29 protein-coding genes, 1 rRNA gene and 1 riboswitch are annotated in these 40,378 nt (G+C 55.4%); of the genes, 13 read left to right on the top strand and 17 right to left on the bottom strand.

The window, feature by feature from the left end:
- Positions 1–111 precede the first annotated feature (111 nt).
- Positions 112–465 (bottom strand): DUF2500 domain-containing protein, encoded by a 354-nt coding sequence (locus L579_RS21655; RefSeq protein WP_021186278.1) that lies wholly within the window; start codon positions 463–465, stop codon positions 112–114.
- Positions 466–629: 164 nt separating this feature from the next.
- Here L579_RS21655 and L579_RS21650 point away from each other — a divergent pair, with 164 nt between their 5' ends.
- Both L579_RS21650 and L579_RS21645 read left to right on the top strand, forming a co-directional pair.
- The gene (locus L579_RS21650; RefSeq protein WP_021186277.1) at positions 630–1,259 is read left to right on the top strand and encodes a lysoplasmalogenase; all 630 of its coding nucleotides are present in this window, start codon (positions 630–632) and stop codon (positions 1,257–1,259) included.
- A gap of 94 nt (positions 1,260–1,353) precedes the next feature.
- The gene (locus L579_RS21645; RefSeq protein WP_021186276.1) at positions 1,354–3,618 is read left to right on the top strand and encodes a zinc/cadmium/mercury/lead-transporting ATPase; all 2,265 of its coding nucleotides are present in this window, start codon (positions 1,354–1,356) and stop codon (positions 3,616–3,618) included.
- A gap of 17 nt (positions 3,619–3,635) precedes the next feature.
- Here L579_RS21645 and tusA read toward each other — a convergent pair whose 3' ends face one another.
- The gene (tusA, locus tag L579_RS21640; RefSeq protein ID WP_021186275.1) at positions 3,636–3,887 is read right to left on the bottom strand and encodes a sulfurtransferase TusA; all 252 of its coding nucleotides are present in this window, start codon (positions 3,885–3,887) and stop codon (positions 3,636–3,638) included.
- A gap of 193 nt (positions 3,888–4,080) precedes the next feature.
- On the opposite strand from tusA, the gene L579_RS21635 reads away from it, so the two are divergent.
- Complete coding sequence (locus L579_RS21635; RefSeq protein ID WP_021186274.1) at positions 4,081–4,746, top strand: 7-cyano-7-deazaguanine/7-aminomethyl-7-deazaguanine transporter; 666 nt, start codon at positions 4,081–4,083, stop codon at positions 4,744–4,746.
- A gap of 117 nt (positions 4,747–4,863) precedes the next feature.
- Complete coding sequence (locus L579_RS21630; protein ID WP_021186273.1) at positions 4,864–5,421, top strand: DcrB family lipoprotein; 558 nt, start codon at positions 4,864–4,866, stop codon at positions 5,419–5,421.
- Positions 5,422–5,550: 129 nt separating this feature from the next.
- Here L579_RS21630 and glgP read toward each other — a convergent pair whose 3' ends face one another.
- The 5 genes from glgP to glgB all read right to left on the bottom strand — a co-directional run bounded on the left by glgP (position 5,551) and on the right by glgB (position 14,983).
- A complete protein-coding gene (gene glgP, locus L579_RS21625) occupies positions 5,551–7,998 on the bottom strand; it encodes a glycogen phosphorylase (protein ID WP_021186272.1) in 2,448 nt (815 codons plus the stop codon).
- Between the two features lie 21 nt (positions 7,999–8,019).
- The gene (gene glgA, locus L579_RS21620) at positions 8,020–9,453 is read right to left on the bottom strand and encodes a glycogen synthase GlgA (protein WP_021186271.1); all 1,434 of its coding nucleotides are present in this window, start codon (positions 9,451–9,453) and stop codon (positions 8,020–8,022) included.
- Positions 9,454–9,514: 61 nt separating this feature from the next.
- Positions 9,515–10,810, bottom strand: coding sequence for a glucose-1-phosphate adenylyltransferase (glgC, locus tag L579_RS21615; protein ID WP_021186270.1), 1,296 nt, complete (start codon positions 10,808–10,810; stop codon positions 9,515–9,517).
- Between the two features lie 10 nt (positions 10,811–10,820).
- Positions 10,821–12,800: a glycogen debranching protein GlgX gene (gene glgX, locus L579_RS21610; protein ID WP_021186269.1), complete on the bottom strand. Its 1,980-nt coding sequence runs from the start codon at positions 12,798–12,800 to the stop codon at positions 10,821–10,823.
- Complete coding sequence (gene glgB, locus L579_RS21605; RefSeq protein WP_021186268.1) at positions 12,800–14,983, bottom strand: 1,4-alpha-glucan branching enzyme; 2,184 nt, start codon at positions 14,981–14,983, stop codon at positions 12,800–12,802. Before glgB ends, glgX begins: the two co-directional genes overlap by 1 nt.
- Before the next feature lie 109 nt (positions 14,984–15,092).
- Between glgB and L579_RS23890 the strand changes: the two genes are divergently transcribed.
- Positions 15,093–15,392 (top strand): hypothetical protein, encoded by a 300-nt coding sequence (locus tag L579_RS23890; RefSeq protein WP_152521920.1) that lies wholly within the window; start codon positions 15,093–15,095, stop codon positions 15,390–15,392.
- Here the strand turns inward: L579_RS23890 and asd are convergent.
- Entirely contained in the window at positions 15,336–16,445 is a 1,110-nt protein-coding gene (gene asd / locus L579_RS21600) for an aspartate-semialdehyde dehydrogenase (protein ID WP_021186267.1), read from the bottom strand. The two genes, L579_RS23890 and asd, sit on opposite strands and share 57 nt — an antisense overlap.
- Positions 16,446–16,666: 221 nt before the next feature.
- Here asd and L579_RS21595 point away from each other — a divergent pair, with 221 nt between their 5' ends.
- Complete coding sequence (locus L579_RS21595; protein ID WP_021186266.1) at positions 16,667–17,260, top strand: YhgN family NAAT transporter; 594 nt, start codon at positions 16,667–16,669, stop codon at positions 17,258–17,260.
- An 85-nt stretch (positions 17,261–17,345) separates the two neighbouring features.
- Here L579_RS21595 and panS read toward each other — a convergent pair whose 3' ends face one another.
- From panS to lysC, 3 genes are all read right to left on the bottom strand, one after another.
- Positions 17,346–18,263: a ketopantoate/pantoate/pantothenate transporter PanS gene (gene panS, locus L579_RS21590; protein WP_021186265.1), complete on the bottom strand. Its 918-nt coding sequence runs from the start codon at positions 18,261–18,263 to the stop codon at positions 17,346–17,348.
- A gap of 178 nt (positions 18,264–18,441) precedes the next feature.
- Positions 18,442–19,134, bottom strand: a complete 693-nt coding sequence (gene aqpZ, locus L579_RS21585; protein ID WP_021186264.1) for an aquaporin Z — start codon at positions 19,132–19,134, stop codon at positions 18,442–18,444.
- A 262-nt stretch (positions 19,135–19,396) separates the two neighbouring features.
- A complete protein-coding gene (lysC, locus tag L579_RS21580; protein ID WP_021186263.1) occupies positions 19,397–20,752 on the bottom strand; it encodes a lysine-sensitive aspartokinase 3 in 1,356 nt (451 codons plus the stop codon).
- A 113-nt stretch (positions 20,753–20,865) separates the two neighbouring features.
- Positions 20,866–21,060: riboswitch (Lysine riboswitch) on the bottom strand.
- 418 nt (positions 21,061–21,478) lie between these two features.
- Between lysC and pgi the strand changes: the two genes are divergently transcribed.
- The 5 genes from pgi to L579_RS21555 all read left to right on the top strand — a co-directional run bounded on the left by pgi (position 21,479) and on the right by L579_RS21555 (position 27,434).
- On the top strand, positions 21,479–23,125 hold the full coding sequence (pgi, locus tag L579_RS21575) for a glucose-6-phosphate isomerase (RefSeq protein WP_036627968.1): 1,647 nt from the start codon (positions 21,479–21,481) through the stop codon (positions 23,123–23,125).
- Positions 23,126–23,638: 513 nt separating this feature from the next.
- Positions 23,639–23,887, top strand: a complete 249-nt coding sequence (yjbE, locus tag L579_RS21570) for an exopolysaccharide production protein YjbE (RefSeq protein ID WP_021186261.1) — start codon at positions 23,639–23,641, stop codon at positions 23,885–23,887.
- A 75-nt stretch (positions 23,888–23,962) separates the two neighbouring features.
- Positions 23,963–24,610 carry a YjbF family lipoprotein gene (locus tag L579_RS21565; RefSeq protein ID WP_021186260.1) on the top strand — a complete coding sequence of 216 codons (648 nt, stop codon included), beginning with the start codon at positions 23,963–23,965 and terminating at the stop codon, positions 24,608–24,610.
- Positions 24,607–25,344: a capsule biosynthesis GfcC D2 domain-containing protein gene (locus L579_RS21560; protein WP_021186259.1), complete on the top strand. Its 738-nt coding sequence runs from the start codon at positions 24,607–24,609 to the stop codon at positions 25,342–25,344. The genes L579_RS21565 and L579_RS21560 overlap by 4 nt, the downstream gene beginning before the upstream one ends.
- A complete protein-coding gene (locus L579_RS21555; RefSeq protein WP_021186258.1) occupies positions 25,344–27,434 on the top strand; it encodes a YjbH domain-containing protein in 2,091 nt (696 codons plus the stop codon). The genes L579_RS21560 and L579_RS21555 overlap by 1 nt, the downstream gene beginning before the upstream one ends.
- Before the next feature lie 200 nt (positions 27,435–27,634).
- On the opposite strand, the gene metH is transcribed toward L579_RS21555, so the two are convergent.
- On the bottom strand, positions 27,635–31,366 hold the full coding sequence (gene metH, locus L579_RS21550; protein WP_021186257.1) for a methionine synthase: 3,732 nt from the start codon (positions 31,364–31,366) through the stop codon (positions 27,635–27,637).
- Between the two features lie 149 nt (positions 31,367–31,515).
- Here metH and iclR point away from each other — a divergent pair, with 149 nt between their 5' ends.
- Entirely contained in the window at positions 31,516–32,346 is an 831-nt protein-coding gene (gene iclR / locus L579_RS21545; protein ID WP_021186256.1) for a glyoxylate bypass operon transcriptional repressor IclR, read from the top strand.
- On the opposite strand, the gene aceK is transcribed toward iclR, so the two are convergent.
- From aceK to metA, 4 genes are all read right to left on the bottom strand, one after another.
- Entirely contained in the window at positions 32,343–34,076 is a 1,734-nt protein-coding gene (aceK, locus tag L579_RS21540; protein WP_036627957.1) for a bifunctional isocitrate dehydrogenase kinase/phosphatase, read from the bottom strand. The two genes, iclR and aceK, sit on opposite strands and share 4 nt — an antisense overlap.
- Positions 34,077–34,125: 49 nt before the next feature.
- A complete protein-coding gene (gene aceA / locus L579_RS21535) occupies positions 34,126–35,430 on the bottom strand; it encodes an isocitrate lyase (RefSeq protein ID WP_021186254.1) in 1,305 nt (434 codons plus the stop codon).
- 16 nt (positions 35,431–35,446) lie between these two features.
- Positions 35,447–37,045, bottom strand: a complete 1,599-nt coding sequence (gene aceB / locus L579_RS21530) for a malate synthase A (RefSeq protein WP_021186253.1) — start codon at positions 37,043–37,045, stop codon at positions 35,447–35,449.
- Between the two features lie 265 nt (positions 37,046–37,310).
- A complete protein-coding gene (metA, locus tag L579_RS21525; RefSeq protein ID WP_021186252.1) occupies positions 37,311–38,240 on the bottom strand; it encodes a homoserine O-acetyltransferase MetA in 930 nt (309 codons plus the stop codon).
- 510 nt (positions 38,241–38,750) lie between these two features.
- Between metA and L579_RS21520 the strand changes: the two genes are divergently transcribed.
- Positions 38,751–40,073 (top strand): carbohydrate porin, encoded by a 1,323-nt coding sequence (locus L579_RS21520; protein ID WP_021186251.1) that lies wholly within the window; start codon positions 38,751–38,753, stop codon positions 40,071–40,073.
- A 172-nt stretch (positions 40,074–40,245) separates the two neighbouring features.
- Here L579_RS21520 and rrf read toward each other — a convergent pair.
- Positions 40,246–40,361: ribosomal RNA gene (gene rrf / locus L579_RS21515) — 5S ribosomal RNA — on the bottom strand.
- Positions 40,362–40,378: the final 17 nt, after the last annotated feature.

The following is a 40,378-nucleotide window of genomic DNA, read 5'->3' as shown; positions in this document are numbered from 1 at the left end:
CTACGGCACAAGATCGAGTCTTAAGCGGCGCGACAAGCTGCCTCCGTTTCGTGTAACGGGTAGCTAACCAGTTACAACTTCAAGATACAAGCGGCGCGATAAATCGCGCCGTTACAGGGGAGTGAAACTCACAAAGCGGGTGCCCTGCATTTTCAGCTCGCCCTTCACCCCTTTATCCATCTGATGATAATCCCCGGCATTGACGACCAGCTTGAAATCGCCCGCGCCATTCAGCGGGTGAAACCAGGCTTCATAACGCATATCTTCCCCGGCAATCACTTCACGCTGGCGCGAACGGCGATTGGGTGACGGATACTCACGTTTGGTTTTGATTTCTACACTCAGGGTTTGGATCGGGGAAGCATCGTTCACCGCCGTTTCACGGCGTTGCTTGATAAACTGACGGGTCGCCAAAACAGCAATAATCGCCAGAACGATAAAAAAGAGTAGCGGTGGTTTGCTCATGTTTTCTCTCGTGCTTTGCGTTAATGTCGGAAAGGTAAAGAGGCCCAAGCATACAACCAGAGTTGCCCGATTGTCACATTCACCGCCGGTAACTTACACTGGGATCGCGTTTTTGGGAAAATTCATCAGACTGGCGGACATCACGTCCAGAAAAGGGAGAAAACATGCTTTGGTCTTTCCTTGCCGTACTTTTTTCCGGTTGGCTCTATGTCGATGCAACTTACCGCGGCCCGCAGTGGCAACGTTGGTTATTTAAACCCGTCACCCTGTTGCTGCTGGTGGCCTGGGCCTGGCAAGCGCCTACCTTTAACCCCACCGATTACCTGATTCTTGCCGGCCTGGTCGCTACGCTGGTTGGCGATGCGCTGACGCTGTTGCCTCGCCAGCAGATGCTGTATGCGCTGGGGGCTTTCTTCCTCTCGCATCTGCTCTACACCATCAGCTTTGCCGCGCATATGACGATCAGCTTCTTCTGGCCGGTACCACTAACGCTGCTGATTATCGGCGTGCTCTTGATTGCCATCATCTGGAGCAAGCTGGAAGAGTTGCGCTGGCCGGTGTGCACCTTTATCGGCATGACGTTGGTCATGACCTGGATGTCCGCTGAAAATTACTTCTTCCGCCCGACGGATTACAGCTTCTCACTCATGGTCGGTGCCGCATTGCTGCTGCTGGCGAATATCGTCTGGTTTATCACCCACTATCGTCGTCGTTACAGCCCGGATAGTGCCATCGTTGCCGCCTGCTACTTTGCCGGTCATTTTATGATCGTGCGTTCTTTGTGGCTCAATTGAAGAAAAAGTAAGCTCCAACGCTTGACTCTGGAGTGCACTCCAGAGTGTAGCATCAGGGTACGGACCTTTGTCCGTCCCTGAATCCGGAGGTTACATGCATCAACATTCCCACGCCTGTCGTTGTGGTAAAAGCCATAGCAAACCGCAGCCACTTTGTGGCATTAGCCGCACGCGCCCGGTGACGTTACAGATTTCCGCCGCACAGCCAGTCACGCCGGACAGCAACTGTAGCTGCTGCGATAACGGCAGTCCCGGCGGTGGCGACGCCGACGAAGAGAGCGACAGGTCCGGCCCTGACACCCAACAATTCCGCTGGCAAATTGCCGGGATGGATTGCCCGAGCTGCGCACGCAAAATCGAAACTGCCGTACAAAAACTGCCGCAGGTGCGCAACGCCCGTGTCATCTTCGCCAGCGAGAAACTGGTGGTTGACGCTGAAAATGATATCCGTCCGGCGATCGAACAGGCGGTAAAAAATGCCGGTTTCCGCCTGACCTCCACCGAGCCACAACCCCAACCAGGCCGTTTACGGGAAAATGCCGGATTGCTGCTGCTGGCGCTATTGATGCTCGCCAGTTGGCTCCTCAGCATGGCTGCTCCGGTCTGGGGCGATCGCCTGTTTGTTGTGACCACCTTAGTCGGCCTGCTGCCGGTGGCCCGCAGCGCATGGCGTCTGCTACGTAGCGGTTCCCCTTTCAGTATCGAAACCCTGATGACCCTCGCCGCTGGCGGTGCGCTGGTGATTGGCGCCCATGCCGAAGCCGCGATGGTCTTGCTGCTGTTCCTGCTGGGCGAACGGCTGGAAGCCTATGCCGCCACTCGCGCCCGTCGTGGTGTGACCGCGCTGATGGCGCTGCGCCCGGATACCGCTACCCGCGTGCGTGGTGCACAGCGTGAACAAGTCGCGCTGGCGGATTTACGCCCCGGCGATGTCATTGAAGTGGCTGCGGGTGGCCGTTTGCCTGCCGATGGCGAGTTACTTGCCAGCGCTGCCAGCTTTGACGAAAGCGCATTGACCGGCGAATCGTTGCCGGTAGCACGCCAACCTGGTGAGACAGTGATGGCCGGAGCCACCAGCGTCGACCGTCTGGTAACGCTACAAGTGATCTCGGAACCCGGCCACAGCGCTATTGATCGTATCCTGCAACTGATTGAGGAAGCAGAAAGCCACCGCGCACCGGTCGAACGCTTTATCGATCGCTTTAGCCGCCTTTACACACCGGCGATTATGCTGCTGGCGCTGCTGGTGATGACGCTACCGCCGCTGCTCGCTGGCGGCGACTGGCTGCCGTGGATTTACAAAGGTTTGACGCTGCTGCTGATTGGTTGCCCTTGTGCACTGGTGATCTCTACCCCGGCAGCTATTACCTCTGGGCTGGCTGCTGCGGCACGTCAGGGAGCGCTGATTAAAGGGGGAGCCGCGCTGGAAAGACTCAGCCGCGTCACCATCATGGCGTTTGATAAAACCGGCACCCTGACCGAGGGTAAGCCGCAGGTGACCGACGTGGTACCCTTTGGTGATGCCCAACCTGAAACCTTGCTGACGTCAGGCGCAGCGGTGGAACTTGGCTCCAGTCACCCGTTGGCAATGGCTATCGTCGCGGAAGCCAGCCGTCGCCAGCTTTCCCTGCCTGAGGCCCGCGATCAACGTACGTTGCCCGGTAGCGGCATTGCAGCGCAGATTGCGGGCATCAGCTATCAATTGCTGGCCCCGCGCGAAGTGAAAAACCTGCTTGAGGATCAGCAGCAAACCATCGCGCAGCTTGAAGCCGAAGGCAAAACCGTGGTGGTGCTGTTGCAGGATGCCCGCCCGCTGGGTGTGCTGGCGTTGCAGGATAAGTTACGAAGCGAGGCCGCGAGCGCCGTAGCGGCGCTACAACAACTCGGTGTCAGCAGCCTGATGCTGACCGGTGATAATCCGCGTGCTGCCGCCGCCATCGCCGCAGACCTGGAGATTGATTATCGCGCGGGCCTGCTGCCTGCTGATAAGGTTGCCGCGGTACGCGATCTGGATGCACAACAATCGCTGGCAATGATTGGCGATGGCATCAATGATGCCCCGGCGATGAAAGCCGCTACCATAGGGATTGCGATGGGCAGCGGCACCGATGTTGCACTGGAAGCAGCCGATGCGGCCCTGACGCAAAACCGGCTGGCGATTCTGCCGCGTACCGTGGCGCTGGCACGCCGTACCCGCCGCATTATCCGTCAGAATATCGCGCTGGCGCTGGGGCTGAAGGCCTTGTTCCTCGTCACCACGCTACTCGGCTTTACCGGCTTGTGGCTGGCAGTGCTGGCGGATTCCGGTGCCACCGCGCTGGTGACTGCCAATGCGCTGCGGTTGCTGCGTTCACGTTAAGCTGCGCGCGGATGCCCTCAGGCGTCCGCGCCTTTCTGGATCAGGTACTGATACGGCAGGCTTTCCGTCTGCTGTGCCAGCAACGTATGCTCCATAAAACGGCAAAAGCCGGGAATATCACGCGTGGTCGCCGGATCGTCGGCGATAATCAGCAGGGTTTCACCCGCCTGCATCTGGCGCACGGTTTTGCGCACCATCATCACCGGCTCCGGGCAGCGCAGGCCAAGTGCATCCAGGGTGTGGTCCGGCGCGGAAAAGGGATCGCTCATGATTCTCTGTCTGTTTTCAAGGGAGGGCGCTCATTCTAGCGCGCTAAATCATCAGCGCAAGGCGATAACGATTGCGTTAATATTAACCATTGCATAAATCGCACAACGCGATAAGATGCCGCCGATTTTTTATTAACCACCGCAGCAAACTGCGGTACTGGGTTCCCTCACCCCAACACTAAAAAGGCTCAACATGATCGCTTTTTCTCCGCGTCAGCGCATGCATGCGCTGTTCTGGCTGTCGCTGTTTCATCTGCTGGTGATCACTTCCAGTAACTATCTGGTGCAGTTGCCGGTGGCCATTTTTGGCTTCCACACCACCTGGGGTGCGTTCAGCTTTCCGTTTATTTTCCTCGCGACCGATCTCACCGTGCGTATTTTTGGCGCGCCACTGGCGCGACGCATTATTCTGGCGGTGATGGTGCCGGCGTTGTTTATCTCTTACATCGTCTCCTGCGTGTTTTATCAGGGCGAATGGCAGGGTTGGGCGTCACTGGAGCAAGTGAACCTGTTCGTGGCCCGTATCGCCAGTGCCAGCTTTATGGCCTATGCATTGGGACAGATTCTGGATGTACATGTATTTAACCGTCTGCGTCGTCTGCCGCAGTGGTGGATTGCACCCGGCGCAGCCATGTTCCTCGGTAATATCAGCGATACGCTGGCGTTCTTCTTTATCGCCTTCTACAAAAGTCCGGACCCGTTTATGGCTCAGCACTGGGTGGAAATCGCGCTGGTGGATTACAGCTTCAAAGTAATGATCTGCATGCTTTTCTTCCTGCCAGCCTATGGCGTACTGCTGAACGCAACCCTGAAGCGTCTGGCTGAGCGTTCGGCCCAGCGTCAGCTCAATTTCGGTTAATTCTACGTAGTACCCTCGCCGTACCCACGCTAAGATTTCCTGACAAACCGGCGGTTGCTTTTGACCGCCGATTCCGATTTGATAATCGCGGACTGGAATCTTGTTATAGGGAAAAGAATGCGTAACTTAGTGAAATATGCGGGCATTGGCCTGCTGGTGCTTGGCCTCGCGGCCTGTGACCAGAAAAAAGATGACGCGGCAGCGGCGGACAACGGCGCCACTGCCAGCCAGTCAACCCAGACGGTGAGTCTGCTGGATGGCAAACTGAGCTTTACCCTGCCTGCGGGGATGTCGGATAAGAGCGGCAAATTGGGTACAGAATCCGCCAACATGCATGTCTACGCCGATCAAACCGGCGCGCGCGCGATTATCGTGATTGCCGGTGACCCAACCAATGAAGCGCTGGATTCTCTCTCCCAGCGTCTGGAACAGCAGCAACGCAACCGCGATCCGCAGTTGCAGGTGGTATCGAACAAAGCGGTAACGCTGAGCGATCAACCGGCCCAGCAGCTGGATACGGTGATTTCTGCCAACCACCAGACCTCCTGGTCTTCGGTGATTCTGGCGAAGGTCGACGGCAAACTGCTGACCCTGCAAATTACCCTGCCAGCGGATAATCAGCAGCAGGCGCAGAGCGATGCCGACAGCATCGTGAAAAGCATCACGCTGAAATAACACGCGTAGCGGCGCAATTTATCGCGCGTCTTTTTGGCCGTAGTAACTTGAGCCTGAAAGCACGCGCAATAAATTGCGCCGCTACAATCATTTGCGCGATGAATCGCGCCGCTACAAATTAACGTGTCGTTATAACCTCACTGGCGAAATATGCCAGATCTCATCGGCATACTCCTGAATGGTACGATCCGCCGAAAAATAGCCCATATTAGCGATATTCAGCGCCGCACGTCGTTGCCACTCATCCGGCTGACGATAGAGTTTGTCCACCTTATCCTGGGTATCCACGTAGCTGCGATAATCCGCCAGCAATTGATAGTGGTCGCCAAAGTTCACCAGCGCATCGAACAGGTTACGATAGCGACCTGGATCCTGCGGGCTAAACAGACCACTGGCAATCTGCGTCAGCGCCTGATGCAGCTCCTCATCCTCTTCGTAGTATTTACGGGGGTTGTAGCCATCTTTGCGCAACTGCTCGACCTGCGGCGTGGTGTTACCGAAGATAAAGATATTCTCCGCACCGACATGTTCGCGCATCTCGACGTTGGCCCCATCCAGCGTACCAATCGTTAACGCGCCGTTGAGCGCAAACTTCATATTACTGGTGCCGGAAGCCTCCGTACCCGCCGTGGAGATCTGCTCGGAGAGATCCGCCGCCGGAATAATGATCTGCGCCAGGCTAACCCCGTAGTTAGGGATAAACACCACCTTCAGCTTGTTTTTCACCTGCGGATCGTTGTTGATCACCTTCGCGACATCGTTGATCAGATGAATGATGTGCTTCGCCATGTAATAGGCGGAGGCCGCTTTACCGGCAAAAATATTCACCCGAGGTACCCAATCTGCATCGGGATCGGCCTTGATGCGGTTGTAGCGGGTGATAACGTGCAACACGTTCAGCAGCTGGCGTTTGTACTCATGGATGCGTTTGATTTGCACATCAAACAGCGCATGAGGGTCCAGCACAATATCGAGGTTTTTTGCTACCCAATCCGCCAGGCGTTTTTTGTTGGCAAATTTGGCATCGGCGATCTGCTCAATAAACGCCGGGAAATCGATTTGCGGCGTCAGGTCGCTGAGTTGGCTAAGGTCGGTGCGCCAGTTGCGGCCAATCGCCTCATCCAGGACTTCTGAAAGTGCCGGGTTAGCCAGAGCCAGCCAGCGGCGTGGTGTGACGCCATTGGTTTTATTACAGAAACGTCCCGGGAACAGACGAGAAAAATCGGCAAACAGCGACTGCACCATCAGGTTGGAGTGGAGTTCGGAAACACCGTTAACCTTATGACTGACCACCACCGCCAGCCATGCCATACGGACCTTGCGGCCATTGTTCTCATCAATGATTGAGATACGTGACATCAGATCCCAGTCATCCGGATAGTATTCCTGAATGGTTTTCAGGAAATAATCATTAATTTCAAAGATGATGCTGAGATGACGCGGCAGGATCTTGCCGATCATATCCACCGGCCAGGTTTCCAGCGCCTCAGTCATCAGCGTGTGGTTGGTGTAGGAGAACACCTGGCAGGTGACTTCAAACGCATCGTCCCAGGAAAATTTCTGCTCATCAATCAACAACCGCATCAGTTCGGGGATCGCCAGCACCGGGTGGGTATCGTTGAGATGGATGGCGATTTTATCCGCCAGGTTGTCCCAGGTTTGGTGCATCTGCCAGTGACGGTTCAGGATGTCCTGCACCGTTGAGGAGACGAGAAAATATTCCTGGCGCAGACGCAGCTCGCGACCGGAATAGGTGGAGTCGTCGGGATAAAGCACACGCGACACGTTTTCCGAGTGGTTTTTATCTTCCACGGCGGCAAAGTAATCGCCCTGATTGAACTTACCCAGGTTGATTTCGTTACTGGCCTGCGCGCCCCACAACCGCAGCGTGTTGGTGGCATCGGTATCAAAACCGGGCACGATCTGATCATACGCAATGGCCAGGATCTCTTCGGTTTCGATCCAGCGCACCCGGCTGCCTTCGTGTTGCAAACGGCCACCAAAACGCACTTTGTAGCGGGTGTTAAAACGCTGGAATTCCCACGGGTTACCATATTCCAGCCAGTAATCCGGCGATTCGCGCTGCTGGCCGTCGACAATATTCTGCTTGAACATACCGTAATCGTAACGGATGCCGTAGCCACGCCCCGGCAGGCCGAGGGTCGCCAGTGAATCGAGGAAACAGGCGGCGAGACGTCCCAGACCACCGTTGCCAAGGCCGGGATCGTTCTCTTCTTCCATCAGTTCGCTGAGATCCAGCCCCATCTCATCCAGCGCCTGATTGAGATCGTCGTAAATACCCATCGCCAGCAGCGCGTTGCCCAGGGTGCGGCCCATCAGGAATTCCATCGACAGGTAATACACCTGACGTACATCCTGCGACAATTGCGCCCGGCTGGAACGTAGCCAACGTTCCACCATGCGGTCGCGCACTGCCAGCAGCGCGGCGTTGAGCCACTCGTGCTTATTGGCGATGGAAGGGTCTTTACCGATGGTAAACATCAGTTTATAGGCTATCGAGTGCTTCAGCGCATCAACCGTCAGGGTGGGTGAGGCATAGGTGAAAGGTGCGTTCATATCAAGTATCCCAATCTCTCATTACAGCAAACGTTGATAAAGATCGCGGTAGGCTTGTGCTGCCACCTGCCAACTAAAATCCATCCCCATCGCCTGACGCTGAACATAACGCCAGAGGGAAGGACGGGACCACAGTACAAAAGCGCGCCGAATCGCTCTGAGCAGCGACCAGGCATTACTGTCTTCAAAGCTGAAACCACTGGCGATCCCATCTGCCAGGTTTTCCAGCGAACTGTCATTCACCGTATCCGCCAGACCACCGGTACGGCGTACCAGCGGCAGCGTGCCGTATTTCAGACCATAAAGTTGTGTCAGGCCACACGGTTCAAAGCGGCTGGGCACCAGAATCACATCCGCGCCGCCGACAATGCGGTGCGAGAAAGCCTCGTGATAGCCAATCTGCACGCCAACGCTGCCGGGGTGCTCAGCCGCCGCCGCCAGAAATCCCTGCTGTAATTCGGCATCTCCCTGCCCCAACAATACCAACTGGCCGCCCTGCGCCAGTAAACCAGGCAGCGCTTCCAGCACCAAATCCAGACCCTTCTGCCGGGTTAAGCGGCTGATTACACAAAATACCGGTACTTTGTCATCGACCTTCAAGCCCATAGCAATTTGCAGCTGACGTTTGTTCTCCGCCTTGCTCTCCAGCGTGTCCCGGTCGTAACGCGCGGTCAGCAGCAGGTCATGCGTCGGGTCCCAGATCGCCGGATCAACACCGTTCAACACGCCACTTAACCGTCCTTCACGCAGACGCTGCGCCAGCAGCGCTTCCATACCATAGCCAAACTCCGGGCGGGTGATCTCCAGCGCGTAAGTCGGGCTGACCGCCGTAATATGATCTGCATAAAACAGGCCAGCTTTGAGATAAGAAATTTGCCCATAAAACTCCAGGCCATGCATGTTGAAGAATGATCGCGGTAACTGGATCTCCTCCATATGGCGCGCTGAAAACAGCCCCTGATACGCCAGGTTATGCACGGTAAACACCGATTTCGCCGGGCGGCCTCGCGCCTCCAGATAGGCGCAGGTTAACCCGGCATGCCAGTCATGCGCATGCACGATATCTGGCCGCCAGAAGGTGTCCAGTCCACAGGCGATTTCACAGCCCATCCAGCCGAGCAGCGCAAAGCGCAGATAGTTATCGACGTAGGCAAACTGTGATTCATCGTGGTACGGGCTTCCCGGACGTTCATACAATCCCGGTGCATCAATTAAATAAATGCCAACACCGTTGAAATGTCCAAAAAGTAAGCGAACAAACCCAGCAAAGGTTGGCAGCTCCGCCACCACTTCCGTATCCGGAATCCCTCTACGCAGGTCAGGATACGCGGGAAGTAAGACCCGCGTATCCGTACCACCGGCAATTTGTGCCTGCGGTAAAGCGCCGACAACATCAGCCAACCCGCCGGTTTTCAACAACGGGAAAAGTTCTGAACAGACATGTAAAACCTGCATCCTGGACCCCTTTTGTGATATCGCTCGCGTTCCACGCGTCGATTGTCTGTGTGCTTTTTCGTCACCGGCCAACGGCACCCGCCAGTTTGGCTAACATGGCGCGCGTCACCAGCACGATGCCCTCTTCTGAACGGTAAAAACGGCGGCTGTCTTCATCGGGATTTTCGCCAATCACAATGCCTTCCGGCAGCACGCAGGCGCGGTCAATCACGCAGCGGCGCAGACGGCAGGAGCGGCCAATCACCACATCGGGCAGCAGTACCGAAGAATCGATGTTGCAAAAAGAGTTCACACGTACGCGCGGGAACAGTACCGAGTTCACCACCACGGAGCCCGAGATAATGCACCCGCCAGAAACCAGCGAGTTCATCGTCATACCGTGGCTACCGGAACGATCCTGCACAAACTTCGCCGGTGGTAGCGGCTCCATATGGGTACGGATCGGCCAGCCGTGGTCATACATGTCCAGTTCCGGTGTGACGGAGGCCAAATCCAGATTGGCGCGCCAGTAGGCTTCGAGCGTTCCGACATCGCGCCAGTAGGGTTCGGCAGCTTCGTCGCTTTGCACGCAGGACAGGGTGAAGGAGTGCGCGTAGGCGTCGCCGCTGGCCACAATTTTCGGCAGCAAATCTTTACCGAAATCGTGATTGGACTCAGGTATCTGGGCGTCTTCTTCCAGCAGCTGGTAGAGATAATCCGCGTTAAAGACATAAATCCCCATACTGGCCAGCGCCTTGCTGTCATCGCCGGGCATTGAGGGGGGAACAGGCGGTTTTTCCACAAAATCGACCACGTTGTTCTCGGTATCCACCGCCATCACGCCAAAGGCAGTGGCTTCCTCCAACGGCACTGGCAAGCAGGCGATGGTGCATTTGGCACCACGATCGACGTGATCCAGCAGCATGCGCGAATAATCCATTTTGTAGATATGATCCCCGGCGAGGATCACGATGTACTGGGCGTTATACCGACGAATGATGTCGAGGTTTTGCGTTACCGCATCCGCCGTCCCACGATACCAGTGCTCAGTGGAGAAGCGCTGTTGTGCGGGCAACAGATCAACAAACTCGTTCATCTCTTCGTTGAAAATCGACCAGCCGCGCTGGATATGCTGCACCAGCGTGTGTGACTGATATTGCGTGATCACGCCAATGCGCCGGATGCCCGAGTTGAGGCAATTGGAGAGTGCAAAGTCGATGATGCGGAACTTCCCGCCAAAGTGCACCGCCGGTTTGGCGCGTTTGGCGGTCAGGTCTTTCAGGCGTGTGCCGCGTCCTCCGGCGAGGATCAGCGCCACCGTCTGCGTAGGAAGCTGGCGTGCCAGCATCAGATGATCTGTTCTATCTAAATTCACCATGTCTGACTCCTTATGATTGTTTCAGGAACACACACACACCGTGTGCGGGCCCGTGCCAGACAGTTGTCAAAATGGGGTTATCTTCCCCGGCGAAAGGAGGAATGGCACGCCACTCTCCGTCTGGTAAGGCGAGGTCACTCACCGCATCCGTGGCGTTAATTGTTATTAACCAGCGGCCGGAGAGCAGGATCTGCATTCTGTGCGTCCCCTGTTCCCACTCCTCATTCCCCAGTGGTTTGCCGCTGGCATTGAACCACCGTACGTTGCCATCGCCCTCCTGCCACCAGCGATCTGCCGTGAGCGCGGGAATGCGCTTACGCAGATGAATTAACGCGGCAGTGAAGTCGACCAGTCCAGAATCATCCTGTTGCCAGTCCAGCCAGGTCAGCGGGTTGTCCTGACAATACGCATTGTTGTTGCCATGCTGGCTGTGACCACGTTCATCACCCGCCAGCAGCATCGGCGTACCCTGCGCCAGCAGCAACGTCGCGAGCAGCGCATGCACGCTGAGCCGCCGTCGCTCGACAACATCGAAACTGACATGCAGCCCTTCATGACCGTGGTTATCGCTGAAGTTGTTGTTGCTGCCGTCGCGATTGTCTTCGCCGTTAGCCTGATTGTGTTTATGGTTGAAGCTCACCACATCGCGCAGCGTAAAACCGTCGTGTGCGGTGATCAGATTGATACTGGCGTGCGGCAGACGTGGCGCACGCTGAAAAACATCGCTGGAGGCGGCAAAACGTCGGGCAAAATCACCGTTGCTCAGCCCGCCGTGTAACCAGAAGCACCGCGTTGCATCGCGAAAGTGGTCGTTCCACTCGGCAAAGGTTGGCGGATAGTTACCGACCTGATAGCCGCCGGGACCGACATCCCAGGGTTCGGCGATCAGTTTCACTTTTGACAAAATCGGACAGGCTTTGATGGCAGCGAAGAGCGGCGCATCCTGGCGGAAATCCGGCGTACGCCCCAACACCGAGGCAAGGTCGAAACGAAAGCCATCAATATGGCAATCGCGCACCCAGTGGCGCAGCCCTTCCAACACCCATTCCATCACCTGAGCATCGCTGAGATTCAGCGTATTGCCGCAGCCGGTCCAGTTATGGTATTCGCCCTGCGCGTTAAGCCAGTAATAACTGGCGTTATCAATGCCGCGCATCGCGATCACCGGGCCAAGCTCATCCAGTTCGGCGGTGTGGTTGAACACCACATCAAGAATCACCTCAATACCCGCCGCATGCAGCCTTTTTACCGCCTGCTGAAACTCCTGCAACGGCGTCAAACCGTCTTCGCCGGAGGCGTAACGGGGATCGACCGCCCAGAGTGCCACCGGGTTGTAGCCCCAGTAATTGCTGAGTCCCAACCGCAGTAAACGCGGCTCGCTGGCAAAATGGGCAATCGGCAGCAGCTCCAGCGCCGTGATACCAAGATGGCGCAGATACTTCACCATAACAGGATGACCCAGTGCCGCATAAGTCCCGCGTAGTCTTTCCGGAATTTCCGGATGTAACTGAGTCAGCCCACGGACATGCGCTTCATAAATCACCGTTTTCCCCCAGGGGGTGCGCAACGGCGTGTCTTCATCCCAGTCAAAATCTTCGGCGATGACCAGTGATTTGGGCGCAATGCCAGCATTATCCTGCTTGTCCGGCAGGGTCGTGCCGTTGAAAAAGCGCGGATCGTCCGGCACATCGCCAACCACCGCTCTGGCGCAGGGATCAACCAGCAATTTCTTCGGATTAAAACGATGCCCCTCAGCAGGCGACCACGGGCCATGCACGCGGTAGCCATAGCGTTGCCCCGGTTTCAGCCCAGGAAAGTAGCCGTGCCAGATATCGCCACTGCGTTGTGGCAGCGGGAAGCGACGCTCAACGCCGTGCTGATCAAACAGGCACAGCTCCACTTTTTCCGCATGGCGGGAAAACAGCGTGAAGTTGACACCATGACCATCGTAATTTGCGCCCAGCGGTGCGGGCTGCCCGCTCTCCAGCATTATTCTCCCTCCCGCACCAACCAGACTGTCGCCAGTGGCGGCAGGGATAGACTGAGGGATTGTCCCCGACCGTGGCTCGGGATGTCGTCAGTGTGTACCTGATGATTACGCACATCGCTACCGTGGTAGTCATGCTGGTCGGTATTGAGTACTTCTTGCCAGCGACCAGCCTGATTGACGCCAAAGCGGTAATGGGGACGTGGTACCGGCGTAAAATTGCTGACCACAATCACCTCATTGCCGTCACGATCGCGCCGCACGAAGGCAAACACCGAGTTTTCATGGTCGTCGACCACCAGCCACTCGAACCCCTGCGGGTCGAAATCCAGCTGATACAGCGGCGAATAGTGGCGATAGGTATGGTTAAGATCGCGTACCAGCCGCTGCACGCCGTGGTGCCAGTTATCCGCCCCTTCCAGCAGATGCCAGTCGAGGCTGGTGTCGTGGTTCCACTCTTTGCCCTGGGCAAATTCACCGCCCATAAACAGCAGCTTCTTGCCCGGGAAGGCCCACATCCAGCCGTAATAGGCGCGCAGGTTAGCGAATTTCTGCCACGGATCACCCGGCATGCGATCGAGAATCGAACGTTTACCGTGTACTACTTCATCATGCGACAGCGGCAGCACGAAGTTTTCCGTGTAGTTGTAGAGCATGCCGAAGGTCATCAACTGGTGATGGTAGCGGCGATGCACCGGGTCGTGTTTCATGTAATCCAGCGTGTCGTGCATCCAACCGAGGTTCCACTTAAACCAGAAACCAAGACCACCCGCTTCCGGTGGACGCGAAACGCCGGGATAGTCAGTGGACTCTTCGGCTATCGTGACAGCGCCCGGCGCTGCTCGCCCCAGGGTGCGGTTGGTATAACGCAGGAAGGAGATGGCCTCCAGATTATCGCGGCCTCCATATTGGTTGGGTATCCACTCACCTTCAGCCCGGCTGTAATCGCGGTAAATCATCGACGCCACCGCATCCACACGCAGCCCATCAATACCAAAGCGCTCCAGCCAGTACAGCGCATTGCCGGAGAGGTAATTACTCACTTCGCGGCGACCAAAGTTGTAGATCAGCGTGTTCCAGTCCTGATGGTAGCCTTCGCGCGGGTCGCTGTGTTCATACAGCTCGGTGCCATCAAACTTCGCCAGCCCAAAATCATCGCTGGGGAAATGGCCCGGTACCCAATCCAGCAGCACGTTGATGCCCGCCGCATGCGCACTGGCGATGAACTCGCGGAACTCATCGCGGGTGCCAAAGCGGCGAGTCGGCGCATACATGCCGAGCGGCTGATAACCCCAGCTACCGTCAAACGGATGTTCATTAATCGGCAACAGCTCGATATGGGTAAACCCCATCTCTTTGACATACGGGACCAACTGCTCCGACAGCTCCTTGTAGCTGAGCCAGAAGTTGTTCTCGGTATGCCGCCGCCAGGAACCCAGATGTACTTCGTAAATGGAGATCGGCGCATCGAAGGCATTCGCGGCTTTGCGCTGCGCCGTCATCTCGGTTTTTGGCGGCAGGCCGCAGATCATCGACGCCGTTTGCGGGCGCATCTGCGCTTCAAAGGCAAAGGGATCGGCTTTGATACGCAGTTGGCCGAAGGCATCGATGATTTCGAATTTGTAGAGCTGGCCGTTGAACGCACCGGGGACAAACAGCTCCCAGATACCCAGTTCACGGCGGAAACGCATCGGATGGCGCCGTCCATCCCAATAGTTAAATTCTCCCACCACCGACACGCGCCGCGCATTGGGTGCCCAGACGGAAAAACGCGTACCGCTGACACCATCAAGGGTGGTGCCATGTGCCCCCAGGGTTTCATACGGACGTAAATGGGTGCCTTCAGCCAGCAACCAGGCATCCATCTCTTGCAGCAATGGCCCGAAACGGTAGGCATCATCAATCAGATTTTGCTGGCCGTGCCAGTTCACCGCCAGTTGGTAGCGAAACAGATTTTTTCGGCGCGGGATGACGCCACTGAAGAAGCCGCGTGAGTCAAAACACTCCAGCTGAGCGCATTTACGCCCGGTGTTGGTTTCTATCACCCACACCTCTGACGCGTCGGGCAACAAGGCCCGGACTTCCAGACCTTGCTCAGTCTGGTGCATTCCCAGCAGGGAAAAAGGATCGGAATAATTGCCCGCAAACAGGGCATTGATCGCCTGGCGATCGGGAAGCTCTGACATGATTTCTTCCTGTGACATTTGGCAGGCGAACTGCGTCAGACGTGAAAGCCTTATCAGATGCGCTGCTCTTCATTGAGCCATGAGTACACAGCAAGGAAGGAGACCGTCCGTGGAAAAAATCTTTGCTATGTACAACAACCATTCAGTACGGAAAGCAAAACAACCAACTACCGGCACATCATTGTTAAATCATAGCTTGGGGCTGGCAGAAGCCAGGGAGGATCGCAAAAAATTATTTTCGGGAGAGCAAAAAAGGGAAGCCGATCACTTGTCAGGCGAAATTTTGGTTAAGTGTTGCAGCCTGAAATGCAAAAAAGGCCGGGAAAATCCCGGCCATGTTTTAACGTTAAGCTTAATCCACCAGCAGACGCAACATACGACGCAGCGGTTCTGCCGCGCCCCACAATAACTGGTCGCCGACGGTGAAGGCCGACAGGTACTCCGGCCCCATATTCAGTTTGCGCAGACGCCCTACCGGCGTCGTGAGCGTGCCGGTTACCGCCGCCGGTGTCAGTTCACGCATGGTGATTTCACGGTCGTTCGGCACCACTTTGACCCACTCGTTGTGGGCAGCCAGCAGCTGTTCAATCTCCGCCAGCGGCACATCTTTTTTCAGTTTCAGCGTAAATGCCTGGCTGTGGCAGCGCAGCGCACCGACGCGTACGCACAGGCCATCAACCGGGATGACTTTCTGCGTGCCGAGGATTTTGTTGGTTTCTGCCTGGCCTTTCCACTCTTCGCGGCTCTGGCCGTTTTCCAGTTGTTTGTCGATCCACGGAATCAGGCTGCCCGCCAGTGGCACACCGAAGTTATCGGTTGGCAACGTGCCTGAACGGGTGAAGTCAGTCACGCTACGTTCGATGTCGAGGATGGCAGAAGCCGGATCCTGCAACGATTTCGCCACATGATCATGCAGCATACCCATCTGCGTCAGCAGCTCGCGCATATGACGCGCACCGCCTCCGGACGCCGCCTGATAAGTGGCCACGGAGGTCCACTCCACCAGATCGTTAGCAAACAGGCCGCCGAGTGACATCAGCATCAGGCTGACGGTGCAGTTACCGCCGACAAAGGTTTTGATGCCGCTGTCGAGGCCCTGACGAATCACCTGATGGTTGACCGGATCAAGAATAATGATGGCGTCATCTTTCATGCGCAGCGTGGAAGCGGCGTCAATCCAGTAACCCTGCCAGCCGCTGGCGCGCAGCTTCGGATAGACTTCACTGGTGTAATCGCCGCCCTGGCAGGTGATAATGATGTCGAGCGCCTTCAGCGCATCAATATCAAAAGCATCCTGAAGCGCACCGGTCGACTTACTACCGAAGGTCGGAGCAGCCTGGCCAAGTTGCGAAGTGGAGAAGAAGACCGGATTGATCACATCAAAATCACGTTCTTCGCTCATGCGGGACATCAGCACGGAGCCGACCATACCACGCCAACCAATAAAACCTACATTCTTCATTTTCTGTCCGTCTCGGGCGCTTCTTCAGAGGCCCTGTCTGGTGCGAGGGAAAAAACCAACCGGATTAACCTGCTGGTCTGCGTAATAATCAGGTTTACCTATGACCTTCAACTCTACAAAATGCTGCACTTCTGGCAAGTGAATTAATTCGATTGCGCTAACTTTTTCAGCAGCGCAACTAATAACGGCGTATAACGCCGCAAAGGGATGGTTTAACACAAATGACTGAAATGATTTCCGCCACCATATTATTGCTGCTGATTATGGACCCGTTGGGTAACCTACCGATATTTATGTCGGTTTTGAAGCATCTGGAACCTAAACGCCGTCGCGTGGTACTCATCCGGGAAATGTTGATTGCGCTGGTGTTAATGCTGCTTTTTTTATTCGCCGGTGAACGCATTCTGGCGTTTCTCAATCTGCGCACCGAGACGGTGTCGATTTCCGGCGGCATCATTTTGTTCCTGATCGCGATCCGCATGATTTTCCCGTCGACAGAGAGCAGCAGCACCGGTTTACCCGCCGGGGAAGAACCCTTCCTGGTACCGCTGGCGATCCCGCTGGTGGCCGGACCGTCGCTGTTGGCAACCCTGATGCTGCTGTCGCATCAGTACCCAAATCAAATGACATATCTGGTCGGCGCGCTGTTGATCGCCTGGGGCGTGACAGTGGTGATTTTGTTGTTGTCCGGCTTGTTCTTGCGCCTGTTGGGCGATAAAGGTGTCAACGCACTGGAACGTCTGATGGGGTTGATTTTGATTATGCTGGCTACGCAGATGTTTCTGGATGGGATTCGCGCTTACCTGAAGATTTAACGTAGCGGCGCAATTTATCGCGCGGTTCGGTGCGCGATGCAGGAAAAACCTTGCGCGATAAATCGCGCCGCTACGGGTGCATGTTTTACTTTTTCTTTATGGGTTTGCCTGACCAGTAACCCGCCAGCAGGGAACCTGACAGGTTGTGCCATACCGAGAACAACGCACCTGGCAGCGCAGCCAGCGGCGAGAAGTAGAGTTTGCCCAGCGTTGCCGCCAGACCGGAGTTTTGCATCCCCACCTCCAGCGCCAGGGTGCGACAGGTGGATTCGTCAAAGCCGAACAGCTTACCGCCCCAGTACCCGCCGAGCAGGCCAATGGCGTTGTGCAGAATCACCGCCACAATCACCACCAGCCCTACCGAACCGATAAAGCCCTGGCTACCCGCCACCACCGCGCTGATGATCAACAGAATACACACCATAGAAAACGCCGGCAGATAAGGTTCTACGCGACGCACCACGCTATTCATTGAGTGGTGGATAATCAGGCCCAGACCAATCGGGATCACCACGATTTTTACGATGCTGAGCAGCATCCCCACCACATCCACCTGGATATGCGTGTCGACATAGAAGCGCGTCAGCAGCGGAGTGGCAAACACCCCCACCAGCGCCGAAACGGAGGAGATGGTCACCGACAAGGCCACATCCCCCTTCGCCAGATAGATCATCACGTTCGACGCGGTGCCACTGGCAACGCTGCCCACCAGAATCATACCTGCGGCCAGGTCCGGCGGCATCTGGAACAGTTTTGCCAGACCCCATGCCGCCAGCGGCATCACCAGATAGTGCAGAAACGTACCGGCGATAACCGGAGCCGGGCGCACCAGCACGCGTTTGAAATCATCAATATTTAGCGTTACGCCCATGCCAAACATAATCAGCATCAGCAGATACGTCACCCACGGACCAATGCCAAGGAACGTGGATGGAGAATAATAGGCAGCGACCGAGAGCAGTACAGCCCACAGTGGGAACAGGCGGGTAATTTTGCCGAGCATGGACGAACTTCCTTATGCAGGTTTTATTATGTCATTGCGGAGTATTGCCACAGATAAAGTGTCGCGCAGGAAACGGCTGCCACGACGGACGCGGGATCATAACATTTCGTTATCGTGAGGTAAGGCTGGAAGTGAAAATGCGGATCGGCTGCTGCCGATCCGGGTAAATTGGCCGAAATTACTCTGCTTTTTCCAGTAAAAAGCGGTAGATCGCACCACCAATTGCACCGCCGATGATGGGCATCAGCCAGAACATCCACAACTGAGACAACGCCCAACCGCCCTGGAACAACGCCACGCCGGTGCTGCGCGCCGGATTCACCGAGGTATTGGTCACCGGAATGCTCACCAGATGGATCAGTGTCAATGACAGACCGATGGCAATCGGCGCGAACCCCGCCGGGGCGCGTTTATCAGTGGCCCCCATAATCACTATCAGAAACACCGCGCTGAGGACCGTTTCGCTAATCATCCCCGACAGCAAGTTAAAACCACCGGGTGAGTGCTCACCATAGCCGTTAGCGGCAAAGCCACTGGCGGCGACATCAAAATCGGCCTTGCCGCTGGCGATCAGATACAACACCGCCGCCGCTGCAACGGCACCCAGCAGTTGCGAGACGATATAGGGCACCACCAGGCTGGCCGGAAAACGCCCGCCAATCATCACCCCAACGGTCACCGCCGGATTAAAATGCCCGCCCGAGATGTGCCCGACGGCGAACGCCATTACCAGCACCGTCAAACCAAATGCCAGCGCCACGCCTGCAAAGCCAATACCCAGTTGTGGAAACGCAGCGGCCAACACCGCACTGCCACACCCCCCTAACACCAGAACAAAAGTACCGAAGAACTCTGCAACGAACTTTTGCATCGCGATTCCCTCAATAAGATTGATGATTTAGCGTCAGAATTGTCATTCGCGGTTGCTGAAGTACAACCGTTCACAGTGAGCGTAGTGGGCTTTTTACACAATTCCAGCGCAAAACAGGCGCTTGCCGTGCGGATTTAAGCGGAACGGGAGAAAAAACTGGAGCGGATACGGATAAATTTTGCGACTTAATTAATTATTTAGATTAATTAATCAATAAAAAAAGCCGGACCTTGTCCGGCTCGATACATGCTTAAAAATTCGTTTAACAGCCAAAAAGATTTTTATGCAGCGCGCGCACCACTTCCTCTGCGTCGCCACCCGGCACCAGGAAGCACAGGTTGTAGCTGCTGGCTCCGTAACAGATCATTCGCAGATTAAACGGTTCCAGGGCACCAAACACTTCTTTGCCCACACCGCAGGCTTTCGACAGGTTGTTACCGATAATCGCCACCAGCGCGAGGTTCTCTTCCACTTCGACGCGACACAGAGAAGAGAGTTCGGTCAGCAACGCCTGAGTCAGCAGGCTGTCTCCGGTGGAGGTGGAACCGGTGGTATCCAGCGTCAGCGCCACGCTCACTTCGGAGGTGGTGATCAGATCGACCGAGATACTGTGGCGCGCCAGAATCGCGAACACTTCGGCCAGAAAGCCGCGTGCATGCAACATGTTCAGGCTGTGCAGCGTCAGCAGAGTTTGCTTACGACGCAGCGCCAGTGCGCGGAACAACGGCGGGTTTTGCGTCTCGTTGCACACGCGTGTACCACCCGCAGCCGGGTCTTTACTGGAACCGACGAACACCGGGATATCGCTGCGCACTGCGGGCAGCAACGTCGCCGGATGCAGCACTTTGGCACCAAAGGTCGCCATTTCAGCGGCTTCTTCGAAGGTGATTTCATCGATACGCTTGGCGGCAGGCACCACACGCGGATCGGTGGTATAGATACCCGGTACATCGGTCCAGATATCGACACGTACTGCCTGCAACGCTTCACCCAGCAGTGCAGCGGTATAGTCGCTACCGCCACGGCCCAGCGTGGTGGTGCGGCCTTTGCTTTCACTACCGATAAAGCCCTGGGTCACGACCAGCGCCTGGGCGGTGCGCGGGGCCAGCAACACAGCGGATTGTTCTTTCAATGCCGCCACATCCGGTTCCGCACGACCAAAGCGGTCGCTGGTGCGCATCACTTTGCGCACATCAAACCACTCGGCGTTGATTTGGCGCTCACGCAGAATTTCCACGAACAGCAGCGTTGACATCAGTTCGCCGTGGCTGACCAGTTCATCGGTCAGTGCATTGGACGTCGCCAGTGCCGCCGCTTCCGACAGCATGCCGATGTTTTCCAGCATGCGATCAATCTCTTCACGGATCACTTCCGGTGATTGCAGACGATCGATGATGGCGTATTGAATACGGCGGATTTCATCCAGCAGAGTCGCGCGCTGCGCTTGTTCTTTGCCTTCAGAGAGGGATACCAGCAGGTTGGTGACGCCAGCCGAGGCGGATAACACCACCAGACGGGTATTGGCATCGGACAGCACCACGTTGGCGCTGCGGTTCATGGCATCAAAATCGGCAACGCTGGTGCCACCAAATTTCGCCACGATCAGAGTTTGAGACATGTAACGAACCTCGTGTCAGGTTATCTTTCTCCCGCTTTGTTGGGACGGGAGACATTCTATCAGCCTTGGCACAAGAGAAGAGCAGAAATGGGCAGACAAGATCATGAGACGAGTCACCCAGAAGCGCTTCACCTTGCGAAACGTCCGACTGTGGACGTTTCTGGTGACAACCCAGAGGATTCAGCCCCTGCAGCCGACAGCACAACACACCGCGTGTTGCCCCACCTCGGCGTCGCACCCCCTGATGTGTTATCCCCGGATACGGTTCCTCCAACACACTGCCTGGGCGACGCGCCTCTTCTGGCTTACGCCCGGAGGCGTAAGTAGCGCGCACATAAATATAGGTTAATTGTTCCGCTGTCAACGCCTGATGTTTGAGGATTTTTCACATTCACGGCATGACGTGCGCATCGCAGAACAAACGGACAGGTGAACTCCCGCCTAAAGTAGTGGCGGGTGGCCAGTCATCTGCCCTTTTCCTGATACGGCACAGGGAATCCACAGCGGATTTTGCTGAAAATGTTTCAGAATCATCGCAGCCCCTCTGCCGGACGAGATTTGGGGACAGCGCGCGAAATCACAATTTTTTTCCTTTCAGTAGCAACTGTGGTCATACTGAAACCCGTCGCGGCAGCACAAGTCGCCGCCAGAATGCTAAACAAGCCGGGCCAGCTGGATGCGCCCGGTTGGAATGACAGTTCTTTTTATTTCAACAAGAGTGTTGCCATGAAAAATATCAATCCGACACAAACCGCAGCCTGGAAAGCGCTGCAGCAGCATTTTGACCAGATGAAATCGGTGCAGATCGCCGACCTGTTCGCTCAGGATGCCGATCGTTTTGCGAAATTCTCTGCCACCTTTGATGATCAGATGCTGGTGGATTTCTCAAAAAACCGCATTACCCAGGAAACCCTCGACAAACTTCAGGCGCTGGCAAAAGAAACCGATCTGGCGGGCGCCATTAAGTCCATGTTTTCTGGTGAGAAGATCAACCGCACCGAAGAACGCGCCGTGCTGCATGTCGCCCTGCGTAACCGCAGCAACACGCCGATCGTGGTCGATGGCAAAGATGTGATGCCGGAAGTGAATGCGGTGCTGGCGAAGATGAAAGGCTTCTCTGAGCGCATCATCAGCGGCGAGTGGAAGGGTTATACCGGCAAAGCCATCACCGACGTGGTCAACATTGGTATCGGCGGCTCTGACCTGGGTCCGTTCATGGTGACCGAAGCGCTGCGTCCGTACAAAAACCACCTGAACATGCACTTTGTTTCCAACGTCGATGGCACCCATATCGCTGAAACGCTGAAAGATCTCAGCCCGGAAACCACGCTGTTCCTCGTCGCCTCCAAAACCTTCACCACCCAGGAAACCATGACCAACGCCCACAGCGCGCGTGACTGGTTCCTGAAAGCCGCGGGCGATCAGCAGCATGTGGCGAAACACTTTGCGGCGCTCTCCACCAACGGCAAAGCGGTCGGTGAGTTCGGTATTGATACCGCCAATATGTTCGAGTTCTGGGACTGGGTCGGCGGTCGTTATTCCCTGTGGTCGGCGATTGGCCTGTCGATCATTCTGTCCATCGGCTTCGACAATTTCGAGCAGCTGCTGAGCGGCGCGCACGCGATGGACAAACACTTCTCCACCACGCCTGCCGAGCAGAACCTGCCGGTACTGCTGGCGTTGATCGGGATCTGGTACAACAACTTCTTTGGTGCCGAAACCGAAGCGATTCTGCCGTACGACCAGTATATGCATCGCTTCGCTGCCTACTTCCAGCAGGGCAACATGGAATCCAACGGTAAATACGTCGATCGTGACGGCAACGCCGTGGATTACCAGACCGGCCCGATCATCTGGGGTGAACCCGGCACCAATGGTCAGCACGCGTTCTATCAGCTGATTCATCAGGGCACCAAACTGATTCCGTGTGACTTTATCGCTCCGGCGCAGACCCATAACGCTCTGGCGGATCATCATCCGAAACTGCTGTCGAACTTCTTTGCTCAGACCGAAGCGCTGGCGTTTGGTAAGGCACGCGATGTGGTTGAGAAAGAGTTTACCGATGCCGGTAAATCCGCTGAGTCAGTGGCGCATATCGTGCCGTTCAAGGTGTTCGAAGGTAATCGCCCGACCAACTCCATCCTGCTGCGCGAAATCACGCCGTTCAGCCTCGGTGCGTTGATTGCGCTGTACGAACACAAAATCTTCACCCAGGGCGCAATCCTGAATATCTTCACCTTTGACCAGTGGGGCGTTGAGCTGGGTAAACAGCTGGCAAACCGTATTCTGCCAGAGCTGGAGAACGACGCGAAAATTGCCAGCCACGACAGTTCCACCAATGGCTTAATTAATCGCTATAAGTCCTGGCGTTAATCTTTTTCGGGTTTTGTCATAAGGCGGCAATATGGCCGCCTTTTTTACGTCTAATATGCAATAACCCGGTAGAGTTTGTTATTTATTGGACTATTATTGGTTAGATAATTCTTAAAATGACTTAGGTAAATTCTGAAGATTTTGTGTGAGAATTGAACTAACCTCTAAAAAACATGGATCTATTTACGTTTGATCTTTCCTCTATCATCATGATTAATAGATTCTTTTTGTTTACTCATATTAAGGGAATTCTGAATATTCCGATTCCGTACCAATTCTTAATGCAAAAGTGAAAAATCCTGCCCGCAATCTCGCAACCAAACAGTTGTTCCAGTTCAAATAAAAACTCCAATAAAAAAAAGCAGCTATCGCTAATTTGCCTTATTTTCCACCAGAACCGTTCGTTATTTTCGCCCCCTTCCCCTCGCGCTGAACTCTGGTAATTTGTTGCCCTATACTGAACGCGCCCTAAAAGGGTAAATCCTTCATTCATATAGATGCAGGAAAGCTGTTATGAAAAAACTTATGGTTGCCGGTGCAGCCTTACTTTACGTTGCCGTTTCTTCCGCTGCGATTGCCGCACCGGAAGAAGCTGGTGCCGCAGCAGGTGCGCAGGCGGGTGCTATGTCCGCTGGTGCATCAACCGCTGTGGGTATCGGTGCGCTCGGTGCGTTGGTAGGTCTCGGCATTGCCGCTTCCGGCGGTGGTGACGGTGCAAATACCGGTACAACAACCACGACCACAACGGGCACCACTCGTTGATGTAGCACCTTTAAACATAACCACACATCCGTGTGGTTATTTTTTGCTTTGATTCGATTTGATCAGGGACACACAGTGCGCCGACTTCCTTTGCTGCTTCTCTGCCTGTTGTTGCAGGCCTGTACTCAAACGCAAAAAGGTCTGGAACAGACCGTAATGCTGGCTATCAATGGGCCGGATGATGTCACGGTAACCAATGAGCAGGTTGCCAGCCTGCCTTACGCCAGCCTTTATGCCCGCATCAACGCCGGCCAGCGCATCTTTGTGGTGCTGGGCTACAACGAAAATGGTCAGCAGAAATGGATAACCCAGGACCGGGCGATGCTGGTGATGCAGCACGGCCGTCTGGTGAAAACCCTCGGCCTGACCGACAACCTGATTGATGTCAGCAATCTGGCGCAGGACCCGCTGGCCGACCCACTACACCTGCAAAACGGCGCCAGCTGGACCCGCGTGGTGCAGTGGCGTGAGAAGGATAAGCAACGCGCCGCTACCGCTGTCTCCCAATTTCAGCGCGGTGATGATGAAGTGCTGACTATTGCCGGTGAGGCCGTACCCTGCCGGGTATGGCACGAGACGGTGCGTATCGACAGCATGGGTCGTGAATGGCAGAACACCTTCTGGCTCGATAACCGCGACGGCACCGTGATGCAAGCCACGCAGATGCTGGCAGCAGGCGAATTCCCGATTGAAACCACCATTCTGAAACCGGCGAAATCATGAAAAAAATAACGTCTTTGCTGGCGGGACTGGCGCTGTTCACTGCGGGCAATGCGCTGGCCGATAGCCAGGTTATCGTCCACGACGGACAACAGCACGCGACCTTGCAGGTCGATCATGCACAAAACCTCAGCCAACTGGTGACCAATCCGGCTATTCACACCTGGTGGCCTGGTACGGTGATTGCCGAACGCGGCGCTACCGCTGTGGCAAAACAACAGCAACAACAATTGCTGGCCGATTTGCGCGCCTGGCAGGCGGATAACAGCGGCGATCGTGCCGCCGCCATTGGTGCGGTTATCCAGCAGCTAGCCGCCGTCCCGGTAACGGGCCGTCAGTTTACTTCGCTCGATCCCGACTGGGTACGCATCCGCCCGGAAGCCAATCGTCGCTTACAGGGCAGCTATGACCTCTACACGCTGGCACCGCCGACTCAGGTACTGGTGCTTGGTGCGCTGGCGCATCCCGGCAAAGTGAGCTGGCAACCTGGCCGCACGGTGCGCAGCTATCTGGCCGATCACGATCGTCTTTCCGGTGGTGAACGCAGCTTCGCCACGGTGATTGCCCCCTCCGGCGAGACGCAGCAGGTCCCGATTGCGTACTGGAATCATCGTCATGTGGAAGTGGAGCCTGGCAGCATTATCTGGCTCGGTTTTTCATCGTGGAGCCTGCCCTGGGGCCAGAGCGACCTGAATGACCGCATGATTTCTGTTCTGACTCACCGGATTCCAGACTGATGAAAAAACATTATCTTCTCAGCCTGCTGGCTGTTGCTGTTTCCGCGGCCTGTAACGTACAGGCGGCAAGCTATGACGATCCGATTGGCCCGTCACAATCTGACTTCGGCGGCGTCGGCCTGATGCAGGTGCCAACTGCGCGTATGTCGCGTGACGGGGAATTCAGCCTCAACTATCGCAACAACGACCAGTACCGCTACTATTCGGCGTCGCTGCAACTGTTCCCGTGGCTCGAAAGCACCGTACGTTATACCGACGTACGCACCCGTCGCTACAGCGCCAGCGAGAGTTTCAGTGGCGACCAGAGCTATAAAGACAAAGCCTTCGACCTGAAGCTGCGCCTGTGGCAAGAGAGCTACTGGCTGCCGGAAGTGTCGGTGGGCACGCGCGATTTGGGCGGTACCGGCCTGTTCGACAGCGAATATCTGGTGGGCACCAAAGCCTGGGGACCGTTTGATTTCACCTTCGGTATCGGCTGGGGCTATCTCGGCAACAGCGGCAGCATCAAAAACCCATTCTGTTCCTACAGCGCCAGTTTCTGTAGCCGTACCACAGGCGGCGAAGCCGGTTCGATCAACGGTTCGCAAATGTTCCACGGCCCGGCTGCGTTGTTTGGGGGTATCGAATATCAGACACCCTGGCAGCCGCTGCGTCTGAAAGTCGAATATGAAGGCAACAACTATCAGGATGACTTCGCCGGACGTCTGGAGCAGCGCAGCAAAGTTAACGTCGGGGCGATTTACCGTGTGACCGACTGGGCGGATATCAACGCCAGCTACGAGCGCGGCAATACCTTTATGTTTGGCTTCACCATTCGCACTAACTTTAACGATTTGCGCCAGGAACATATCGACAGCGCCAAACCGGCTTACAATCCGCAGCCGCAGGGCGATTTGTTGCAATCGACCGTGGTGGCAAACCAGCTGACCGACCTGAAATATAACGCTGGCCTGGATGGCCCACGAATTCAGACCAAAGGCGATACCTTGTATGTCTCTGGCGAGCAGACCAAATACCGTGATACCACCGAAGGCGTCGATCGTGCCAACCGCATCATCATGAATAATTTGCCGGACGGCATTAAGACGATTGATGTGACCGAGTCGCGCTTCAATATGCCACAGGTGACCACCCGCACCGACGTCGCCAGTCTGCACAACGATCTCGCCGGTTACCCGCTGGGTCAGGAAAAACCGTTGCAACAGCAGCGTATCGATCCGGTCGATCCGGGTGAAGCCGAACAGGGTTACTTCATCCGTAAAGATCGTCTGAACTACAGCCTGTCGCCGGTACTGAATCAGTCGGTCGGTGGGCCGGAAAGTTTCTATATGTACCAGGTCGGCGTGATGGGTAACGTTGATTACTGGCTGACGGATCACCTGCTGGTCGGCGGTAGCCTGTTTGGCAACATCGCCAACAACTACGATAAGTTTAATTACAATGGCTTATCGGCCAGCAACGGCCTGCCGCGTGTACGTACCCATATTCGTCAGTACGTTGAGAACAACGTTTATATCAATGACCTGCAAGCCAACTACATGCATTACCTCGGCAATGGCTTCTACGGTCAGGTGTACGGCGGTTATCTGGAAACCATGTATGGCGGTGTCGGTGGCGAGGTGTTGTACCGTCCGGTCGACAGCAACTGGGCGTTTGGCGTCGATGCCAACTACGTCAAGCAGCGCGACTGGGACAACATGATGAAGTTCACCGATTACAAAGCGCCTGTGGGTAATCTGACCGCTTACTGGCGTCCGTGGTTTATGGAGAACGTGTTGGTGAAAGCCAGCGTAGGTCAGTATCTGGCGAAGGATAAAGGTGTGACGGTCGATATGTCGAAGCAGTTCGACAGCGGTGTGATCGTCGGCTTCTACGCCACCAAAACCAACGTCTCCGCAGAAGAGTATGGCGAAGGTAGCTTCACCAAAGGCTTCTATATCTCAATTCCGATGGACCTGTTTACCGTGACGCCAACGCGTGGTCGTGCGCAGGTGAACTGGGTACCGTTGACGCGTGATGGCGGTCAGATGCTGGGACGTAAATACCAGCTGTATGATATGACCTCTGATCGTGATGCGCGGTTTAATTAACCGCCATAAAAATTGGGCGGCCCGGTGGGTCGCCCAAATATGCGCGATAAATCGCGCCGCTACGCACGGATAACGATGGGATAATCGCGCCGCGACGGGCCCGTGCGAACCTGTAGCGCCGTGACGAGTCCGTGCGAACCTGTAGCGCCGCGACGAGTCCGTACGAACCTGTAGCGGCGCGATTTATCGCGCAGCAAAGACTAGTCTGCGTCGTAGCCGAGGTTCGGCGCTAACCAGCGCTCCACCTCACTGATGCTCATCCCTTTACGCACCGCGTAATCTTCCACCTGGTCGCGCTGAATCTGCGCCACGGCGAAATAGCGGCTGTCAGGATGGCTGAAATACCAGCCGGACACTGATGCCCCCGGCCACATGGCGAAGGACTCGGTCAGCTTCATGCCGGTATGGGTTTCCACATCCAGCAGTTGCCAGATCTGCGCTTTTTCGGTGTGCTCCGGGCATGCGGGATAACCCGGTGCCGGACGGATACCCTGATAATTCTCACGAATCAGTTCGTCATTGCTGAGGTTTTCATGAGCAGCAAAGCCCCAGATCACCTTACGCACTCGCTCATGTAAATATTCCGCGAACGCTTCAGCCAGACGATCCGCCACCGCCTTGATCATGATTTTGTTGTAGTCGTCATGCTGCTGGTCATAGGCTTCGGCCAGTGCATCTTCTTCGAGACCACCGGTGACCGCGAAAGCACCAAGGTAGTCCGCCTTGCCGCTCGATTTCGGTGCCACGAAGTCGGCCAGACAATAGTTAGCAAAGTCGGTTTTTTCCGTCTGTTGACGTAAGTGATGACTCACACACAAAACCTGGTTGCGGTTTTCATCGGTGTAAATTTCGATGTCATCGCCCACGCGGTTAGCCGGGAAAATCCCCACCACACCGCGTGGCTGAAGCGTACCTTTCTGGCTCAGCATATCGAGCATCGCGTTAGCATCATGGAACAGACGCTGTGCCTCTTCACCCACGACTTCATCTTGCAGAATGCGTGGGTATTTCCCGGCCAGTGACCAGGTCATAAAGAACGGTGTCCAGTCGATGTAGTTACGCAGCGTTTCAATGCTGGCCTCTACCGGACTGGCGCCGAGACGATGTGCCACCGGCGGCGTATAGCTTTCCCAGTCAAATGAGAAATCATTGTCACGCGCGATTTGCAGGCTGACCGGCGGAGTACGCGGCTTTTTACGCGCGTGCTGAATACGCACGGTGTCGTACTCTTTGCGCGTACGTGCCACAAAATCTTCTTTCAGCGTCGGTGACAGCAGCGAAGAAACCACGCCAACGGTGCGCGAGGCGTTCTGTACATACACCGTCGGGCCGCTGTAGTTCTGCTCGATTTTGACTGCGGTATGCGCTTTGGAGGTGGTTGCGCCGCCAATCAGCAGCGGCAGGGTGAAGCCCTGACGCTCCATCTCTTTCGCCACGTTGACCATCTCATCCAACGATGGCGTGATCAGCCCGGAGAGGCCGATAATGTCGGCCTTCTGCTCAATCGCAGTTTTCAGAATTTTGTCACTCGGCACCATCACGCCAAGATCGATGATTTCGTAGTTGTTACATTGCAGCACCACGCCAACGATGTTTTTGCCGATGTCATGCACATCGCCCTTCACCGTCGCCAGCACAATTTTGCCGTTGCTGCTGCCCGCTTCTTTACTCGCCTGGATAAAAGGCTCGAGGTAAGCCACCGCCTGCTTCATCACGCGCGCGGATTTCACCACCTGCGGCAGGAACATCTTCCCTTCGCCAAACAGATCGCCCACCACATTCATGCCGGACATCAGCGGCCCTTCAATCACCTCAATCGGCCGCGCAGATGCCTGGCGCGCTTCTTCGGTGTCCTGCTCGATAAACTCGGTGATACCTTTAACCAGCGAATATTCGAGACGTTTGACCACATCCCAGCTGCGCCATTCCGCCTGCTGTTTTTCCTGCTCGCCGTCACCTTTGGCACCACGGTACTTCTCCGCCAGCTCCAGCAGACGCTCGGTGCCGTCGTCACGGCGGTTGAGGATCACATCCTCCACCGCATCGCGCAGTTCAGCGGGTAAGTCGTCATAAATCGCCAGTTGCCCGGCGTTGACGATACCCATGTCCATTCCGTTGCGAATGGCGTAGTAAAGGAACACCGCGTGGATCGCTTCACGCACCGGTTCGTTACCCCGGAACGAGAACGATACGTTGGAGACACCACCGGAGATCATCGCATGCGGCAGCTCGCGCTTGATGTCTTCACAAGCACCGATAAAGTCCATCGCGTAATTGTTGTGTTCTTCAATACCGGTCGCGACGGCAAAAATGTTCGGGTCGAAGATGATATCTTCCGGCGGGAAACCGACTTCTTCGGTGAGGATCTGGTAAGCACGACGGCAGATCTCAATTTTGCGTGCGCGGGTATCCGCCTGACCGACTTCGTCAAACGCCATCACCACCATCGCCGCACCGTAACGACGCACCTTACGTGCGTGATCGATAAACGGCTCAATCCCCTCTTTCATCGAGATCGAGTTGACGATGCCTTTGCCCTGGATGCATTGCAGCCCTTTCTCAATCACCTCCCATTTGGAGGAGTCGATCATGATCGGCACGCGCGCGATATCCGGTTCACCGGCAATCAGGTTGAGGAAGCGCACCATCGCCGCTTCCGCATCCAGCATACCTTCGTCCATGTTGATATCGATGATTTGCGCGCCGCTTTCCACCTGCTGACGCGCCACATCCAGCGCTTCGTTGTATTTCTCTTCTTTAATCAGACGCTTAAATTTCGCCGAACCGGTTACGTTGGTACGCTCGCCCACGTTAACGAACAGCGAATCAGCGCTGATATTCAGCGGTTCCAGCCCGGACAAGCGACACGCCACCGGGATCTCCGGCAGTTGACGTGGGGCAACGCCGTCCACTACCGCGGCCATCGCCGCAATATGTTCCGGCGTGGTGCCGCAGCAGCCACCGATAATATTCAGAAAGCCGGAACGCGCCCATTCACCAATCTGCTGTGCCATAGTGGCGGCATCGAGATCGTATTCGCCAAAGGCGTTGGGCAGACCGGCGTTAGGGTGTGCGGTGACGTAACCTTCGGCAATGCGCGACAATTCAGCGACATACTGACGGAGTTCATCGGGTCCCAATGCGCAGTTAAGACCGAAGGAGAGCGGCTCAGCATGGCGCAGCGAGTTATAAAAGGCCTCCGTCGTCTGACCGGACAGGGTACGGCCAGAGGCATCGGTGATGGTGCCGGAGATCATCAGCGGCAGCTTGACCCCCATCGCCTCCATCTCGGCCTGCACTGCGTAAATCGCGGCTTTGGCGTTCAGGGTATCGAACACCGTTTCGATCATGATCAGGTCAGAACCGCCTTTGATCAGCGCGTGGGTGGATTCACGGTAGGCGTCCACCAGCTGATTAAAGGTGATATTACGGAAAGCGGGATCGTTCACGTCCGGTGAGATGGAACAGGTGCGGTTGGTCGGGCCAAGCACCCCGGCCACGTAGCGTGGGCGCTCAGGGGTTTTCGCACTCCATTCGTCGGCACAGGCACGCGCCAGTTTCGCGGCCTCGAAATTAATCTCCGCCGACAACGCCTCCATCTCGTAATCCGCCATCGCAATGGTGGTGGCGTTGAAGGTATTGGTTTCCAGAATATCAGCACCTGCCGCGAGGTAGGCGTCATGGATCTCGCGGATCACCTCAGGTTTGGACAGCACCAGCAAATCGTTGTTGCCCTTCAGATCGCATGGCCAGTCGGCAAAACGGCTGCCACGAAAATCCTGCTCGTCCAGTTTATAACTCTGGATCATGGTGCCCATGCCACCGTCCAGAATCATGATGCGTCGCGCGAGCTGCTGATGCAGCGCTTCTATTCTGTTGCTCACTCTTGCCCCGTCCACGTCATTACGTTGGCTGAAATGCCAGCCAGACATACTGGCATAACTTTACGGTGGGTAAAAGTTATGCCAGTTGAGACATTTTCAGAGTGTGACTTTACAGATCCGACCAGTAAGCCAGCGTTTGCATTCACCAGACGAAAAACGAAAATGGTTTCCATATTTGGAGCAATTCTGGAGACGTCATGGTTACCCCTGCACCCGCCAAACGCGGCAAAAAACCCCGTACCGCTGCGGCCAGCTCGGCCCCGGCTGGCGGCCAGGTCCAATCCCTGACGCGCGGCCTGCGCTTGCTGGAACTGATTGCAGAATCACACGGCAGCGTGCCGTTGACTGAACTGGCACAACAGGCCGGTTTACCCAACTCCACCACCCATCGCCTGCTCACCACCATGCAGCAGCAGGGCTTCGTCCATCAGGTGGGTGATCTCGGTTTCTGGGCGATTGGTTCGCATGCGTTTGTTGTCGGCAGCAGCTTCCTGCAAAGTCGCAATCTGCTGGCGATTGTGCATCCGATTCTGCGCAAGTTAATGGAAGATGCCGGGGAAACCGTCAATCTGGCGGTGCTGGATCTCAGTGATTATCAGGCGGTGATTATCGACCAGGTGCAGTGCACTCAACTGATGCGTATGTCTGCACCGATTGGCGGCAAGCTGCCGATGCACGCTTCCGGCGCTGGCAAAGCCTTCCTCGCGCATCTGAGCGACGATCAGGTGACGGCGTTGCTGCATCAAAAAGGGCTGCATTACTACACACCGAAAACCCTGATGTCGCCGCATAGCCTGAAAGAGAATCTGGCGCTGATTCGCAAGATGGGTTTTTCTCACGATGATGAAGAACACGCGCTGGGTCTGCGTTGCGTGGCGGCACCGATTTATGACGAACATGGTGAACCCTTTGCGGCGATCTCCATTTCCGGCCCGATTGCACGTATGACTGATGACCGCATCACCGAATTAGGTGCGCTGGTGATCCGCGCCGCGAAACAGGTGACTCAGGCTTACGCCGGACGTTAAGCAGGGAGCAGAGCATAGCGCACGCTAAAGCGCTGTGCCGCCCGCCACGCGATCACTTCCTCAATATGCCCCTGACGAATACGCGCCTGTTGGGCGCGCCACCAGCCCGCATCGAATAACTCAGGATGCAGCGCCAGCAGCAACTTCCCGGTGGCCGGTTCGCTACACAACGCATAGCGGAACGTTTCCGGGAACACATCATCTGGCCCGACGCTGTACCACGGCTCGGCCTGGAGTTCATCCTCTTCGTAACGCGCGGGCGGTACGTCACGGAACTGTAGCTCGGTCATCGGGCGGATTTCGTCGTAATCGTAAAACACCACCCGACCGTGGCGCGTCATGCCGAAGTTTTTAAATAACATGTCCCCCGGAAAAATGTTCGCTGCCGCCAACTGGCGTATGGCATCGCCATACTCTTCAATGGCATGGCGGCGCTGCGCAGCATCGGCCTGTGCCAGCCACAAGTTGAGCGGCTGCATACGGCGCTCCAGCCACAGATGGCGAATAATCACCACGTCATCTTCAATGCAGATTTTTTCCGGGATTTCACGTTCAAACTCGGCCATCAGCGCCGCCGGGATACGTGCACGCGGCAGCGCGAAGTGTTCAAACTCCTGGGTATCCGCCATGCGACCGACACGATCATGCTCTTTCACCCGTTGGTAGCAGTCGCGCACCTGCGCTTCTGTCACCTCCTTCTGCGGGGCAAAACGGTCTTTGATCACCTTAAAAACCCGATCAAATCCTGGCAGCGTGAACACCAACATCACCATGCCACGAACGCCAGGGGCAATGGTGAACTCTTCCTCGCTGTGCGCCAGGTAGTGCAGATATTCGCGATAGCATTCGGTTTTGCCATGCTTCTGGCAGCCAATCGCCATATAACGTTCGGCGGTGGTTTTGCCGGGCAGAATGGGTGCCAGCCAGGCCACCAGCGCAGCAGGCACCGGGGCATAAACCATAAAGTAGGCGCGGGCGAAGCCGAACACGATGCTGGCGTCGTTGCTGTCAGTCAGACAGGTATCAATCCACAACCGCCCGTCTTCATCACGCTGGATCGGTAACAGGCACGGGAAAGTGGCATCGGCCAGTCGCAGGCGCGCCACTATCCATGCGGTTTTATTGCGGTAAAACAGCTCGCAGGCCACATCCAACGTCGCCGTCGCTAACTGCGTTGCGCTGAATTGTTCGTGCAGATGGCGCACCACCCAACTGATATCACGCGCCTGATCCTGCCACGGCAGACGCAGCGGGATATCGTTGAGGATCTGCCGTAATGTCTCCTGCCACCCCTGCTGGGGCCGGTACAGACGCGACAGCGGGCGCGGTGATTCCGGGGCGGAGGCATACGGCTGCGACGGAAAGATAAACAGCCGCTCAGGCGACAGATGGCTATGGCCCTGTAAGCGGCAATACACCGAGTTAAAGAAGCTTTCGGCAATCTCATGGCGCGGATAACCCGGCAACAGCGTTTCGTAGTGGCTTTTCACCCGCAGCCAGAAGGCCTCATCCCAGTCTGCCGCACCGTTGATGATCCGTAGCTGGTTTGCCACCAGACCGACATGGTGATCGTAAAGGTGAATTCGCGCCTTCATCGCCTGCTGTACCGCATGCCAGTCGGCCTGTTCAAAGCGCTGTTGAGCACCGGCGGTAATATCGAGAAAGCGGCCATACTGCGCGTCAAAACCTTGCAGGATGGTATGGGCGATCAGGGATTCTCTCGGCGGCATCGGCACATCTCCCGGCAATATGGCCCCTCCGTGGGCCAGGGATCACAACTCAGAACTGCGCAGCTTCCGTGGAACCGGTCAGCGCCGTCACCGACGACTGGCCACCCTGAATCACCGTGGTGATACGGTCGAAATAGCCGGTACCCACTTCCTGCTGATGGGACGAGAAGGTGTAGCCCTTCTCACGCGCCGCGAATTCTGGCTGCTGTACTTTCTCCACGTAGTGACGCATCCCCTCGCCCTGCGCATAGGCGTGCGCCAGGTCGAACATGTTGAACCACATGCTGTGAATACCTGCCAGGGTGATGAACTGGAAGCGGTAACCCATCTCGCTCAACGCCTGCTGGAACCGGGCGATGGTGCGATCATCGAGGTTTTTCTTCCAGTTAAACGACGGCGAGCAGTTGTAGGCCAGCAGCTTGCCGGGGTATTGCGCATGGATCGCGTCGGCAAAACGCTGCGCCAGCGCCAGATCCGGCGTCGAGGTTTCGCACCACAACACATCCGCATAAGGGGCGTAGGCCAGACCGCGACTGATCGCCTGCTCAATCCCGGCGCGAGTGCGGAAGAACCCTTCCGAGGTGCGTTCGCCAGTAATAAAGGCGCGATCATATTCATCGCAGTCCGAGGTGATCAGGTCAGCAGCATCCGCGTCGGTGCGGGCGATCAGCACCGTCGGGACATCCATCACATCGGCCGCCAGTCGTGCCGCCACCAGTTTTTGGATCGCCTCCTGCGTTGGTACCAGCACTTTGCCGCCCATATGGCCGCATTTCTTTACCGCCGCCAGTTGATCTTCAAAATGCACCGCCGCCGCACCTGCCTGGATCATCGACTTCATCAACTCAAACGCGTTGAGCACCCCGCCAAAGCCCGCTTCAGCATCCGCCACGATCGGCAGGTAGTAATCAATAAACCCTTCAACGTCCGGCGACATTCCGCTGGCCCACTGAATCTGATCGGCACGCTGGAAGCTTTGATTGATACGTTCCACTACTGCCGGTACCGAGTTCACCGGATACAGCGACTGATCCGGGTACATTTGCCCGGCAAGGTTGGCATCCGCCGCCACCTGCCAGCCGGAGAGATAAATCGCCTCAATACCCGCTTTCGCCTGTTGTACCGCCTGACCACCGGTCAGTGCCCCCAGGCTATTGATGTAACCCTTTTGCGATTCGCCATTCAGCAGCGACCACAGCTTTTGCGCGCCGCGTTCGGCGAGGGTGCAAGCCGGATTCACCGAACCGCGTAAATTCACCACATCCTGCGCGCTGTAAGGACGGGTAATGCCCTGCCAGCGCGCGTCGCGCCAGGTGGTTTCCAGTTGTTTGATTTGTTGTGCACGAGTCGTCATGGCAATGTCTCCTGGGTCATGGCAGCAGGCGGTAACCTGGCAGGGTGAGGAAAGGAACCAGTTCATCATCGGTGGTGATTTGCGCCATCAGCGCAGCGGCATCAGCAAAACGTCCATGACGGAAGCGCTCTTCGCCGAGGCTGTGCTGTAACGCATGCAACTCTTCATCCAGCAGTTGTTCAAACAATGCAGCCGTCACCAGCTGACCATCGCTGAGGATTTGCTTGTGGTGAATCCATTGCCAGATCGAGGTACGGGCAATTTCGGCAGTCGCGGCGTCTTCCATCAGACCATCAATGGGGACACAGCCGTTGCCACTGATCCACGACTCCAGATATTGCAGCGCCACCCGGATGTTGGCGCGCATCCCGGCTTCGGTACGTTTGCCGCGACAGGGAAGTAATAAGCGCTCGGCGGTGATCGGATTGTCTTGCTCGCGGCTGACATGCAACTGGTTAGGTCGATCGCCCAGTTGGCGATTAAATTCGGCCATCGCAATATCCGCCAGACCGGGATGTGCCACCCAGGTGCCGTCGTGGCCGTTTGCCGCTTCACGAGCCTTGTCCTCCCGTACCTTCTGCATCACCCAGGCATTACGCTCTTCATCCTTGCTTGGGATCAGCGCCGACATGCCACCCATTGCCAGCGCGCCGCGCCGATGGCAGGTTTTGATCAGCAGACGCGAGTAGGCATCAAGGAAAGGTTGATCCATGCTGATTTGCTGACGATCTGGCAGGATGCGTTCACCATGCTGCCCCAGCGTTTTGATGTAGCTGAAGATATAATCCCAGCGACCACAGTTCAGACCGACCACATGATCGCGCAGCTCCCACAGGATCTCATCCATCTGGAATACCGCCGGTAACGTCTCGATCAACACCGTGGCTTTAATGGTGCCGCGTGGCAGATCAAGCCGATCTTCGCTGAAACGGAAGATTTCACGCCACCACGCCACTTCCGAGGCATGTTCGGTTTTCGGCAGATAGAACCACGGCCCATGACCTTTCTCCAGCAGCGCATCGACGTTGTGAAACAGATACAACGCAAAATCGAACAACCCACCGGGGATGGCACGATCACGCCATTCCACATGCTTCTCGTCCAGATGCAGACCGCGTACACGGCACATCAGCAATGCCGGATCGGATCGTAACTGGTAGATCTTGCCTGCTTCACTGGTGAAGCTCAGCGTACCTTTTACCGCATCACGCAGCGCCAGCTGACCATCAACCAATTTTTGCCAGGTGGGTGCCAGCGAATCCTCAAAATCCGCCATAAACACTTTTACGTTTGCATTCAATGCGTTGATCACCATTTTGCGATCCGGTGGTCCGGTGATCTCAACGCGGCGATCGCGCAGTAACTCCGGAATGGGGCGCACCTGCCACGCATTTTCACGAATGGAAGCCGTTTCCGAATCAAAGCCTGGCAATGCGCCTTGATCATAACGCTGTTGCCGTTGCTCGCGAGCTTTCAACAGGCGATCGCGTTCCGGGGCGAAACGTGCCACCAGGGAGTGCAGGAAGTCGATCGCTTCCGGGGTGAGCAGCTGCTTTTCCGCGTGGGTAAAGGGCTGGCTGAAGGTTAGCGTACTGCTGATAACCGAGTCTGTCATGCGGGCTGCCTCCTGTGTTGATCCCTGATTGCGTTGCGGGATCCGGCTGTAGGGTATTTTTTGACCTGCAAGACCAGAGCATAATGATTTTTATTTTATTTTCAAAAGCTATTTCCATTTTTAATGGAAATACAACTTAACAACATGATTTAAATGTAATTTAAAGACGCGAATTAAAGGCAATAACTTCCACGCTATCTCGCAGGCAAAAAAAATGCCGTGGTTACACGAGGCAACCACGGCAAGGTCAAACGAGTTGGAACGGTTACTCGAGTGTCGGATTCATATGTCGTAGATCAAACGGCGTGATCTGGTAAACGTAATAGTTCAGCCAGTTCGAGAACAACAGGTTGCCATGACTGCGCCAGGTAGCGCGTGGCGGCAACTCCGGGTTGTCGTGAGGGAAATAGTTAAATGGCACCTCGGGATGCAGCCCGGCATCGTAATCACGATGGTATTCACCGGATAGCGTCAGCGCATCGTACTCCGGATGGCCGGTAACAAACGCCAGGCGTTTATCTTTGCTCGCCATCAGGTAAGCCCCGGTGGTTTCCGATTCGGCAAACAGCTCCAGATCGGTGTAATCACGGATCAGCTGACTGGGAAAGTCGGCATAGCGCGAATGCGGGGCGAGGAAGTTGTCATCAAAACCACGCGTCAGCAACGCATGCGGATGCAGGATTTGATGCTCATACACGCCAGACAGCTTGTGCTGGCGTGTCTGTTTAGGAATGCCGTAGAGAATATTCAACGCGGCCTGCACCGCCCAGCAGACAAATAACGTCGAGGTGACGTGTTCCTTTGCCCAGTGCAGCACACGCTGAATCTGCGGCCAGTAGGCGACATCATTGAAATCCACCAGACCCAGCGGCGCACCGGTAACAATCAGTCCATCGAAGTTATCATCCTGAATATCCTCAAAATTGCAGTAGAAATTATTCAGGTGCTCGGTGGGGGTATTACGTGACTCGCGGCTGTCGATACGCAGTAGCTGAATATCAATCTGCAATGGCGAGTTGGATAACAGGCGCAGGAACTGGTTTTCGGTCTCAATCTTTTTCGGCATCAGGTTGAGGACCAGCACTTTCAACGGACGGATCTCCTGAACACTGGCGCGCGACGAGGTCATCACAAAGACATTCTCGTTGCGCAAGAAATTCACTGCCGGTAACTCGTCGGGGATCCTGATTGGCATAACCTGCTTACCTCTTACAACCGTATAAACGTTTAGACATCCAGATGCCTGACATTAGCCTGGAGTATCGTGAATGTCGAGTCTTCATGCGATTTATGAAAATGTTTCAGCTTAATGTGTCTTAAGGATCTGGCGAAGAAAGAATCTCTGACAGCCTGAAATTAAATAACTGCGGGTCAATTTAAATAATCAAAGCGGATGGAAAACATTCTATCTATATTTATTTGGTTTATAATCCAGACTTTTTAGGTTGTATAAATACCATCAACAAAAGTGAGATAAATAATTAAAACATCATGAAATTGAAATATAAAAACCATGAAATTCATTATGTTATGAATTTTATTGTTCTCAATCAAAACCTCCAGATAAATATTTATAAAATTTAAATCACGTCAGGTGTATAAGTCACTTCTGTTATAAAAACAGACCACACTATTAATTCCAATTTTGAAACATCCCTTTATTTAACTTTTTGGCTCGGAAATTATATCTGTAAGGTTTTTTACTATGCATAAACTCAAAATTGCACACCTGATCGTACCAGGCATGCTGGTCATGGCGTCACCCTACGGGTTTGCGGCTGCCGCACCCTTCTCCAGTGATTCACCGTGGATGTTAGGTGACTGGGATGGTCAGCGTACCGCCCTGCAACAACAAGGCATTGATTTTAATGTCAATTATGTGATGGAGAGTGCCGCAAATCTGGCAGGTGGCTATCAATCCTCCACTACCGCACGTTATACCGATCAATGGATGTTCAGTACCCATCTCGACCTGGAAAAATTGCTGGGGTGGCAGGACACTGATTTCCAGGCCACGGTGACGGATCGTAATGGGCAGAACCTGTCGGAACAGGTGGCAAACCCTAAAGCCCCGATGCTTTCTTCTGTTCAGGAGGTTTATGGCCGCGGTCAGACATGGCGACTGACACAGTTCTGGTTGCGTAGCGGTTTTTTCAACGACCATGTCAATCTTAAGCTGGGTCGTGCGACGGTAGGGGAGGATTTTGGCACCATCGAGTCACATTTCCAGAACCTGGCGCTCGGACCGGGTATTCCGGGTAAATCTCGTAGCGATCGCTGGATGAACTGGCCGGTATCTCAGTGGATGGGGCGTTTACAGCTGAATATCACGCCGGATGTCTATGTTAAGGTGGGATTTTATAATCAGAACGATGATAACGATAATCGCGGCAGCGGTTTTCACTTCTCGGTCAATCACTCCGATGGCAATCTGGTTCCGGTAGAAATTGGCTGGCAGCCAAAGCTTGGTGCCGATGCACTACAGGGAAATTATCGCCTGGGTGCTTACTACTCTTCGGCTCAGGGTGGGGTTTATCACAGCTGGCAACACGGTCAATATGGCGATACCGCGCATGGCTACGGCGCTTATGCCATTGTTCAGCAACAATTATTTGCCCTGCAACATGATAATCATCGCAGCTTGTCTCTGACGCTGAGCCAGGTGATGCATGATAAGCGCACCTCAAAACTCGATTATACCCAAACGGTGGCACTGAGCTGGAAAGGGCTTTTTGCTACGCGTCCCCAGGATGAAATTGGTTTAGGTATGGCGCGTTTGCATGTGAATTCGGCATACAGCCGCATGCTTGAGCGGGAGAATGAAGAGAATGGTGCGCAAAGCGTGAATGATGCTACTTATCTGCCAGTGATCAGAGGCTCTGAATACGACTATGAACTCTACTATTCCTGGAACGCCAGCTCATGGCTTACATTGCGTCCTAATCTGCAATACGTTGTCGCGCCAGGCGCAGACAGCAGCGTAAAAGATGCATTTGTTGGGGGAATTACAGCGAGCTTAACGTTCTAACAGTTAAGCGGTAATGGTGCGATTTATCGCATCATTACCCGTTGCGGCGCGCTTTTCTGCGCAGCTTCACGTAAAACCTGCGCGATAAATCGCGCCGCTACGGGGATATTGACTGGCTTGCAGACGTAAAAAAGCCCTGAACTTTCGTTCAGGGCTTCTTCACTTATTTGATGCCTGGCAGTTCCCTACTCTCGCATGGGGAGACCCCACACTACCATCGGCGCTACGGCGTTTCACTTCTGAGTTCGGCATGGGGTCAGGTGGGACCACCGCGCTACAGCCGCCAGGCAAATTCTGTTTATCCG

The organism is Pantoea sp. AS-PWVM4 (genome assembly GCF_000468095.1).
GTDB classification, from domain to species: Bacteria; Pseudomonadota; Gammaproteobacteria; order Enterobacterales; family Enterobacteriaceae; genus Pantoea; species Pantoea phytobeneficialis.
This window is presented reverse-complemented; position numbering and strand designations above follow the sequence as displayed.

Bases quoted from the DNA above. Each gene is read 5' to 3' on its own strand.
- L579_RS21655 (WP_021186278.1), bottom strand. From the start codon at position 465: ATGAGCAAACCACCGCTACTCTTTTTTATCGTTCTGGCGATTATTGCT.
- L579_RS21650 (WP_021186277.1), top strand. From the start codon at position 630: ATGCTTTGGTCTTTCCTTGCCGTACTTTTTTCCGGTTGGCTCTATGTC.
- L579_RS21645 (WP_021186276.1), top strand. From the start codon at position 1,354: ATGCATCAACATTCCCACGCCTGTCGTTGTGGTAAAAGCCATAGCAAA.
- tusA (WP_021186275.1), bottom strand. From the start codon at position 3,887: ATGAGCGATCCCTTTTCCGCGCCGGACCACACCCTGGATGCACTTGGC.
- L579_RS21635 (WP_021186274.1), top strand. From the start codon at position 4,081: ATGATCGCTTTTTCTCCGCGTCAGCGCATGCATGCGCTGTTCTGGCTG.
- L579_RS21630 (WP_021186273.1), top strand. From the start codon at position 4,864: ATGCGTAACTTAGTGAAATATGCGGGCATTGGCCTGCTGGTGCTTGGC.
- glgP (WP_021186272.1), bottom strand. From the start codon at position 7,998: ATGAACGCACCTTTCACCTATGCCTCACCCACCCTGACGGTTGATGCG.
- glgA (WP_021186271.1), bottom strand. From the start codon at position 9,453: ATGCAGGTTTTACATGTCTGTTCAGAACTTTTCCCGTTGTTGAAAACC.
- glgC (WP_021186270.1), bottom strand. From the start codon at position 10,810: ATGGTGAATTTAGATAGAACAGATCATCTGATGCTGGCACGCCAGCTT.
- glgX (WP_021186269.1), bottom strand. From the start codon at position 12,800: ATGCTGGAGAGCGGGCAGCCCGCACCGCTGGGCGCAAATTACGATGGT.
- glgB (WP_021186268.1), bottom strand. From the start codon at position 14,983: ATGTCAGAGCTTCCCGATCGCCAGGCGATCAATGCCCTGTTTGCGGGC.
- asd (WP_021186267.1), bottom strand. From the start codon at position 16,445: ATGAAGAATGTAGGTTTTATTGGTTGGCGTGGTATGGTCGGCTCCGTG.
- L579_RS21595 (WP_021186266.1), top strand. From the start codon at position 16,667: ATGACTGAAATGATTTCCGCCACCATATTATTGCTGCTGATTATGGAC.
- panS (WP_021186265.1), bottom strand. From the start codon at position 18,263: ATGCTCGGCAAAATTACCCGCCTGTTCCCACTGTGGGCTGTACTGCTC.
- aqpZ (WP_021186264.1), bottom strand. From the start codon at position 19,134: ATGCAAAAGTTCGTTGCAGAGTTCTTCGGTACTTTTGTTCTGGTGTTA.
- lysC (WP_021186263.1), bottom strand. From the start codon at position 20,752: ATGTCTCAAACTCTGATCGTGGCGAAATTTGGTGGCACCAGCGTTGCC.
- pgi (WP_036627968.1), top strand. From the start codon at position 21,479: ATGAAAAATATCAATCCGACACAAACCGCAGCCTGGAAAGCGCTGCAG.
- yjbE (WP_021186261.1), top strand. From the start codon at position 23,639: ATGAAAAAACTTATGGTTGCCGGTGCAGCCTTACTTTACGTTGCCGTT.
- L579_RS21560 (WP_021186259.1), top strand. From the start codon at position 24,607: ATGAAAAAAATAACGTCTTTGCTGGCGGGACTGGCGCTGTTCACTGCG.
- L579_RS21555 (WP_021186258.1), top strand. From the start codon at position 25,344: ATGAAAAAACATTATCTTCTCAGCCTGCTGGCTGTTGCTGTTTCCGCG.
- metH (WP_021186257.1), bottom strand. From the start codon at position 31,366: ATGTCTGGCTGGCATTTCAGCCAACGTAATGACGTGGACGGGGCAAGA.
- iclR (WP_021186256.1), top strand. From the start codon at position 31,516: ATGGTTACCCCTGCACCCGCCAAACGCGGCAAAAAACCCCGTACCGCT.
- aceK (WP_036627957.1), bottom strand. From the start codon at position 34,076: ATGCCGCCGAGAGAATCCCTGATCGCCCATACCATCCTGCAAGGTTTT.
- aceA (WP_021186254.1), bottom strand. From the start codon at position 35,430: ATGACGACTCGTGCACAACAAATCAAACAACTGGAAACCACCTGGCGC.
- aceB (WP_021186253.1), bottom strand. From the start codon at position 37,045: ATGACAGACTCGGTTATCAGCAGTACGCTAACCTTCAGCCAGCCCTTT.
- metA (WP_021186252.1), bottom strand. From the start codon at position 38,240: ATGCCAATCAGGATCCCCGACGAGTTACCGGCAGTGAATTTCTTGCGC.
- L579_RS21520 (WP_021186251.1), top strand. From the start codon at position 38,751: ATGCATAAACTCAAAATTGCACACCTGATCGTACCAGGCATGCTGGTC.